The organism is Catenulispora yoronensis (assembly GCF_039531695.1).
GTDB classification, from domain to species: Bacteria; Actinomycetota; Actinomycetes; order Streptomycetales; family Catenulisporaceae; genus Catenulispora; species Catenulispora yoronensis.
In genome coordinates this window covers 1-57671 of the sequence record NZ_BAAAQN010000037.1, presented here as the reverse complement: position 1 = coordinate 57671, position 57671 = coordinate 1, and the positions used below count along the sequence as shown (strand labels likewise).

General features: G+C 73.2%; 34 protein-coding genes and 3 pseudogenes (1 of these 37 running past the window's edge). 21 read left to right on the top strand and 16 right to left on the bottom strand.

The window, feature by feature from the left end:
- The 3 genes and pseudogenes from ABD481_RS26980 to ABD481_RS26975 form a co-directional block, all read left to right on the top strand.
- Positions 1 to 3201: pseudogene (locus ABD481_RS26980) on the top strand (ABC transporter ATP-binding protein) (its annotated part extends 261 nt beyond the left edge of the window); the annotation flags it as partial.
- A gap of 219 nt (positions 3202 to 3420) precedes the next feature.
- Positions 3421 to 3618 (top strand): annotated as a pseudogene (locus ABD481_RS47435) (hypothetical protein); the annotation flags it as partial.
- A gap of 86 nt (positions 3619 to 3704) precedes the next feature.
- Positions 3705 to 3983, top strand: coding sequence for a hypothetical protein (locus ABD481_RS26975; RefSeq protein WP_344668562.1), 279 nt, complete (start codon positions 3705 to 3707; stop codon positions 3981 to 3983).
- 173 nt (positions 3984 to 4156) lie between these two features.
- On the opposite strand, the gene ABD481_RS26970 is transcribed toward ABD481_RS26975, so the two are convergent.
- Positions 4157 to 4834: a uracil-DNA glycosylase gene (locus tag ABD481_RS26970; RefSeq protein ID WP_344668561.1), complete on the bottom strand. Its 678-nt coding sequence runs from the start codon at positions 4832 to 4834 to the stop codon at positions 4157 to 4159.
- A gap of 480 nt (positions 4835 to 5314) precedes the next feature.
- Here ABD481_RS26970 and ABD481_RS26965 point away from each other — a divergent pair, with 480 nt between their 5' ends.
- From ABD481_RS26965 to ABD481_RS26950, 4 genes are all read left to right on the top strand, one after another.
- The gene (locus tag ABD481_RS26965; RefSeq protein ID WP_344668560.1) at positions 5315 to 6502 is read left to right on the top strand and encodes a S8 family peptidase; all 1188 of its coding nucleotides are present in this window, start codon (positions 5315 to 5317) and stop codon (positions 6500 to 6502) included.
- Between the two features lie 48 nt (positions 6503 to 6550).
- Positions 6551 to 7135 carry an RNA polymerase sigma factor gene (locus ABD481_RS26960; protein ID WP_344668559.1) on the top strand — a complete coding sequence of 195 codons (585 nt, stop codon included), beginning with the start codon at positions 6551 to 6553 and terminating at the stop codon, positions 7133 to 7135.
- 60 nt (positions 7136 to 7195) lie between these two features.
- Entirely contained in the window at positions 7196 to 7663 is a 468-nt protein-coding gene (locus tag ABD481_RS26955) for a hypothetical protein (protein WP_344668558.1), read from the top strand.
- A gap of 293 nt (positions 7664 to 7956) precedes the next feature.
- A complete protein-coding gene (locus ABD481_RS26950) occupies positions 7957 to 10620 on the top strand; it encodes a CHAT domain-containing protein (protein WP_344668557.1) in 2664 nt (887 codons plus the stop codon).
- A 76-nt stretch (positions 10621 to 10696) separates the two neighbouring features.
- Here ABD481_RS26950 and ABD481_RS26945 read toward each other — a convergent pair whose 3' ends face one another.
- From ABD481_RS26945 to ABD481_RS26935, 3 genes are all read right to left on the bottom strand, one after another.
- Positions 10697 to 12811, bottom strand: a complete 2115-nt coding sequence (locus tag ABD481_RS26945) for a serine/threonine-protein kinase (protein ID WP_344668556.1) — start codon at positions 12809 to 12811, stop codon at positions 10697 to 10699.
- 295 nt (positions 12812 to 13106) lie between these two features.
- The gene (locus tag ABD481_RS26940; protein WP_344668555.1) at positions 13107 to 13748 is read right to left on the bottom strand and encodes a VOC family protein; all 642 of its coding nucleotides are present in this window, start codon (positions 13746 to 13748) and stop codon (positions 13107 to 13109) included.
- Positions 13749 to 13929: 181 nt separating this feature from the next.
- On the bottom strand, positions 13930 to 14724 hold the full coding sequence (locus ABD481_RS26935; protein WP_344668554.1) for a crotonase/enoyl-CoA hydratase family protein: 795 nt from the start codon (positions 14722 to 14724) through the stop codon (positions 13930 to 13932).
- Between the two features lie 152 nt (positions 14725 to 14876).
- Here ABD481_RS26935 and ABD481_RS26930 point away from each other — a divergent pair, with 152 nt between their 5' ends.
- Positions 14877 to 16064: a transcriptional regulator gene (locus tag ABD481_RS26930; RefSeq protein ID WP_344668553.1), complete on the top strand. Its 1188-nt coding sequence runs from the start codon at positions 14877 to 14879 to the stop codon at positions 16062 to 16064.
- Between the two features lie 188 nt (positions 16065 to 16252).
- Here the strand turns inward: ABD481_RS26930 and ABD481_RS26925 are convergent, their stop codons facing one another.
- The 5 genes from ABD481_RS26925 to ABD481_RS26905 are packed head-to-tail and all read right to left on the bottom strand — an operon-like array spanning position 16253 to position 30684.
- Positions 16253 to 18049 (bottom strand): hypothetical protein, encoded by a 1797-nt coding sequence (locus ABD481_RS26925; protein ID WP_344668552.1) that lies wholly within the window; start codon positions 18047 to 18049, stop codon positions 16253 to 16255.
- Positions 18050 to 18064: 15 nt separating this feature from the next.
- Entirely contained in the window at positions 18065 to 22090 is a 4026-nt protein-coding gene (locus ABD481_RS26920; RefSeq protein ID WP_344668551.1) for a hypothetical protein, read from the bottom strand.
- Positions 22083 to 24491, bottom strand: coding sequence for a hypothetical protein (locus tag ABD481_RS26915; protein WP_344668550.1), 2409 nt, complete (start codon positions 24489 to 24491; stop codon positions 22083 to 22085). Before ABD481_RS26915 ends, ABD481_RS26920 begins: the two co-directional genes overlap by 8 nt.
- 8 nt (positions 24492 to 24499) lie before the next feature.
- A complete protein-coding gene (locus tag ABD481_RS26910; RefSeq protein ID WP_344668549.1) occupies positions 24500 to 29041 on the bottom strand; it encodes a DUF6603 domain-containing protein in 4542 nt (1513 codons plus the stop codon).
- 59 nt (positions 29042 to 29100) lie between these two features.
- Positions 29101 to 30684, bottom strand: a complete 1584-nt coding sequence (locus ABD481_RS26905; protein WP_344668548.1) for an MBL fold metallo-hydrolase — start codon at positions 30682 to 30684, stop codon at positions 29101 to 29103.
- A gap of 368 nt (positions 30685 to 31052) precedes the next feature.
- On the opposite strand from ABD481_RS26905, the gene ABD481_RS26900 reads away from it, so the two are divergent.
- From ABD481_RS26900 to ABD481_RS26885, 4 genes are all read left to right on the top strand, one after another.
- Positions 31053 to 32141: a cation diffusion facilitator family transporter gene (locus ABD481_RS26900; protein ID WP_344668547.1), complete on the top strand. Its 1089-nt coding sequence runs from the start codon at positions 31053 to 31055 to the stop codon at positions 32139 to 32141.
- A gap of 49 nt (positions 32142 to 32190) precedes the next feature.
- On the top strand, positions 32191 to 32742 hold the full coding sequence (locus ABD481_RS26895) for a hypothetical protein (protein WP_344668546.1): 552 nt from the start codon (positions 32191 to 32193) through the stop codon (positions 32740 to 32742).
- Between the two features lie 74 nt (positions 32743 to 32816).
- Complete coding sequence (locus tag ABD481_RS26890) at positions 32817 to 33647, top strand: SAM-dependent methyltransferase (RefSeq protein ID WP_344668545.1); 831 nt, start codon at positions 32817 to 32819, stop codon at positions 33645 to 33647.
- 38 nt (positions 33648 to 33685) lie between these two features.
- The gene (locus ABD481_RS26885; protein WP_344668614.1) at positions 33686 to 34198 is read left to right on the top strand and encodes a mycothiol transferase; all 513 of its coding nucleotides are present in this window, start codon (positions 33686 to 33688) and stop codon (positions 34196 to 34198) included.
- Between the two features lie 36 nt (positions 34199 to 34234).
- On the opposite strand, the gene ABD481_RS26880 is transcribed toward ABD481_RS26885, so the two are convergent.
- Positions 34235 to 35173 carry an aldo/keto reductase gene (locus ABD481_RS26880; RefSeq protein ID WP_344668544.1) on the bottom strand — a complete coding sequence of 313 codons (939 nt, stop codon included), beginning with the start codon at positions 35171 to 35173 and terminating at the stop codon, positions 34235 to 34237.
- A 208-nt stretch (positions 35174 to 35381) separates the two neighbouring features.
- On the opposite strand from ABD481_RS26880, the gene ABD481_RS26875 reads away from it, so the two are divergent.
- A complete protein-coding gene (locus ABD481_RS26875) occupies positions 35382 to 36863 on the top strand; it encodes a M20/M25/M40 family metallo-hydrolase (RefSeq protein ID WP_425559295.1) in 1482 nt (493 codons plus the stop codon).
- Positions 36864 to 37032: 169 nt separating this feature from the next.
- Here the strand turns inward: ABD481_RS26875 and ABD481_RS26870 are convergent, their stop codons facing one another.
- Positions 37033 to 38403 carry a ricin-type beta-trefoil lectin domain protein gene (locus ABD481_RS26870; RefSeq protein WP_344668543.1) on the bottom strand — a complete coding sequence of 457 codons (1371 nt, stop codon included), beginning with the start codon at positions 38401 to 38403 and terminating at the stop codon, positions 37033 to 37035.
- Between the two features lie 235 nt (positions 38404 to 38638).
- On the opposite strand from ABD481_RS26870, the gene ABD481_RS26865 reads away from it, so the two are divergent.
- Complete coding sequence (locus ABD481_RS26865; protein WP_344668542.1) at positions 38639 to 39433, top strand: helix-turn-helix transcriptional regulator; 795 nt, start codon at positions 38639 to 38641, stop codon at positions 39431 to 39433.
- Here ABD481_RS26865 and ABD481_RS26860 read toward each other — a convergent pair.
- Together ABD481_RS26860 and glpK are read right to left on the bottom strand one after the other, a co-directional pair.
- Entirely contained in the window at positions 39430 to 40386 is a 957-nt protein-coding gene (locus ABD481_RS26860) for a prenyltransferase/squalene oxidase repeat-containing protein (protein WP_344668541.1), read from the bottom strand. The two genes, ABD481_RS26865 and ABD481_RS26860, sit on opposite strands and share 4 nt — an antisense overlap.
- Before the next feature lie 106 nt (positions 40387 to 40492).
- Positions 40493 to 42025 carry a glycerol kinase GlpK gene (gene glpK, locus ABD481_RS26855; RefSeq protein WP_425559293.1) on the bottom strand — a complete coding sequence of 511 codons (1533 nt, stop codon included), beginning with the start codon at positions 42023 to 42025 and terminating at the stop codon, positions 40493 to 40495.
- Between the two features lie 129 nt (positions 42026 to 42154).
- On the opposite strand from glpK, the gene ABD481_RS26850 reads away from it, so the two are divergent.
- Positions 42155 to 43144 (top strand): TIGR03557 family F420-dependent LLM class oxidoreductase, encoded by a 990-nt coding sequence (locus ABD481_RS26850; RefSeq protein ID WP_344668539.1) that lies wholly within the window; start codon positions 42155 to 42157, stop codon positions 43142 to 43144.
- A gap of 247 nt (positions 43145 to 43391) precedes the next feature.
- Positions 43392 to 44210 (top strand): hypothetical protein, encoded by an 819-nt coding sequence (locus ABD481_RS26845; protein WP_344668538.1) that lies wholly within the window; start codon positions 43392 to 43394, stop codon positions 44208 to 44210.
- Between the two features lie 420 nt (positions 44211 to 44630).
- Here the strand turns inward: ABD481_RS26845 and ABD481_RS26840 are convergent, their stop codons facing one another.
- On the bottom strand, positions 44631 to 45350 hold the full coding sequence (locus ABD481_RS26840; protein ID WP_344668537.1) for a cellulose binding domain-containing protein: 720 nt from the start codon (positions 45348 to 45350) through the stop codon (positions 44631 to 44633).
- Between the two features lie 2 nt (positions 45351 to 45352).
- Positions 45353 to 45685 carry a hypothetical protein gene (locus ABD481_RS26835; protein ID WP_344668536.1) on the bottom strand — a complete coding sequence of 111 codons (333 nt, stop codon included), beginning with the start codon at positions 45683 to 45685 and terminating at the stop codon, positions 45353 to 45355.
- 671 nt (positions 45686 to 46356) lie between these two features.
- On the opposite strand from ABD481_RS26835, the gene ABD481_RS26830 reads away from it, so the two are divergent.
- Positions 46357 to 49341, top strand: coding sequence for an ATP-binding SpoIIE family protein phosphatase (locus tag ABD481_RS26830; protein ID WP_344668535.1), 2985 nt, complete (start codon positions 46357 to 46359; stop codon positions 49339 to 49341).
- Positions 49342 to 49572: 231 nt separating this feature from the next.
- Here ABD481_RS26830 and ABD481_RS26825 read toward each other — a convergent pair whose 3' ends face one another.
- On the bottom strand, positions 49573 to 51606 hold the full coding sequence (locus tag ABD481_RS26825; RefSeq protein WP_344668534.1) for a hypothetical protein: 2034 nt from the start codon (positions 51604 to 51606) through the stop codon (positions 49573 to 49575).
- Between the two features lie 151 nt (positions 51607 to 51757).
- Between ABD481_RS26825 and ABD481_RS26820 the strand changes: the two genes are divergently transcribed.
- The 4 genes and pseudogenes from ABD481_RS26820 (at position 51758) to ABD481_RS26805 (ending at position 56993) form a co-directional block, all read left to right on the top strand.
- A complete protein-coding gene (locus ABD481_RS26820) occupies positions 51758 to 52552 on the top strand; it encodes a glycerophosphodiester phosphodiesterase family protein (RefSeq protein ID WP_344668533.1) in 795 nt (264 codons plus the stop codon).
- A complete protein-coding gene (locus tag ABD481_RS26815; protein ID WP_344668532.1) occupies positions 52552 to 53937 on the top strand; it encodes an MFS transporter in 1386 nt (461 codons plus the stop codon). Before ABD481_RS26820 ends, ABD481_RS26815 begins: the two co-directional genes overlap by 1 nt.
- Before the next feature lie 212 nt (positions 53938 to 54149).
- Positions 54150 to 54482 (top strand): annotated as a pseudogene (locus tag ABD481_RS26810) (RNA polymerase-binding protein RbpA); the annotation flags it as partial.
- Between the two features lie 1299 nt (positions 54483 to 55781).
- A complete protein-coding gene (locus tag ABD481_RS26805) occupies positions 55782 to 56993 on the top strand; it encodes a cytochrome P450 (protein WP_344668531.1) in 1212 nt (403 codons plus the stop codon).
- The last annotated feature ends 678 nt before the right edge of the window (positions 56994 to 57671 follow it).

Here is a 57671-nt window from a genome sequence, read left to right as displayed (position 1 = left end):
TCGCGCGCCACCTCCGACGTCACCATGGTGCAGGGCCTGCTCGGCATGATGCCGATGATGGTCGGCAACATGCTGCTGTTCGTGGTGGCGCTGACCGTGATGGCCTTCCTGTCCCCGCTGCTGACGGTCGTGGCCCTGGCCACCGGCCCCGGCCTGTGGTTCGTGTCGCTGGCCGCGCGCAAGCGCCTGTATCCGGCGACGTGGGAGGCGCAGCAGCAGGCCGCCGGGCTGGCCGGCGTGGTGGACGCCGCGGTCGGCGGCGTGCGGGTGGTCAAGGGCTTCGGGCAGGAGGAGCAGGAGCTCGCGAAGCTGGAGGCCGCCGGGGAGCGCCTGTACGCCTCACGGCTGCGCGCGGTGCGGTTCACGGCGCGCTACAACCCGGCGATCATGGCGATCCCGGCCATGGGCCAGGTCGGGGTGCTGCTGCTCGGCGGCTGGCTGGCGCTGCGCGGCACCATCACGCTCGGCACGTTCCTGGCGTTCTCCACCTACCTGGCGCAGATGCTCGGCCCGGTGCGGATGCTCTCCTCGCTGATGACCCTCGGACAGCAGGCACGCGCCAGTGTGGAGCGGATCTTCGAGATCATCGACTCCCAGCCCGTGGTCACCGAGCGGGCCGACGCCCGGGTGCTGCCGCGCGAGGCCGCCGGGGTGGAGTTCGAAGCCGCCGTGTTCGGGTACGTCGCCTCGCGCCCGGTGCTGCGGGGCCTGGACCTGACGGTCCGCCCCGGGGAGACGGTCGCGCTGGTCGGCACCTCCGGCTCGGGCAAGTCCACGGTCTCGATGCTGCTCCCCCGCTTCTACGACGTGCAGGGCGGCGCGGTCCGGGTCGGCGGGCAGGACGTCCGCGACGTCACCATGGACTCCCTGCGCGAGGCCATCGGCCTGGTGATGGAGGACAGCTTCCTGTTCTCCGACTCCGTCCGGGCCAACATCGCCTACGGCCGCCCGGACGCCACCGACGAGCAGGTCCGCGCCGCGGCCCGGATGGCCGAGGCCGACGAGTTCGTCGAGCAGCTGCCGCTGGGCTACGACACCGTCGTCGGCGAGCAGGGCCTGACCCTGTCCGGCGGCCAGCGCCAGCGCATAGCCCTGGCCCGGGCGCTGATCACCGACCCGCGGGTGCTGATCCTGGACGACGCCACCTCCGCGGTCGACGCCCGCGTCGAGGCCGAGATCCACGACACCCTGCGCCGCGTGATGGCCGGGCGCACCACGGTGCTGATCGCGCACCGCCGCTCCACGCTGGCGCTGGCCGACCGGATCGCGGTGCTGGACGCCGGCCGGGTGGTGGACACCGGCACGCACGAGGAGCTGACCGCGCGCTGCCCGCTGTACCGGCTGCTGCTGTCCGGGCCCGGGGACGACGCCGAGGGCATCGACGCCGGGGACGTGGCGAGGGCCGCAGCGGTCGCCGACTCCGCGAGCGCCGCCCTCGTCCCGGCCCAGAGCCAAGGCGCGGCCGACCAGCTCGGCGCGCACCTCCGCCCCGGGCCGGAGCCCCAGGTCGACGGCATCACCCCGAGCCTGTGGCCGCCCGCGGAGGACACGGCGTCCCCGCTGGCCGGCGCCCGCGGCGACGCCCAGGCGCTGCCCGGCATGGGCGGGGTCGGCCGGCCCGGCGGCGGAGGAGGGCCGGGCAACGGCTTCGGCGGTTTCCTGGCCTCGATGCCGCCGACCCCGGAGCTGCTGGCGAAGGTCGCCGCGCTGCCGCCGACCACCGAGGCGCCGCGCGTCGACTCCGCCGGGGCGCGCGCCGCCGATCCCGGGTTCTCGCTGCGGACCCTGCTGCGGCCGTTCCGGCTGGCGCTGCTGCTCGGCCTGCTGCTGGTCGCCGCCGACGCCGCGGCCGGGCTGGCGCTGCCGGCGCTGATCCGCAACGGTGTCGACTCCGGCATCCTGGCGCACTCGCTGTCGACGATCGTCGGCGTGTCGGTCGCCGCGCTGGTGGTGGTGCTCGCCGACACCGGGATCAACGCCTTCCAGTCGGTCGTGACCGGCCGCACCGGCGAGCGCCTGCTGTACTCGTTGCGGGTGAAGGTGTTCGCGCAGCTGCAACGCCTGGGTCTGGACTACTACGAGCGCGAGCTGTCCGGGCGCATCATGACCCGGATGACCACCGACGTGGACGCGCTGTCGACGTTCCTGCAGACGGGTCTGCAACAGGCGGTCGTCAGCGTCCTGTCCTTCTTCGGGATCGTGGTGGCGCTGTTCGTCATCGACTGGAAGCTGGCGCTGATCGCGCTCAGTGTGCTGCCGCCGCTGCTGATCGCCACGGCGGTGTTCCGCTCCAAGTCGAGCAAGGCCTACACCGAGGCCCGGGAGAAGGTCTCGGCGGTGAACGCGGACCTCCAGGAGAACGTCGCGGGCATGCGCGTCACCCAGGCGTTCCGCCGGGAGGGTGCCAACGCCAAGCGGTTCGCCGGGCTGTCCGACGAGTTCCGGGTCTCGCGGCTGCGCGCGCAGAAGTACATCGCCACGTACTTCCCGTTCGTGCAGGCGCTGGCCGACGTCGCCGGGCTGCTGGTGCTGGCCGGCGGCGCGGCCCGGGTGCACTCCGGGGAGCTGACCGCGGGCGCGCTGATCGCCTACCTGCTGTACATCGACATGGTGTTCTCGCCGGTGCAGCAGCTCTCGCAGGTGTTCGACGGCTACCAGCAGGCCGCGGTGGGCCTGCGCCGGATCGGGGACCTGCTGCGCACCGCGCCGTCGACCCCGGAGCCGGAGCGGCCCGAGCCGGTGCCGGCGCGGCTGGGCGACATCGTGTTCGACGACGTCAGCTTCGCCTACGGCCCGGACTCGCGGCCGGCGCTGGACGCGGTCAGCGTCCGGATCCCGGCCGGGCAGACGGTGGCGCTGGTCGGGCAGACCGGCGCCGGCAAGTCGACGTTCGTGAAGCTGGTCGCCCGGTTCTACGACCCGACCGAGGGCGCGGTCAGCGCCGGCGGCCGCGACCTGCGCGCCTACCGGCTCGCCGACTGGCGGCACCGGCTCGGCGTGGTGCCGCAGGAGGCGTACCTGTTCGACGGCACCGTGGCCGAGGCCATCGCCTACGCCCGGCCGGACGCGGCGCCGCGCGAGGTCGAGGCGGCGGCGCGGGCGGTCGGCGCCGAGCAGATGATCGCCGGGCTGCCCGGCGGCTTCCGCTACCGGGTGTCCGAGCGCGGCCGGAACCTGTCGGCCGGGCAGCGGCAGCTGTTGGCGCTGGCCCGCGCCGAACTGGCCGACCCGGACGTGCTGATCCTGGACGAGGCCACCTCGGCGCTGGACCTGGCCACCGAGTCCGCGGTGACCCGGGCCGAGCGGGCCCGGACGGCGGGCCGGGACGGGCTTGGACGGGGCGGTGCCGGGCGGGGCGGTGCCGAGCGGGACGGTGCCGAGCGGGACGGCACCGGAGGCGACGGCGCCGGCCGGGTCCGGACCACGCTGGTGGTCGCGCACCGGCTGACCACTGCGGCACGCGCCGACCGGATCCTGGTGCTGGACGGCGGCCGGGTCGTGGAGGACGGCACGCATGCCGAGCTGGTCGCGGCCGGCGGGACGTACGCGGCGCTGTGGGAGGCGTTCGCGACCGGGCACGAGGAGCCGGAGGAGCAGGCGGCGGCGGTGGTGGGGTAGCCCGGGCCGACCCGTCCGGCCCAGCGGCCCGGTTCCGGGCCGCCGTCCGACGAGCCGGGCGGCGGCGCGGAGCCCACACTGGGGCCATGGACGACGACGAGCTGAACCGCAGGATCATCGACCTGGCGCGGCTGACCTACACCGCGGTCAAGGACCCGGCGGCGGCCGACGGCTCGGCGCTGGACCGGAGCATGCGGGCCCTGGCCGGCGACCTCGGCAACGACCTGACCAAGGCGCTGGGGATGGCGCTCGGGCTGTTCGGCCACTTCGCCGCCTCGGTCGAGCAGCGGTTCCCGAGCGTCGACGTGCCGGCGTATCTGCGGCACGTCGGCGGGCACGCCGAGCCGGACGGCGAGAGCGGGTGACGGAGTCGCCGGGCCGGGTGATCAGACCGGTGGTCAGACCGAGTGACCGCCCGGGCGACGAGACGGAGCCGGGGCCCGCCGTAAAAGGGCCCCGGCTCCGTCGTCGGTTCTGACAGTACAGACGTCTCAAAACTCTCAGACCGTCCGAACGACTCAGATGTTCTCTTATGTTCTCAGACGTTCTCAGGCAACTGCCAGTCGACCGGTTCCTGCCCGAACCCGGCCAGCGCCTCGTTGACCGCCGAGAACGGCTTGGAGCCGAAGAACTTCTTCGCCGACAGCGGCGAGGGATGCGCGCCCTCGACGATGGCGTGCCGCGAGGTGTCGATCAGCTTCGCCTTCTTCTTCGCGTGCGCACCCCAGAGCACGAACACCACCGGCTTCTCACGGGCCGAGACGTCCTTGATGACGGCGTCGGTGAACTTCTCCCAGCCGCGGTCCTTGTGCGAGGCCGGCTCGTGCGCGCGCACGGTGAGCACGGTGTTGAGCAGCAGCACGCCCTGGTCGGCCCAGGCCTGGAGGTAGCCGTGCTTGACCGGGGCGATGCCCAGATCGGTCTCCAGCTCCTTGTACATGTTCCGCAGCGACGGGGGGATCCGCACGCCCGGACGGACCGAGAAGCACATGCCGTGCGCCTGGCCGTCGTCGTGGTACGGGTCCTGACCGATCAGCACCACCTTCACGTCCTGATAAGGCGTCGCGGCCAGGGCGGCGAAGACCTCGTCCTCGGGCGGGAACACCTGGTGCTCGGCGCGCTCGGTTTTAAGGAAGGCCTCCAGGTCGGCGAAGTACGGCTGCTCGGTCTCGGCGGCCAGCACCGGCGCCCAGGAGGCGGGGATGTTTTCACGCATGGGTAGAACCTATCCGGCGGCCCCGACAGCCCTGCCCGGCGTCGGAAAACTCCTCCCGAAAAAAGTTTTGGACTCGATGTATCAGGGGCGCGTCCTGCGGCTCTTGTAAGTGTGCGGGTCGGGGGGCCCGCGGGTGTGGTCCACGTCGGTGTGATCTCTAAGGGGGGACGCGCCGCCGGCCAGACCGGGTGGATGTGGTGTGCCGTGACGCCGGGGGGTGGGTGCGGCACACCACTGCCAGGTCGAGGAAGCGATCGCACCGGCACGGAGGTAAGAGGGGGTCCTGCAGGGGGGTACGGGGATGCACCACCTGAGGGGGAGAGCTTGGGGGAGCTCGTAAGGCACGGCCCGGGGGGGTCCACGGGGGACGTACCAACGGGAGGGGGCCGCAGGCGGGACTGGGACGGGGGTCCAGTTCCGCCTGCGGGCATTGACGGTGCAGCATTACTGCTGACAACAGAGTTTTCCTAGGGAGGGCAGATGAGGAACCACGCTGTGCGTCTGGCTCGGCTGCTGGAGACACACCCTGACGTCGTCCACATCGACGGCGCCACCGAGGCGTTGATCAAGAAGGACGAGCTGCTGGTGCTCGGCACCCACGCCGACGCGGTGCACGAGTCCGCACGGCGCTGGATCGACACCCGGGAGGACTTCGCCGAGCTCGGCGTGGCGCGGCTGCGGCTGCGCCCGGGCGCCGGAGTGGACACGGCGGGGCTGGTGCACGACCTGCGGGGCGGCGCGGGGGCGCACCGGCGGACGAGTGTCACGCCCAACCATGTGCTGCGCGGCGCGCCGGACATGACCGGCGGCCCGTTCGGCCCGCCGGCCCCGGCCGCGGAGCTCGCCGCGCCGGCCGCCGGGCCCGACACCGGGCGCCGCGCCGTCGTCGGCATCCTGGACACCGGCATCGACCCGCACCCGTGGTTCGCCGGCTCGGAGTGGTACGGGGCCTGCGGCTCGGACGAGTACGAGGTGCTCGACCCGGCCGCCGACTGGGACCTGGACTCCGAGACCGGGCACGGCACGTTCATCGCCGGCGTGGTGCTCCAGCAGGCCCCGAACGCCTACCTGCGGGTGGAGCGGGTCCTGGGCACCGACGGCGTCGCCGACGAGCTGGAGCTGCTGCGCGGCCTGGCCCGGATCCAGGCCCGGAGCGCCGCGGCCGCGGACCGGCTGGACGTGGTCAACCTGTCGCTGGGCTGCTTCACCTTCGACGACCGGCCCTCGCCGGTGCTCAGCCACGCGGTCGCGCACCTGGCCCGGCACTCCGTGGTGGTGGCCGCGGCCGGCAACGACGACTCCGACCGCCCGTACTGGCCGGCCGCGCTCAAGGACGTCACCGCGGTGGCGGCGCTGGCCCGGGAGGACGGGGAGGACGGCCCGGAGCGGGCGTCGTTCTCGAACTACGGCTGGTGGGTGGACGCCGCCGCCCCCGGCGAGCAGGTGACCAGCAGCTTCCTGACCCACGGCCGGGAGAACGGCCAGGACTTCCACGGCTACGCCGCCTGGAGCGGGACCAGCTTCGCCGCTCCGTACGTGGCCGGCCGGATCGCGGCCCTGATGTCCTCCAAGGACATGACGGCCCACGACGCCGCGCGCGAGGTCCTGGACCCGGCCGCCGGACTCCGGCTGCCGGACCTGGGCGTCGTGGTGTCGGCGGGCAGCTGAACCGGACCCGCACCGCCCCCCGCCCCGAAGACAGTGAGAAGGCACGACATGGACCGCTCCCCCGCGCTGCTGCTGAAAGCGGCGGCGGACGGCGATTCCGAGGCCTGGAACCAGATCGTCGACGACTACCACCGTCTGGTGTGGTCGGTGGCGCGCGGGTTCCGGCTCTCGGTGGCCGACGCCGCCGACGTCAGCCAGACCACCTGGCTGCGCCTGGTCGAGAACCTGGACCGGATCCAGAACCCGGACCAGCTGGCGGGGTGGCTGGCCACCACGGCCCGGAGGGAGGCGTTGCGCCTGCTCCGCAAGGCGCAACGCGAGATCCCGGACTCGGAGGAGGCCGATCAGAACGTCTCGTTCTTCGGCGCCGTGGAGGACGACGGGGATCCGGCGGCGGCGCTGGTCGCCGAACAGGAGCGCAGTGAGCTGTGGCAGGCGTTCGCGACCTTGTCCGAACGCTGCCGCAGCCTGCTGCGGGTGGTCGCGGTGACCCCGCTGGAGAGCTACGCGGCGGTCGCCGAGGCGCTGGGCATGCGAGTGGGCTCGATCGGGCCGACCCGCTCGCGCTGCCTGGAACATCTGAAACGGGCCCTCAAAGCCCTGACCAGCGTGCCGGGGACGACCGGCCCGTGAACACAGCAGACCGACACACCAGCACACACGATCAGGGACACGGATCCAGGGGGAACAACGATGTCTAAGGTGACGAACGGGGCCTCGGCGGAGGACATCGGGCTGCTGTCCGCCCTGGGCGAGATGTTCGACGAGGTGGACCCGGTGCCGCCGGAGGTGGTCTCGGCCGGGTACGCGGCGTTCACCTGGCGCACCATCGACGCCGAGCTGGCCGAACTGGCCGAGGACTCGCGGCTGGCCGGCGCCGGCTCGGTGCGCGGCGCCGACACCCGGCTGCTGACGTTCGAGGCGCCGAGTGTGAACGTGGTGGTGGAGGTCACCGAGATCGGCGACCGGCGCAAGCTGGTCGGCCAGCTGATCCCGGCGTGTTCGGACACGCTGCGCATCGAGCATCCGGCCGGCGCGACCACGGTCGCCGTCGACGAGCAGGGCCTGTTCAGCGCCGACGCGCTGCCGGCCGGGCCGGCGCGGGTGGCGTTGACGACGCCGGGCGGCGGCGCCGTGATCACCAGCTGGGTGACGGTCTGAGGGCTGTCGACGGCGGTCCGACGGCCGCCTGGCAGCTGCCTGACAGGTGCCCGGCAGCCCGCCTGACGGCCGTCCGACAACCGCCTGAAAACCGCCCGGCAACCAGTCGGCGACCGTCCGCGGGCCGGAGGACCGACCGCGACCGGACGGACAGACGGACACAGCCTCGGCCGCGACCGCGACTTCCCCCGCGGCCGCCGCCGAACCTCGATCGCCGCCGCGTGCGGGGCGCGGCGGCGAATCCTCACGCCCGCGGGTGTGAGGATTCGCGCGGGATTTGAGACAGTGTCCGCATGCCACTTTCGGCCGACCGGCTCCCCCGCGCGCTGGAATCCGTGGACCTGGTGCTCGCCGATCCCGCCGCGGGCCGCGCCGCCGCCGAGGCGGTGCTGGCCGAGGCCGGTGACGACGAGGCCGCCGCGGTCGCCCTGCGCGCGCTCGGCCTGTCCTGGAAAGAGAACGGCGACCTGAAGCGCGCGGTGCGGACGCTGCGCCGCGCCGTCGCCGTGGCCGAAGGATGCGGCGAGCACTACCGCGCCGCCGAGGCCCGGATGTCGCTGGTGGTGATCCTGTCCGACCTGGGCCAGACCGAGGCGGCGCTGGCCGAGGCCACGCTGGCCGCGTCGGTGCTGACCGGCGCCGACTCGGCGCGGCTGGACGTCAACCTGGGGCTGGTGCTGATCCGCATCGGCCGCACCCCCGAGGCGCTGGCCGCCTTCGACCGCGGACAGCCGGTGCTGCGGGCCGTCGGGGACGCCCGCTGGGAAGCGCTGCTGCTGAACTGCCGAGCCGTGCTGCACCTGTACGCCGGGCGCTACCGCGAGGCGTCGGTGAGCCTGCTGCGCGGCGAGCGGCTGACCCGGGACGGCGGCTACAACCTGCTCAACGCCATGATCCTGCTGAACCTGGGGTACCTGGCCCGGGTCACCGGCAACCTGCCGGAGGCCCTGGACCGCCTGGACTCGGCCGCCCGGCTGTACGCGGCGCACGGCAAGCGCGGCACGAACCTGGTCGCCGACCGCGCCGACATCCTGCTGGCCGCCGGGCTGGCCGCCGAGGCCCGGATCACGATCGCCCAGTCCATCGCCGAACAGGAGAACAGCGGGTTCCGCTACAACCTGGCCGAGGCGCACCTGCTGCACGCCCGCACCGCGCTGGCCGACGGCGACGCGGGCGAGGCCGCGGCGGCGGCCCGCACCGCGCGCGGCATGTTCGGCCGGCAGCGGCGCGGCGCCTGGGCCGACCTGGCCCGGCACGCCGAGATCGCGGCCCGCTTCGCGACCGGGGAGCGCAGCCCGGCGCTGCTGCGCGAGGCCGAGGGGCTCGGCGACCGGCTGGCGGCGGCGAAGTGGCCGGTGGCGCCGCACGAGGCGCGGCTGCTGGCCGGGCGGGTGGCCGTGGACCTGGAGCGGCCGGAGCAGGCGCGGGTGCTGTTCGAGCAGGTGGCGCGGCACCGGCACCGGGGCGTGGCCGAGGTCAGGGCCCTGGCCTGGCACGCGCAGGCGCTGCACGCGCTGAGCGCCGGGCGGCCCACGGCCGCGGAGCAGGCGCTGCGGGCCGGGCTGCGGGTGCACGCGGAGAACAACGCGGTCCTGGGCGCGACCGACCTGCGGGCGCACGCCGCGGCGCGGGGCGAGGAGCTGGCGACGCTGGGATTACGGCTGGCGCTGGAGCGCGGGGACGCGCGGGCGGTGCTGCGGTGGGCCGAGACGTGGCGGGCGGCGTCGCTGCGGCGGCGTCCGGTGCGCCCGCCGGACGACACGCAGCTGGCCGAGGACCTGGCGCAGCTGCGGCGGGTGGTGGCCGAGCTGGCGGAGAAGGAGAACTCGACGACGCGGGCGGCGTCCCGGGCCGAGGTGTCACGGCTCAACGCCGAGCGCCTGCGCCTGGAGGCGGCGGTACGGGACCGCTCGCGGTACGCGCGCGGGGCCTATGCGCCGGAGCCGCCGTTCTCCCCGGCGGGGCTGGCCGAGGCCCTCGGCGGGCGGGTGCTGGTGGAGTTCGTGCGGCTGGACGACGACCTGCACGCGGTGACGGTGCGGGACGGAGTGGTGCGGCGGCACCGGCTGGGGTCGTACGCGCAGGTGCTGCGGCAGCTGGACGTGGTGCGGTTCACGATGAACCGGATGTCGCGGCGCTTCGGGTCGCCGGTGATGCAGAAGGCGGCGGTGGAGGCCTACGACCACAGCCGGTCGGTGCTGGACGGGCTGCTGTTCGGGCCGCTGCGGCGCGCCATGGACGCCGGTCCGGAGACCGACGAGGCGGTGCGGCCGCTGGTGATCGTGCCGACCGGATCGCTGCACGCGCTGCCGTGGACGGCGCTGCCGACGTGTGCCGGGCGACCGGTGAGCGTGACGCCGTCGGCGCGGCTGTGGCTGACGGCTTGCGCGGCGGCCTCGGCGACCGCGGCGGCCACCGCGACCGGCCGCGGCACGGTGCTGATGGCCGGTCCCGGCCTGGCGCACGCCGAGCCCGAGATCGCGGCGCTGGCCGCCCGCTACCCGGAGGCCGTCGTGCTCGCGGGCGTGGACGCCACCGCCGCCAACGCCGCCTGGGCGCTGGACGGCGCGATCCTGGCCCACGTGGCGACCCACGGCCGCTTCCGCGCGGACCACCCGCTGTTCTCCAGTCTGGACGCCCACGACGGGCCGCTGTACGTCTACGACCTGGAGCGCCTGGCCTCGACGCCGCAGCTGCTGGTGCTGTCGGCGTGCGAGTCGGCGCTGTCCGGCGTGCGGCCCGGCGACGAGCTGATGGGCCTGGCCTCGGCCGTCTTCGCCCTGGGAACCAGGACCCTGATAGCCAGCGTCACCCCGGTCGACGACGAGGACACCCGCACCCTGATGCTCGCCCTGCACGCCGCGCTGGCCGACGGACGCCCGCCGGCGGCGGCGCTGTCGGAGGCGTCGGCCATGACGGGGATCGGCGGGTTCGTGTGCTTCGGCTTCGGGGGCTGAGGTCGGCGAACGTTCAGTGATGACCGTGGCGGCGCCGACAGCGGACCATGAACGTTTGCGGCTCGAAAACTGAGCCTCAGCGGCTGGTCAGGACGATCGCCCCGATCCCGACCGCGGCCACGACAAGCACGATCACCAGCACGATCAACGCCCCCCGCCGGGACGAGGACGCGGACTGCGCCTGCTCCGGCAGCGTGCCGGCGACGGGGATCGAGGGGACGTAGCGCTCCCCCGACGGGTTGGCGAGCAGCGAGCGTGCCGGCGGGGGCAGGAGCGAGCGTCCGCGCAGCTCCACCGCGGCGACGGCGGACAGGACTGTCGCGCCGGTCTCGGCCAGGGGCTCCCAGGCGGAGGTCTCCGGCGGAGCGACGTGTTCCTTCGAGGCGCCCCAGGCTGGAGGCTTCGGGGCGGACTTCTTGGCGGGCGCGGCCTTCTTCGCGGGAGGGGACTTCTTGGCCGGCGGCGCGCCTGAGGCGGGCGGCTTGGATCCGGGCGATGGCTTGGCTCCCGAAGCAGGCCGCGACTCGGCGCTGCCCTGCTGCCGGCCGCCGTCCGAGGGAGGTGCGGACCGGCCCTCGGCGGACCGGCCCTCGGCGGCACGCCGCGGCTCCGCGCTCCCCGATTGCTGCTCGCCAGCTGCCTGAGGCCCGGACTTGCCTTCGGCGTTCGAGGGCTGCGACCCGTGCTCGCCGGACCCCGCCGATTGTTGCTGCTGGACAGGAATCGGAGGCGACTGCCGCTCGCCAGAGCCTCCGGATCGCGGTCCGGTATTGGTCTGCGGCGCGGATTCGCGCTTAGCGCTCGGAGCTTGCGATTGGCGCTCGCCAGCGGACTGCGGCGCGGACTTGCTCTCAGCACTCGGAGCTTGTGACCGACTCTCGCCAGCAGTCTGCGGCGCGGACTTGCTCTCCACGCTCGGAGCTTGCGATTGGCGCTCGCTCTCAGCCGCGGGCACGATGATGCTGAAGGGCCCCGAGGCGTCGTCCTCGTCAGCAGGCTGGCCGGTCGGCGCGACCTGGGCCTTCAACTTCGCCGGCGCCTTCGGCTTCTCGGTGCTCTCCGCCTGCTTCGGTTGCTCGGCCTTCGGTGGCTCCGCTTCCTTGACCTGCACTGGTTCCAGCGGCGGCACGATCCATGGCTCGTCCAGCGCCGGCCCGGTCTCCAACGCGGCGATCCGCTCCCCCGGTGCCCCCTCGCCGTCGCCGTCGCCCGCGCCCTCGTTCGCGCTCTCCTCCTCAGCCCTCGACTTCCGGTCGTGGGTGGCGAGCCGCTCCAGAGCTGCCCGGAGCCGGGTCGCGACGTCGCGCGCCGACGCCGGGCGGTCCTCGGGCTCGCGGGCCAGGAGTTCGGCGACCAGGTCGACCACCGTGCGGGGGGCTCCGGCGCCTGGAGGGAGGGCGGGGGCGTCCTCGGTGGCCTTCCTGTGCATCACGGCCAGGAAGTCGTCGGCGCGGAAGGGGATCTGGCCGGCGATCATCGCGTAGAGGAGGGTGCCGAGGGAGTAGAGGTCGCTGCGGGCGTCGGCGTTGTGGCCGAGGACTTGTTCGGGGGCGGCGTATTCGGGGGTGCCGGAGCCCTTGACCAGGTCGTCGAAGCGGGCGATGGTCCAGGAGCGGGTGTCGGCGAGGAAGCCGGCTATGCCGAAGTCCACCACTTTGGCGGTGCCGTCGGCGGTGATCAGGACGTTCTGCGGCTTGATGTCGCGGTGCACCACGCGGGCGGCGTGGGCGGCCGCGAGGGCTTCGGCGACCTGGGCGGCGTAGCTCAGGGCGTCGCGGACCGGGAGGCGGCCCTGCTGCATGAGGTCGGCCAGGGTGCTGCCCTGCACCAGCTCCAGGACCAGGTAGATGCGGTCGCGGTGGGCGCCCTGGTCGTAGAGGACCGCGACGTTGGGGTGCACGATCTGGGCCGCGGCGATGCCTTCGCGGCGCAGCCAGCCGGGCAGGTCGGAGGCGGACATGCCGTTGCCGCCGTAGAACAGCTTGACGGCGACGTCGCGGTGCAGCCGCAGGTCGCGGCCGGACCAGACCTCGCCCATACCGCCGCGACCGAGGCGGGTCTGGAGCTGGTAGCGGTCGGCGATCAGCTCGCCGCCCGCGTGTTCGCGCGAGCCGGGCCGGGAACCCGGCCGTTCCGGCACGCCGAACTTCTCAGCGCTCCCGCGGCGTGCTTCGTTCTCGGCACCGGGCATGACGGCCCCCCTTTGACGTCCCCCTGGCCTGCGCCTTCCATTTTGGCGCGGACGACGGTGCGCTGTCCGCGAATCCCGGCAACGCGCACCACGAATTGGGGGTGCTTGTGGACGAGAAGGGGCGTGGAGCCGGTTCGGCTCCACGCCCCTTCCGGAACAACCCTGAACAACCCGACCGATCAGCCGATCCGATCAGCCGACCCGCCGGCCAACCGATCCGCTCGGCCAACCAATCCGCTCAACCGCCCAGCCGCCCAGCCGCCCAGCCGCTCAGCCGACCGAGCCGCCCACCCGCTCAGTCGATCCGCACCGTGCCGCCGGCACACGTGAAGTGCACCGCGACCACGCCCGGCTCGTCGGCGTCGACCCAGTCGACGGCCACTTCCTCCAGGGGGTCGTGCTGGTCCGAGCCGCCGATCCAGGTCAGGACCTGGTCGCGGTCGCCGCTGATCTCCAGGCGTTCGAAGGCCGGGGTCGTGCCGCCGCCGGCGCCGGGGCGCTGGTCGGCCGCGACCTCCCAGGCCAGGAAGTAGGGCAGCTGCGGGTCGGCCATCAGGTCCAGCACGCCGATCTGCTTCCACCGCAGGTCGAAGCCGTCGGGCCGGACCCGGTGGCCCTGGGCGGCGGGGCGGCCCAGGCGCTGCTCCCAGCCGGTGATGTCGTCGACGCCGACCACCCAGCCCAGCCAGCCGCCGCCCTCCTCGGCGCGGGCCTTGACGGCCTTGCCGAACGGCGCGGAGTCGGTCGCGGGGTGGTCCAGCGGGGCCACGACCTCCACATAGGAGCCGCCGGCCAGCGGCAGCACGAAGTTGCGGGTACCGAAGCGCGGGTGGACGCCGCCGTCGCGGAACGTCGAACCGAGCAACGTTCCGAGCCGGTTCACCGTGGAGCCGAGCTCGGAGTTGGACACAGCGTAGGAAACGTGATCGAGACGCACGGTTCATACTCTGCCCTGCGGATGCCTCCATAACCCAATCGAGGCCGATCGGGTGCCCCTTACACCGCATTCGGGCACGATCCGCGACAGCGCTGTGACCTGGAGCGATGTCCGATCGTCGGACGGTCCTACCGCCGGTGGCGCCAGGCCGCCGCCCCTACCCTCACCGCCGCCCCCGCCCTCACCGCCGCTTCCACACCGCCTCGCGCTTCTCGGCGAACGCCCGCGGCCCCTCCTTGGCGTCCTCGGTCGCGAACACCGGCCACCCGATCTCCAACTCCCGCGCCAGGCCGTCCGCCTCGCTCATCCCGGCCGCCTCCCGTACCGAGCGCTTGACCGCCTCCACCGACAGCGGCGCGGCGGCGTTGATCAGCCCGGCGATCTCCAGCGCCTTGTCCAGCGCCTTGCCGTCGTCGACGACGTGCCCGACCAGCCCGATGTCGCGCGCCTCGGCGGCGGTGTACGGCCGGCCGGTGAGCAGCATCTCCATGGCGTGCGTGTACGGCACCTGCCGCGGCAGCCGCACCGTCGACCCGGCGACCGGGAACAGCCCGCGCCGCACCTCGAACAGCCCGAAGGTGGCCGAGGCCGCGGCCACCCGGATGTCGCAGGCCTGGATCAGCTCGGTCCCGCCGGCCACCGCGTGGCCCTCGACCGCCCCGATCAGCGGCTTGCGCGGGCTGTAGTGCCGCAGCAGGGCCTTCCAGTGCAGGTCGGGGTCGGCCTTGAGACGGTCGGCGTGGACCGAGCCCTGCGCCATGTTCATCGCCTTGAGGTCCATCCCGGCGCAGAACGCGCCGCCGGCCCCGGTCAGCACGATCGACCGCACCTCGTCGTCGGCGTCCGCCTCCACCCACGCGTCGGCCATCCCGACCAGCATCGGCAGCGACAACGCGTTCTTGGCCTCGGGCCGGTTCATCGTGACGATCATCGTGTGGCCGTCGCGCTCGACGGTGCAGTGCTCGGTGCCGCCCATGGCGTCGCCCGTCCCCTCGTCGTGTCCGCGCTTCGTGTCCGCGCCTCGTGTCCGCGAAACGAGAACACGTTCTATCAAGGGGCGCGAGAATGCAAGACCGTTGGTCGCCGAATGGTCGGCGGGGCGTCACGCGAGCAGGCCAGGATGGGTCGATGACCAGCGATACCAGCACTCCGCGGACGCGGCTGTCCGCCGCCGACTGGCTCCTCGTCCGCCGCCACGTGCGCACTCACCGCGCCGAGCTGACGGCGGCCGCCGCCCGCCGCTACCCCGACCACGTCCACCTGGCCGGCACCGGTCTGCTGGCGCATCCGTCGTTCCTGCCCGAGCGGCCAGTGCCCCTGGACGCGATCGCGCTGACGCTGCACGACGACTGGCCCGCGCCGGACATCAGCGCCCGGAGTCCCGAGGCCGACGGAGTGCTGCCGATCGTGGAACAGGACACGGGAGACTTCCGCGACTACTACCAGGCGGTGGCCGCGCTGGATCCGCCGCGGCTGTTCGAGAACCGGCCGCTCTATCGGCTCACGTCAGTGAACCTGGCAGACACATCGCCGACCCTGGAGTTCGCCGACGGAACCTACTTCGACGCCGCCGGCCTCGGCGATGCCGTCGGGCACGAGTTCGCGGCCGCCGCCATGGCGGGCGACGGCGCGACCCCGCTGCGGGACGCGATCGGCGACCCGTGCGATCCGCGCCGACGGTGCATGCCGCTGGCCGTCAGCGCCCTGACGCTGCGGCAGGACCGGGCGACCGGGACGGCGTCGTTCCCCCTGCATTGGCGCGACCCGGCGCTGGTGGCGCATGCCGGAGGGATGTACCACGCGATCCCGTCCGGGATGTTCCAGGCGGCCGGGCCAGGGGCGCTGAACCGGGCCGCCGATTTCGATCTGTGGCTGGGGATGGTGCGCGAGTACGCGGAGGAGATGGCGGGGGCGGCGGAGGTCGAGGCTGATCCGGAGCGCGGGATGGACTACGCCGGGTGGCCGTTCGCGGCGGCAATGCAGCAGGCGCGCGCGGAGGGGAAGATCCGCGCGCACACGGTGGGGCTCGGGGTGGATCCGCTGACGCTGGCGGTGGATCTGCTCGCGGTGTTCGTCTTCGACGACGACGTGTACGACCACTTGTTCGGCGGCGGGCCGGTCGACAACGAGGAAGGGCGGCTGGTCACCGGAGCGCAAGCAGGGCCCGCGGCCGGGTCCGGCGCGAACGACCAGAGCGCGGGATACGCCTTCGACAGCGCGACGATCGCCGCGCTGCTGGCCTCGGCACCGCTTCAGCCCGGCGGTGCCGCGTTGTTGGCGCTGGCCGATCGGCATCGGGACGTGCTGCTGGGGTAGTGCGGCGCCAGCTGGCGCACGACGGGAAGCTGACCAAGGCGCGGCGCTCGGCATGCCGATAAGGCCTGAAGGCCCGGTGGGTCGGTGGGCTGCCGGGCTGGCGGGCTGGCGGGCTGGCCATCCAGTCGCGAAAAAGTTCAGGTCCGGCCCCGGGGGGAGGGCCGGACCGGTCTCAGGGGTCGGAGTCGCTACTCCGCCGTGGCGTCGACCGCGCCGCTCGAACCGTGGTCATCAGCACCGTGGCCATCAGCACCATGATCAGCCGCGCCACCCGACTCCCCACCACCCGCCGGCGGCCGCTGCGCCTCCGGCAGCTGCGCGGGCAGCCGCATCGCGACCGAAGGCTCGCCGTCGGCGCGCACCCGCGACACCACCATCCAGTCGAACGACGCGTCGCTGTACCCGTCGGCCGCCTCCTCGACGATGAAGTGGTCCGCGGCCTTCGCCACCACGATCAGCCCCGCGCAGCGGCCGGTCGGCGTCAGCAGGACCCGGTAGGGCGCGTGCTGCGAGAAGCACACCAGGTCGGCCACGTCCTCGTCGAAGACCACGCGGGCCCGGCCGTTGGCCAGGTGCGCCGAGCCGGTGAGCTGGACCTCGGCCTCGGGGGCCAGCGGCGAGGTCACCACGCGGTGGCCGGTGCGGGTGGGCAGGTGGGTCAGGGCGGCCAGGCCGCCGGCGGCGATCATCCGGCCGTTGGTGTACAGGCCGCAGTCGCTGGCGTTGACCACCCAGCCGACGACGCCGGTCACCTTGTTGTCCAGGCGGCCGGAGCGGTTCTGGAACCAGCCGGTCGGATACAGGCCGGCGGTGTTGAAGACCTGGGCCGCGTTGCGGTTGCCGGTGTCGACCCAGAGCTCGCCGCCCTGGACGTGGAGGGAGTCGTTGGGGCCGGTGATCGTGATGCGGCCGGTGGTGACGGCTCCGGCGGCGAGAGTGGCGGCGGAGGTGTCGGCCAGGGTCGCCTTGCCGGTGACCTCCAGGGTGGAGGCGACCTTCGCCGGGGCGTTGGCGGTCAGGCCGCCAGTGGTCACCGAACCGGTGGTCAAAGCCCCGGTCACCGTCGCGGAGCCGGTGTTCAAGGCCCCGGTCACCGTCGCGGAGCCGGCGCCCAGGGCGCCGGTCACCGTGGCGGAAGCGGCGGTCAGGGCGCCGCCGGCGGTGATCGTGTTCTGGGCCGCGACGGTCCGGGGCGTCAGGTCGGGGTCGGTGACCACCAGGGTGAGCGCGTCGTACAGATAAATGGACTGATAGCCCGGCGAGGGCGAGTCGTGGGACGGGTCGCCGGTCACCGAGGCGACGAGGACGAACTGGGTGTCGGCGGACAGGCCGCCCGGCAGTTCGTAGGAGGTCTCGGGCCCGGCGTGCAGCGGCGCCGGGTTGCCCTTGGCGTAGAGCTCGAACCAGGTGCCGGTGCTCTCCCAGGCCAGCCGCAGCGGCTGCCCGTTGGCGAAGGCCGTGCCGGGCACGGTGGGCTTGTCCACCGCGACCGCCGTGAAGTTGGTCAGGGTGAAGACAGCCTCCTGCTTGCTGAGCGGGAAGGTGCCGACCTTGGGATTCAAGTCGTCCGGCGAGGTGCCGGACCATTCCTGGATCATGTACGTGAACTCCCCCACCGTAGAGTTGACGGTGCCGACCACACTCAGCACCAACGAGTAGCCGACCCCGTAGTCGGCCTGGTCCCGGCATTGGAAGACGATCGTCGCGAAGGTGCCCTCGCCGAGCCCCAGCTCCTCGCCCTTGACGACGTCCTGGCTGGAGATCGCCCACTTCGCGGTGTTGACCGACGTCAACGGCGGCTCCAGGAAGAGGTCGGCGGCCCCGGTGCCGACCGGGACCGCGACCAGGATCTGGGAGCAGAGCACCCCGGGCGTGGGGTTGAACACCGCGAGGTTGACGCGCGAGGTCGCCGTCGCGCCGGGAGCGTTCACCTGCAACGGGATGGGCGCTGTGGAGAACGCGTAGTCGAGCAGGCATGTCGCCATGGATATGGTCCCTTCTCAGCCGTCGGACGAAGTCGGTCTGGCATCGACGACCAGGTGCAGCACGCCGTCGAGCAGCAGGTTGGCGGACGGCCGCAGCGCGGCGTCGGTGCCCGGGTCGGCCACGCCGTAGCCGGTCCACACGACCGGGTCCGCGGACGGGCCCGCGGCCGGATCAGCAGCCGGATCAGCAGCCGGGTCCGCAGCGGCGTTCACAGCCGGATCCGCGCCGCCGCCGACCCCCGGCTGCCACCACGACCACGCGCCCCGGTCCTCCGCCGGCCGCGGGAAGTCCACCGACTCCGGGAACGGCGGGGTCTGCCCGGCCGGGACGGCCGTCGGCCGGATCGCCGCGAGCGCCGCGCCGACCTGGAACGACACCTCCAGCCGCGACAAGGCCGCGCTGACCCGCTCGGGTCGCAGTCCGACGGCGCGGGTGGGCAGGATCCCGGTGGTCGCGTGCACGCTGCCGCGCGGATCGAGCAGCATCACGATCTCGTCGGCCGGATCGGCCGCCTCGCTGGACCCCTGGAGCCCGGCCACCGGCACGACGCACCGGCGCCACAGGTAGTTGGCGGTCCCGTCGGGCAGCGCGGCGCCGATCGGCCGCAGCCCGGCCGCCGCCGCGCCCGCCGGATCGGCCACCGGCGCGGCGACGGTGTTGAACACCGCCCCGTCGCCGGCCGCGAAGTAGCCGATCAGCCCGTCGTCCCGGGTCGCCTGGTCCCCCAGCCGCACCGCGAACTGCTGGTGCAGGAACTCCGGGAGCGGCGGCGTGAGCGTGGCGGCCCAGCCGGCGTCGGTGATCGCGGGCCCGTCCAGTTCCAGCCGCACCCGGGCCCGGACCAGCGCCAGCGGACGGCCGATGAGCACCGAGAGGTTCTGGTCGGCCCGGCCGCCGAGCGGATCGGTGGTCCACAGCGTGGAGTCGATGGCTTCCAGGAACGCGGCGAACCCGGAGGCGGAGGCCAGGATCGGCGAGGCGAGCAGCGTTCCCACCATGGGGGCCAGCCGGGTCACGTCGGCCACCGACGCGACCGTGCTGTGCGCCGGCGGCGTCCAGGTCCCGGTGCGGGTGCCGTTCGGCCCGACCAGGACCCTGACCTCGCCCAGCGCCGTACCGTCGGCGGCGTAGAGCAGGAGCGCGCGGTCCACGTGGTTGGGCAGGACCCAGCCGCCGACCGGATCGGCCGACGCCATCAGGGCGCTGTTCGCCCCGGTCCGGGCGTCCAGCAGCGCGAAGTCCAGGCGGGCCGGCTGCGACAGCCGGGGCGGCAGCTGGGCCGGGGCGGCGGCGCGGGGGTCGAGCACGGCGGTCGGGGCCAGGGCCGGGTCGACGACCAGCGGGAAGTTCTCGGCCGTGTACAGGCCGCTGCCGGAGCCCGGCAGGATCACCGGGAGCACCCGGCCGAACCGGTCGTAGAGCACCAGTTCCTGGAACACGATCTGGCCCTGGCGCACGCCGAAGAACGGCACGTCGGTCCCGGCCGGCAGGTACGGGACGCTGGTGACCGCGCCCCGGTAGCGGTCGGGCAGGGACTGCGCCGGGGCCGGAGATCCGGCCGAACCGCCGGACCCGGAAGAACCGCCGGACGCACCGGACCCGCCGGACCCGGCCGCCGTGCCAGCGCCCGGATACCCGAGCAGGTCAGCGGCCGGACGCCCGCCGATCCGCTCCTGCGCCCCGGGCCGCCGGAAGCCGCGCCGGTCGCGCCCGGCCAGCAGCTGCGAGAAGCCGGTGAGCTCCTGGCTCAGGAACCGCCAGCCGCCGATTTCGCCGATCCAGGCGTCGAGCCGCGCCAGGTCGTCGCCGGACCCGTACTGCTTCACGAACTCGGCCAGCCGCGCCCGGAAGACCTGCGGGGCGTGCGGTCCGATCAGGCTGATGCCGCCGACGGTGCGGGTCCGGCCGGCCGGCGTGCCCGGCGCGCAGGTGTAGTCCGCGCCGTCGAACCGCCAGGCCGGAGCGCCGGGCGGCTGCGGGACGTCGAGGTAGCGGACCTGCCATTCGGCGAACAGCGGCCGCCAGGGCTGCGCCCAGCGGGCCAGTCCGGTGGCCGGCAGCACGCCGGCGTAGTCGGCGGGCCGGTGCGCGGCGATCGCGTCGGTCAGCACCTGGACCGGGAGGTGGGTGAAGGCCGCCAGCGCCGTCGCGGACGCCGGGTCGGTGAGGACGAACTCGGTCAGCAGAGTGGTGATGATCTCCGGCGGCCCGCCGAATCCCGACACGCCCGGCACGACCGAGCGGGCGGCCGGCGCGGCGATCGTCATACCGCCGACGGTGAGCGAGGTCACGGCCGTGGCCAGCGGGCGCACCGCGAGCGTCGAGCCGGCGTCGGCCTCGTGCGAGGCATCGACCCCGGACACCATGACCACCGGGTCGGCGGCCTGCCAGAACGGTTCCGCGGGCAGGGCCTTGAGCGTCTGGTCGGCCGGCAGGCCCTGCCGCGCGGCGAAGTCGGCGATGCCGCGCTGGAGCGCCTGCTGCGGGGTCGTGGCGCCGACGGTGTTCGGCTGCGGCACCTTCGGCATCGCGGCCAGCACGCGTTGCAGCACGTCCAGCAGCTGCGCCAGGGCACTGCTGGGACGGCTCGGGTCGAGCTGCGCGTCCAGCAGGCTGACGGAGGGGACCCCGGGCGGCGCGGTGGGGAAGGAGTCGGTCGGGTACCGGCCGCGCTTCCACCACAGAGCGTTGACGTCCCACTGAGCCTTCTTCAGATTCGCGACGGCGACGTCGAGCCGCCGTTGGTCGGCGTTGAGACTGTCCAGCCAGGCCGGCGGCTCCGGATCGGGAGCGCCGGGAGCACCGGGAGCGCCCGCAGAACCGGAAGAACCAGAAGACCCGGAAGATCCACTGCCACCGGCCTCGGCCGCCGCGACCGTCCAGTGCTGCCCGCCGGAATGCGCGCCGAACCAGCGCTGAGCGATCGCCCGCCGCACCAGCGCGTCGCCGTTGGGCTCGTTCGCCAGCGGCAACAGCCCGTACAGGAACGCCCGCAGCTGCGCCACCGTCCCGGCCGGATGTCCGGCGGCCGCCAGCCGCCGCCCGACCAGCGCCAGGAACGCGTCCTCGGCGGTGTTGCCGAGCGCCACCTGCAACTGCCCGCTCCCCCGGATCGTCTGCAGCGGATCGTCGGCCGGGGGCTTGGCCGGATCCCATCCGACGTCCAGCGCGCTGCCCCGGTACAGGCTGCGGGTGGCCCGGAGCGCGCCGGGCGGCCCGGCGACGGTCCAGCCGAACCGGTCCAGCAGCGCCTGGTAGGGATCGGGGCTCGGCGGGTTCTGCGAACCCGGGCTCTGCGGGCCCGGCGCCGGATGCGCCCACTGGGCCAGCACGTCGGCCGTCGGGTCGGAGTACCAGCCGGTGATCAGATAGCTGAGTTGCAGCGGGCCGGCCGGCGACAGGTCCTTCAGGTCGTCGATGAACGTGAACACGCCGAGGTTGTGCGGCGCGTAGGCCCCGAACGCCGGGTTCCCCGGCGCCACGGCGGTGAGGAACATCGGCGCGGACGCGCGCTCGTTCCAGCCCTGCGCCAGCGGGAACGGGATGCCGAGGTTGGCGACCTGCGGCTCGGTGGCCGCCGGGTCCAGGGTCACGGCGTGGCGGTAGGGATCAGAGCTGGCCCGCCAGGCCCGGATCGTGTCCGGCGTCGGCAGATACATGCTGGTCCGCTCGACCCCGACCTGCTTGACCTGGGACGTGTAAGGACAGTCGCTCTCGATCACCCAGCCGGTGGCCCGCCGGGGCTGCAGGCCCGACAGCCGCAGCACCAGCCAGCGGTTGGGCACCAGCGGGTAGCCGATCTCGCCGGTCCTCGGGTCCTGGGTGCCGTGGCGCAGCGCCCGCGGCAGCGACCAGCTGACGTGGACGCCGAGCGGCTGCCCGCCGACGCCCCGGTCCCCGGCCTCCGCCTCCGGGCTGCGGAACTGCTTCAGCGCCTGGTAGTTGTACTGCCACCAGCGGAAGGAGTCGCGGCGCAGCACCGCGTCGTTGACCACCAGGGCCTCGACGTCGACCGGGACCACCAATACGGGCTCAGACATGGGTCGGCTCCACCCTCGGTCGCGCGCCGACGAGCAACGCCTCGGGCGACTGGATCATCTGAAGGGCCACGTCGGCCGGGCCGAGCACCCGCGACGGGTCGGGGACGGCGGCGTCCAGCGCGGCGGCCAGCCGGCCGATCAGCCCGCCGGGGTCGTGCGGGTCCAGGTTCAGCACCCCGGTCTCCCGGTCGCGCAGCGCCAGCGCCTGCTGCCCGGTCGGGTCCAGCACCGGGACCGGCGGTCGGCCGGCCAGGACCGTGCCGAGCACCGGCGCGCCCGCGGCGCCCGCGCGGGGCTGGCGCAGGGCGACGTGGCCGCTGTCGTCGACGCCGAACCGCAGCCCGTGCGGCGGCTCGCTGAGCGTCACCCCGGCCGGGATCCCGGCGAACAGGCACAGCAGCACGCTGGGCGACAGCCGCGCCATCCGCAGCGCCGGGATCGGCACGGACCGGTCGTCGCGGGCCCGGACGGCGAGGTCCGGCCACCCGGTGACCAGCGCCGAGCGCACCAGCAGGGCCGTGACCGGGCTCTGGTCGGACCGGGCCGGGTAGACGACCGGCGGCGGCGCCGTCCCCAGCAGCCCCGAGCGGCGGACCTGCACCGCCTCGAAGGCCGCGGCGCGGACCAGGTCGCCGGTGAGCGAGGCATAGAGGGCGCGCAGGCTGGAGTCGATCCCGAGCGACAGCGCGCCGTCGAGCAGCGCGTCCTGCCACGCCGGGTCCAGATAGCCCAGGCGCAGCGACTCGCTCGGCAGCATCCGCTCGTCCGCGACGAGGTGGGCGAACGGGAGGTGTTCGAGCAGCAGCAGCCCCGCCAGCCAGTTCGCGATCGGGTCCAGGTCGTCGCGGACGGCGGCCAGGACCAGTGCCTGGACCTCGGCGTCGGCCAAGAAAGCGGTCAGCGCGGTCTGCGGATCGGGGTCCGGCGCCGGCGCGGCCGCCCCCGGTGACGGCGGGGGCGGCGCGCCGGGCTCCGGCCCGCGTCCGGCGTCGGCGAGCAACTGCGCCGTCAGCACGCTGAGGAAGTCCAACTGGGCGGTCGTCGACGTGTCGAGCGCGGCGACCTGCGAGGCGGTGAAGTGGTCGCTGGCCAGCCGCTGGTAGAGGCTGTCGACCAGGGCGTGGGTCCGGCGCCGGAAGTCCAGCAGCAGCCGCCCGAACGCCGGGTCGGCCAGCGCGGCGGCCCGACCGGCCTGCCAGGCGGCGGCCAGGGAGAGGTCGAAGACGCCGAACGGGCCGACGAAGCCGCGCGCGGCGTCGGCGCTGCGGAACCGCTGGGCGGCCGGGACGCCCGGGACCGGGCTGATCGGGCCCCGGTACCAGGCGAAGCTGGTCTCGCCGGTCGCGATCCGGTACTCCAGCGGCACGAAGCCCTCGGTCAGCCGGTCGGCCACCTCCCGCCCGGGCGGGTCGGAGGCGGGCGGCGCGGGCACCGCGGGCAATGGCAGGCGCAGCAGCAGGTCGGCCGGGCCGGCCGCCCGGCCCGGCTCGGCGGGCCGGGTGACCACGCCGCGGGCCAGGCTCTCGAAGTCGCCGGCGCCGTCGTCGTACGACCAGAAGCTCCACGAGTACAGCGAGATCATGTCGACCGTGTCGGTGTCGGCCAGGGCTTTGCCGCCGTCGAGCAGCGGGCCCAGGCCCTCCAGGGAGACCAGGTGCGCGATGGTGCGGACCGGGGCGGCGCCGGGTGCGGGCATCGTGGCGAAGCGGTTGCCGACGACCACGCCGGCCAGAGCCTCGGCCCCGGTCCCGGCTCCAGCTCCGGTCCCGGCTCCGGCGCCGGCTCCAGTCCCGGCCCCAGTCCCGGTCCCCGACTGGTCGACGACGGAGGCCTGGCGGCAGTGCGCCAGGAAGCGCAGTTCGACCAGGCGCGGCGCCACCGTCCGGAACACGGGCGCGGGTACGGAAATGTACGTACACGAATCCGTGAGCGCCGTCTCCAGGCCCGGACTCACCTGGGGGATCCGCCGCCCGGACGCCGGGGTCAGGAACTGCCCGACCGTGGTCGTCCGGACCGCGGTGGGCGAGTCCTGGCCGCCGTCGAGCTCGCCGGGCCGGAACACCAGCAGCGCCAGCCACGGCTGCCGGTTCGCCGGATCCGGCATCGGCCGCTCGAACGGCAGCATCGGGTCGTCGAGCACCACGTACGGCAGCACCGTGCCGTAGCGGCCGGAGCTCTCGGCCGGCGGATAGGCCGAGCGCACAGCCGCCGGATCGATGCGGAACTGCGGCGCCGTCACCACGAACGCCTGGTGCGCGACCAGCTCGTCGGTGGTCACCGGCACCCCCGCGTGGTCCAGGGTGTGGGCGACCTCGATGTAGTAGGTGCCGGCGGCCAGCGCGGGAACGTCGCTGTCGTACAGGCGCAGGTCGCCGAGCGCCAGTTCGGTGGGAACGGTCATCGGTCGGTTCACCCTTCCCGCATCGGCGAGTCGCTGTAGAGGTGTCCGGCCGACGCCGCGAGCCGGTCCAGGGCGCCGTTCGGGCCGGCGAAGCCGGTCACGGCCACCAGCCGGTCGTGCAGCAGGCCGCGCGGCGCGGCGCTGCCCGCGATCCGGGCGATGTCGTCGACCGAGTGCGGGTCGGCCAGCGGGCGGTAGCGGGTCGGCGACGTGCCGGGCCGCAGCGGCAGGACGGTCTCGGCGACGTAGTCGGCGGCCAGGGCGGCGGCCGGGATGGTGCCGTGGTTGGCGCCCAGCGCCGGGGCCGGGGTCCGCACGTCGTAGCCGACGAGGCGGCCGGTGAGGACCTCGGCGGCGGGCCGGGCCGGGATCTGGCTGAAGGCGGCGGGCGGCTGGCCCCACAGCGCGTCGGCGACGGCGGCCGTGCGCGGGGTCAGCGTCCAGCCGCCGACGTCGAGCGCCGGGCCGCTCGGGGTGCCGAGGCGCACGGTCAGGCGGTGCACTGAGGACACACCGGTGAGGTTCATGGGTTTGATGTCGATCGCGGAGGCGGTGTGGTTGTCCGGGGACGTCGGCGCGGCGCCGTACCGCAGTTCGCTGGCCGGCACCGCCGACTGTGTGCGGAAGGCGAAGCCGGCGGCCCGCACCACCCAGGTCTTGCCGCCCGGGGCCGCGCCGCCGGGTCCGGTGGCGCCGGCGGGCAGCGTGTCGAGCACCTCCCCGGCGGCCTGGACGACCACGCGGCTGTCCGGCGGCGGCAGCAGGTCGCGGAACTGCGTCCAGCCGAGCGGCGCGTCGGCCGCCGGGCTGCGCGGCGCGCCGAAGGCGACGGTGAAGGACACCGGCCACAGCTCGACCGAGACCGTCCCCCCGGTCGGCGGGCCCCACAGGTCCAGCCCGGCGCCGACGCTGGCCGAGATCGTGCTCTGGATGCCCAGGGCGCTGAACGAGTACGACACGCCGACCGACAGCGCGAAGTGCCCGGTGAAGAAGAACGGCCGCCAGGAGACCAGCAGGTCCGCCTCGACGGTGAACCAGGCGCGCAGCCCGCCGTCCTGGAACAGGGCCTCCAGCCGGCCGCCGGCCATGAAGCACGAGGTGGTCAGCGCGGCGTAGGCGCTGCCGGAGATGGCGACGGTGTCGCTCACGGCCCAGCTGAACCCCAGCCGCGGGACGGTCGGGAAGTGGCCGGGGACGGCGAACGCCGGATGGTAGCCGCCGAGAGTGAGCACGAACTCTCCGGCGTGCGGGTTGTCCCCGAACCAGGCCGAGACCGCGAAGCCGCCGGTCAGATGGCATTCGGGCGCGATCACATAGGAGTTGCGGCTGAGCACGGCCGTCAGCCCGAAGGTGCCGTCCTCCGGGGCCAGCACCGCTTCGAGGCCGAGTTCCAGGTAGGCGTAGGTCTGCGGCGAGTCGGCGGCTTGCGGCAGCCGGAGCACCGAGCTGCCGAGCACCGCGAGCTTGAACCGCTCGGAGATGTCGGCGACCAGCAGGGCTCTGGTGTGGACGAGCTGGTAGGACGTGAACGCGACGCCGAAAGCCAGCCACATCGCGCCGGGCTGCGGGGCGATCCACGGCCGCGTGGTGCCGCCGGGGGTGATCGGCGCGCGCCCTTCGAGCACGTCGAGCAGGTGCCCGGGGTCCTGCGCGGCCGCCGGGTGCCCAGGGGCGCTCGGCGTGCCCAGGGCGACCAGTGGGAAGGCGGTGACCTCGTCGGGGGCGGGTAGCGCCAGCGTCCGGTTGAAGCCGAAGCCGGCCATGAGCCCGTCGACGGAGAACGCGGGCGGTCCGCCGAGCGCGGCTTCGAGCTGGGCGAAGACGAACAGCGAGGGCCGGCCGTCGGTGAACTGCGCGTAGGAGCCGAGTCCGGCGACGGCCAGTTCCTCCGCGGTGATCTGCACCGTGCCGTCGAACTGGAAGGCGATGCCCGGGGCCAGCCGGTCCTCCGGGATCCGCAGCAGGGCGCCGGAGATGGTCAGGGGTCCGCTGGCGTAGGACAGGCCGAGGCCGCTGAGGCGGAATTCGGGCACGAACTCGGTGAGCGGCGAGCCGAAGCAGAGCCCTTCCAGGGACAGGGACAGCGGACCCAGGGTGATGGCCGCGTCGAGGCCGACGAACAGGGCGCCGTCCTGATAGAGCAGGCCGACGCGGTTGATCTGGACGGCGCCGAGGCGGCGTTGGACGTCGAGCCAGTAGCCGGCGGGGGCGGGCTTTGCGGGCGTAGTTGGCGTAGTGGGTGCTGTGGGCGCAGTGGGTGCGGCGGACCCTGCGGCGGGTGCGGGCGCCAGGCTCAGCGCGGCGTTCTTCTGATCCGGACCCGCCTGCAACCGCGCGGCGACGCTCACTCCGGACGCCAACGGCCCGGCGGGCAGCGGGGTGGCGGTCGGGGGCAGCAGCCCGCCGAGCTGAGTGAGCTGCTCGGCGGTCAGCGCCGCGGAGCAGTAGCAGATCTGGAGTCCGTCGACGGCCAGGGTCTCCTCGGGCGGCAGCTTGTCGCCGATGAAAGGCAGCTGCGACAGATCCACGGCGGCGGACAGCACGAGTCCGAGGGCGAACACCGGCGGCCCGGACGCGGGCTTGAGATACAGCAGCCGGGCATCGCTCAGCCCGATGTCCAGGCCGGACGGCACCAGCTGCGCGGCGGTCCCGGAGACGTCGGCGACCAGGTCGTGCAGGCTGATGGTCTGCGCGGCCCCGGTGTGGCTGTAGGAGGCCACGAAGATCTCCGAGCCGGCGCCCCCGGTTCCGGCGGTGCCGAAGGCGAGGTCGAAGCGCAGATCGTGGAGCGTGAGATGGCCGCCAAAGACGGTCTCGTGGGTCCCGTCCGGCAGAGCTTTGACGGCGATGTCGATGGTGGCCGTGACCGGTGTGTCGGCGATCGTCAGCGTGCCGGTGCAGCTGAACGAGAAGGCTCCGGTCCCGGTCTGGTAGGACACCGCGATCTCGGTCAGCACCAGCTGCTTGACCGGCTCGGGCACGCCGGCGGCGCCGAACGCGGCGGCCAGATCGGCCAGCAGATCGCCGATGCGCAGCTCGGCGTCCGGGCCGATGCCGCCGCTGAACACCCAGCCGGTGGTGCTGTCGACGTATTCGGCGAGCAGGTCGACCGCGACGCCCGAGGCGAAGGCGATGGTGCCGCCGAGCTGGCCGGTGACACCGCCGGCGGCAGTGCGGGACACGCCGACGAAGACCTGCTTGATCGTCAGCGGTCCGGCGGGCAGATCGGTGTCGACAGTCAGGTCGGCGCTGTAGGAGCCGAAGGCCGGCACCGCCGAGAACGTCGCCTCGGTGATCTGCGTCGTGGCGGACAGCCCGGCGTCCGGCAGGTCGAGCGAGGCCAGGACGGCGGCCAGGACCAGCGGTTCGCCGTTGTGCAAGCCGCCGACGACGGCGCCCTCGGGATAGCGGAAGGCCACGTCGAGATGGAGCGCGCCGAGCGTCAGCTCGGTGACGACCTCGGCGCGCCGCAGCGTCGCGGTCGCGGCGTCGAACTGGACGGTGAGGGAGCGGATCGCGGCGTCGACGGCGGCGGCGTCGCCGCCGATCGGGCTCACGTCCGGGGAGCTGCCGGGACCGGAGCCGACACCGGGGTCGAGGCCCTGATCGGGGTCGGTGCCGGTGCCCGTGCCGGAATCGGTGCCGGTGCCTGTGCCGGTGCCGGTGTCCGTGGCCGCACCGCCGAGCCACGTGGCGAGCGCCGCAAGGCCGGGGAAGGCGGAGGCGCCCGTGGGCTTGAGGACGGCGGTTAGCAGCGTCGCGTCCGACAGCCCGACGCTGAGTTCCATGGGCACGCCGCCGACGTCGAAGCGCCCGAACACCACCAGTGCCCAGCCGGTCGCCGAGACCGTGCCGCGCAGGCCGGTCCCGGTCAGCGTGAACAGGCCCGGAACGGGCGTCCAGCCGAGGCCGGGGACGCCGACTTCGAAGGTCAGGGTCGCCGGGTAGCCAGTGTTGGGGAAGAAGGTGATGCCGAACCCGGAGGCGGAGAGAGTGAGCTGTCGGCCCAGGGCGTCGAGCCCGGCGGGCTCGGCGACCACGATGCCGCCGGGATGAGCCAGCGCGACGACGTCGAGCGGGGCGACGCCCGCGACGTCGGAGGCCAGGGTGACCAGCCAGGGCCGGACCGGACTGCCGTCGAGGGCGGTGACCGGCGGCTGGGAGGCGAGGGTGACCGGTGCCTGGACGGCCGTGGCGGCGCCGGCGGAGCCGCCGGCCGCGTCGGCGGCGGTGTTCAGCACGAGCTCACCGCTCGCGGTGACCGACACCTGGTCGTCGGCGGTGCACCGGATCTCCACCGACCCCACCGACACCGCCGCGGCGCCCAGACCGTCGACCGGCCACGGGTCCGGCCCCAGGCAGGCCCCTGACACGGCGAGCACACCGCCGGCCACCTGGGGACCGGTGGATCCGTAGGCGATCGTCAGCGTCCCGGTGGGAACCCCGCCGAGGAAGTCCCGGAGCGCGGCGGGCAGGCCCTGGTCGTCGGCGGCCAGGGTCAGCGGGTTGCCGAGCGTGCTCAGATGGCTGTTCAGGACTGCCAGGTCCACCGTGTCGTCCCCCCTCAGTCGGTACGGTGCGGTGCTGTCTTCAGAAGGGCGGTGCTGTTTCAGAAGGGCATGGTCACGGTGCGGTCCGCCGGAACCCCCAGGTCGTCCTCCCAGTACGTCAGCGTGTACTGACGCCCCGGTCCGGACGCGGTGGCGGTGTTGATCCGCAGCCTGATGTCCCCGCGGTGCCGTCCCGGCGCGGTGTTGTCGTCCGCGTTGTCACCGGCCACCAGGCCTTTGTTGCCGACCGTCGCGAGCTGGTTGAGACCCAGGGAGGCGGCGACGTAGTTGGTCTGGAACTTGCAGTTGGTCATGAAGTAGTACGGCATGTTCGCCTGGTTGTTCAGGCGGCCGATCAGGGCGTTGTCGGGGTGCTCGTACTGGTCGTGGGAGCCGCTGCTGATGAGCGCCGTGGTCGCGTTCGCCAAGGTGAGGAAGTTCTGCGAGGTCGAGTTCATGGAGCCGTGGTGGCTGACCTTGAAGGCGGCGACGCGGGGCGGGATCGGCACCGGGACGCCGACGGCGACCGGCACCGGGTTGGCCATGATCGCCGCCATCAGCGGGTCCTCGCCGACCGTCGCCATGTCCCCGAGGGTGCAGTAGGCGAAGTCCCCGAACCGGATGAGCAGGCCGATGGAGCAGTCGTTGCCGTAGGCGGCGTTCGTCGTCTGCAGCCAGTTGGCGCCGCCGGCCCAGTCCCGGCCGGAGCGGGCGACGACGTAGACGCGCGGCGCGCCGGCCGGCGCCAGGATCGCGTTGGGTCCGGAGTTCCACAGCACTTCGCTGCACAGCACCGGGATCGAGGTGCGGGTGCGGGCGACGCTGGCGGTCCGGGCGCCGTTGGTGAGCGTGATGTTGCCGGTGATCGCGCCGGTCCAGCTGTTCGGCGAGGTCTGCACGCCCGGGGCGCCGACGTCGCCCAGGTCGATGATGTGCACGTTGTTGTAGCGGTTGGCGGTGAAGAACCGGCCGTGCGTCATGTACACCCGGTTCCGCAGGCCGTCGAAGACCGCGCGCCGGATCCGGCTCTGGATCAGCACCACCGCCTCGCCCAGGCTGACGCCGAGGCCGGCGGCGAGCCCGGCCGCCTCGGCGACCTTGCGCCGGATGGCCTGGCTGGCGACCAGCGCCGGGTAGGGCGTCGCCGGGAGTTCGGCCCAGTACACGCCTTCGTCCACCGCCGCGGCGATGCCGTCGGTCGCGGCGGTGTTGTTCCGCGCGTTGGCCGCCGCGGTGTTCGCCACCCCGGCGGTCAGCCCGGTGTTGCCGCGCGCGGCGCTGTCCACGGCGGCGGTGACGGCCGCCACCACCTCGGGGCGGCTCAGCCCGGCCGGGCCGAGGTTGGCGACGCCGGCGCTGCCCAGGGCCCAGGCGACGTTGCTCATGTCGTCGGCGAGCAGCAGCGCCTGCAGGCCGCCGACGTGGTCCGCGTCGTAGTGCGTGCACACGATGTGGTTCAGCGGCAGGTTCACGTTGATCAGGGCATCGTGGATCAGACTGGCGTAGAAGCTCCGGCCGCCGTCGACGAGCATCGTCCGGCTCCGCGTCGGCATCCCCGGCGGCAGCCCCATCTCCCGCGCGACGATCACCGTGCTGTCGCCCTGGCCGACGTCGAGTACCTTGATCTCCAGCTCCCACGGCATGACCGGCTCCCGTCCTCGGCCACCCCCTGGCCCTGCCATGCATTCGAGCCTTGTGGCAGAACTCTGTCAAACACCTCGGTGATCGGGTGGATGCCGAGCGTGACATCCCTCCTTGACGACCCGTCAGGGAATAAAGGTCCAGGTCAGGACGCTTTCGATAGCCGACGTCCGAGGCGTCGGCGGCGGCCGGGGCTAAGGGGAAATCCCGTCGGACGCGGATCGGGGCATATGATCCGCTATCCGAGCATCCGGGTCCGGAAGCTGCGAAGACAATGGAAACCGAAGTCATTACCAGCTTTGCCGGATGAACCGATCCTGCGATGTAATTCCCGGATCGGAGGCTTCACGAAGGATCGAAGGGAGGCGGCGTGCGCGACCACGACGGCCACGACGAGGGTGGACAGGGTCACGCCGACCACGCCCACTCCGACCGCTCCGACCACGACCACGACCACGGCGCCGGCCACAGCAGCCACAGCGGCCACAGCGGCCACTCCCACGGCGTGGGCCCCGACGCCGACCGCCGCTGGCTGCTCATCGGCCTGGCCCTGATCGTCGGCTTCATGAGCGTCGAAGTGGTCGTCGGCCTGCTCTCCCACTCCCTGGCCCTGATCTCCGACGCCGCGCACATGCTCACCGACGCCGCCTCGATCGGCCTGGCCCTGTTCGCGATGCGGCTGGCCGCGCGCCCGGCCCGCGGCGGCTACACGTTCGGCCTCAAGCGCGCCGAGATCCTGTCCGCGCAGGCCAACGGCGTCACGCTGCTGGTGCTCTCCTGCGTGCTGGCCTACGAGGCGGTCCGCCGCCTGATCAGCCCGCCGGAGGTGACCGGCGGCCTGGTGCTGGTCACCGCGCTGGTCGGGATCGCGGTCAACATCGCCGCCGCCTGGTCGATCTCCAAGGCCAACCGCACCTCGCTGAACGTCGAGGGCGCCTTCCAGCACATCCTCACCGACCTCTACGGCTTCATCGCCACCGCGATCGCCGGCGCCGTGGTCCTGACCACCGGCTTCGCCCGCGCCGACGCCATCGCCTCGCTGGTCGTGGTGGCGCTGATGCTCAAGGCCGGCGCCGGCCTGGTCACCGCCGCCAGCCGGATCTTCCTGGAGGCCGCGCCGGCCGGCGTCGACCCGGACGCGGTCGGGGACCAGATGGCCTCCGTGGAGAACGTCATCGAGGTCCACGACCTGCACATCTGGGAGATCACCTCCGGCCAGGCCGCGCTGTCCGCGCACGTCCTGGTGGTCCCCGGCGGCGACTGCCACAAGGTCCGCCGCGACCTGCAGGCCCAGCTCCGCGACGCCCACGCCATCACGCACGCCACGCTCCAGGTCGACCACCTCGGCGAGGACGAGCGCGACGTGCTGCAGATCAGCACGCACCCGCCGCGCCAGGCGTCCGGGCACTGCGAAGACGCCCACGGACCGGTGCACACCACGCGGCAGCGCGTACCCTGAGATCCCCCGGCGATCCCCGGCCGAGATGTTCTCCTGAGAGGGCTGCGACATGCGGAGTCGGATCTCGCTGGTCACCCTCGCCGGAAGCGTCGCCCTGACCGCCGTGTCCGCCCTCGCCGCCGGCTGCGCCGCGCACCCGGCCGTCGAGCACACGGCGGCATCGGTCCCGGCGCAGTGCGCGCCGACGCCCGACGTCGACCGGGAGCAGTCCTCCGGCAGCCGCGGCACGATCGAGCCCCTGACCGCCACCTCGCTCACGCTGTGCGGCTACGGCCCCGCCCCCGACCGGAAGCTGGAAGCGCACCTGGTCGTGACCGACGCGGCGACCATCGACACGCTCCGCACCGCGCTGAACAAGGCCAAGGGCACCGGCGGCCGGACCTTCAAGTGCGCGAACGACTCCGGCGTCGTGGTCATCGAGAAGTTCCAGGGCGACGGCCGCGAGGTCGACCTGAGCCAGGACGCGGCCGGCTGCGGGCTGGTCAGCGACGGCGACCGGTCGGTGTTCGACGCCGACACCGCGGCGCCCGGCCTGGTCCTGGACCTGCTCCCGGCCGACTACTGCCGCCGGGCCTTTCCCGGCCAGGACTGTCCCCGATGACCGTCTGCCGCGCCGCCGCCGGGTCCCGTAGCATGGCCTCCCCGGATGAAGAAGGCTGATAAGAAGGCTGATATATGACGGACGCGATACCGCCGGTACAGCTCCAGACCGACCGGCCGAACATGGCTCGCATGTACGACTACGCGCTCGGCGGCAAGAACAACTTCGCCGCCGACCGGGCGGCGGTGGAGCGGCTGTTCTCGCTGTCGCCGGAGAACAAGTACGTGCCGCTGGCCAACCGGCGGTTCCTGGGGCGCGCGGTGGACTTCGCGGCCCGGCAGGGCATCACGCAGTACCTGGACCTCGGGGCCGGGCTGCCGAGCATGGGCAACGTGCACGAGGTGGCCAAGCTGGTGCGGCCGGAGGCGCGGGTCGCCTACGTCGACAACGACCCGGTGGTGGCCGCGCACGCCCGCGCCCTGCTGACCAGCGCCGACGCCACCGTGCGGGTGGTCCAGGAGGACGTCCGCGACCCGGCGAAGGTGCTCGGGCACCCCGACGTGGTCCAGCTGATCGACTTCGGCCGGCCGGTCGCGGTCCTGCTGGTCTCGCTGCTGCACGGCATCACCGACGAGGAGGACCCGGCGGGCCTGGTCCGCGCGTTCACCGAGGTGACGGCCCCCGGCAGCTACCTGATCCTGTCCCACCTCACCCGCGACGGGCATCCGGCCGACATCGTGCACTCGAAGGAGGAGGTGTTCGCGCGTTCGAACACCGTCTTCCGCTACCGCGCCCGCGCCGAGATCGAGGCCTACTTCGCCGGCTTCGACCTGGTCGAGCCGGGCCTGACCCCGGTGACCGACTGGCGCTCGGAGGGCACCGAGGAGTCGGCGGCGGACGCCGATCCGGACCTGGCCGCGGCCGGGTCGTGGTGGCTCGGCGGCGTGGCGCTGAAGGCCGGCTGAGCCGCCCCGGACGCGGTCGAGGCGGTAGCGTGAGAGGTATGCAAGGCTACGAACTCCTCATCGACGCCTTCGGCCGCGTCCACGAAGAAGTCCACGCCTGCCTCGACGGCCTGACCGTCGAGCAGCTGCACCGGCGCCTGGACCCCGACGCCAATCCGATCGCCTGGCTGGTCTGGCACCTGACCCGGGTGCAGGACGACCACGTCGCCGACGTCGCGGGCACCGAGCAGCTGTGGACCGCCCAGGGCTGGGCCGACCGGTTCGCCACCCCCTACCGCGAGGCCGCCGTCGGCTACGGCCAGTCCTCGCACGAGGTCGCGCAGCTGACCGTCCCCGGCGCCGACCTGCTGACCGGCTACCACGACGCCGTCCACGAGCAGACGGTCGCCTACGTCGGCGGCCTGAAGGACGACGACTTCGACCGGATCGTCGACACCCGGTGGGATCCGCCGGTGACGCTCGGCGTGCGGCTCGTCAGCGTCGTGTCGGACACGCTCCAGCACGTCGGGCAGGCCGCCTACGTGCGCGGGATCCTGCTGCGCGAGGCGTGATGCCGCGTTGATACCGCGTTGATGCCGCGCTGACGGCTACCACCCCAGCGGATCCCCCGCGATCTTCTCCGCGAACAGCTTCCGCAGCGCGGCCACCGTCTCGGCCGGCAGGTCCGCGTCGGCGGCCGCGACGTTGTCCGCCAGCTGCGCGAGGCTCTTGGTCCCCGGGATCACCGTCGACACGCCGCTGTTCGCCAGCACGAACCGCAGCGCGGCCTGGGCCGGGGTCAGGCCCTGCGGGATCAGCGCCCGGAAGTCGGCGGTCAGCTCCGCGCGGCGCCGCACCTCCTCCGGGCTCCAGCGGGAGCGGATGTCGGTGAACACCGACTCGCCGGTGTAGCGGCCGGCCAGCCAGCCCGACTCCAGCGCCACCTTCACCACGGTGCCCGCGCCCGCCGAGCCGGCCTGCTCGGTCGCCTCCCAGGGCTCCTGGTGCAGCGCCGACAGCCAGGTCTCGAAGGCCTTGGCGCCGGTGGTGGCGAGCATGGTCTCGATGTCCGAGGGCCAGTCGACCGAGCCGCCGTAGGCGCGGATCAGGCCCTCCTGCTTCAGGCTCTCGAAGATCTCGTAGTGCGCGGTCACCCTGCCGTCGAACAGCTCGTGCGGCGGGCTGTGGATCACCACGATGTCCAGGTGGTCGGTCTGGAGCTGCTTCAGGCTCCGCTCGACCGAGCCCCGGAGCGCGCGGGCCGAGAAGTCCCGGCCGCCGGGGTAATGCCCGAACTTGGTGCAGATCACCACGCCGTCGCGGTGGCCGCGCAACGCCTGGCCCAGCAGGCGCTCGCTGTGGCCGCCGGAGTAGTTGGGGGCGGTGTCGAAGAAGGTGATGCCGGCGTCCAGGGCGGCGCCGACGATCGCGAGGGACTCGGCCTCGTCGGGGCCGTCGGCCCAGTCCGTGACGTTGCCCAGCTGCCAGGCCCCCAGGCCGATCTCGCTGACGGTCAGGCCGGTGTCGCCGAATACGCGATATCTCATGACGGAGATGGTTCAACCTGGAGCGGGCTCCAGGTCAAGCCCGACGGTCCGGCGAGCTCAGTAGCTTGCGCGGCGGTTGCGTCGGACGGGGCTCCGAGTAGGTTCCGCAACGGAGGCCCACCCCCTACCTCGGAGGCGCATCGTGACAGAGCACGGATCCAGTGGCCCGGGCCCGAGCAGGCGGCAGGCGCTCGGCGGCGCCGCGGTCCTGAGCACCGCCGCCGTCCTCAGCGGCGCGAACGCCGCGACGGCTGCGGCTGCCTCGGCCGGTCCGGCCGGTCCGGCAGGTTCAGCAGGTTCGGCGGTCTCGGCGGCTTCGGCGACTTCGGCGGCTCCCGACAACGGCCAGATAGCCGGGGCACCGCGGATCGGCCAGAGCCCCATCGGCGTCGGCCGGCAGAAACCCGGCAAGGACCTGCGGGAGCTGCTGGCCCGGATCGACCCGGCGCGGCTGGAGGCGACCGTCCACAAACTGGTCTCCTTCGGGACCCGCCACACTTTGTCCAGCCAGACCGACCCGGCGCGCGGCATCGGCGCCGCCACCGATTGGGTCGCCGCCCAGCTCCAGGAGATCGCCGCCACCTCCGGCGGCCGGATGACCGTCGAGCGGCAGTCCTTCGTCCAGCCCGCCGGACCGCGGATCCCGGTGCCGACGACGATCACGAACGTCATCGCGACCCTCAAGGGCACGGCGGCGACCGAGCGGGTCTACGTCGTCACCGGCCACCTGGACTCGCGGGTCACCGACGTCCTGAACGCCACCGCCGACGCCCCCGGTGCCGACGACGACGCCTCGGGCGTGGCCGCGGTGCTGGAGATGGCCCGGCTGTTCGCCACCCGCGCCTTCCCCGGGACGCTGGTCTTCGCCACCGTCGCCGGAGAGGAGCAGGGACTGTTCGGCTCGGCGTTCATGGCGGCGCAGATGAAGGCGGCCGGCGTGGACGTGCAGGGCATGTTCAGCAACGACATCGTCGGGGCCAGCAGCGCGTGGGACGGGACGGTGCCGGATCCGCACACCGTCCGCCTGTTCGTCGAGGGCGTCCCCACCTCCGAGACCCCCGCGCAGACCGCGGTGCGGCAGTCGGTCGGCGGGGAGAACGACGGCCCGTCGCGGCAGCTGGCCCGGTTCGCCCAGGACGTGGCCGTCAACGACGCCACCGACCTGGACATCCGCGTGGTCTGGCGCCGCGACCGCTACCTGCGCGGCAGCGACCACGTCTCGTTCCTTCAGCAGGGCTACCCGGCCGCGCGGTTCACCGAGCCGCGCGAGAACTTCGACCACGAACACCAGGACGTGCGGGTCGAGAACGGCGTGCAGTTCGGCGACCTGGCCGAGTTCTGCGACTTCCGGTACCTGGCGCGCGTCACCCGGGTCAACGCCGCGACCCTGTGGTCGCTGGCCGCCGGGCCCGGCACGCCGAAGGGCTTCGTCATCCTCACCACGCCGCCGCCGGGCTTCTCGGGCGTCAACACCACGACGCTGAACTGGACCCGCGGCGACGACGCGGGGCTGGCCGGGTACGAGGTGGTGCTGCGGGAGACGACGTCGCCGGTGTGGACCGAGGCGCTGGCCGTCGGGGACGTGGCCGCGGTGACGCTCCCGATCGCGAAGGACAACGTGCAGTTCGGGCTGCGGGCCGTGGACGTCAATGGGCTGCGGAGCCCGGTGGCGTTCCCGAACGTGGCGTAGCGAACGCGGCACAGCGAACGTGGAATAGCGATCGCGGTACAGCAGCCGGATCCCGGCCGGCGAGGCGCACAGTCCGCCGACCGGGACCCGGTGGTACCCGCCGCTACGGTCGTCCCTGCCAGTCGACCGCTCGCGACGGAGCTACTGCGGAGCTACCGCGGATCCACTACTACGGCAGCGTCCACTTCTGGTTGGCGGTGCCCGCGCAGGACCAGATCTGCACCTGGGTGCCCGGGGTGGTCGACCAGCCGGTGTCGTCCAGGCACTTGCCCGAGTTCGGGTTCAGCAGCGTGCCGTTGGACTGGGGCTGCCAGACCTGGGCCGCGGTGCCGTTGCAGTCGTACAGGTCGACCAGGGTGCCGTTGGCGGTGCCGGCGCCGCTCACGTCCAGGCACTTGCCGAGCACCTTGAGCGTGTGGCCCGTGCTGTCCACGGTCCAGGTCTGCGCACCGGTGCCGTTGCAGGTGTAGATCGTGATCGGGTTGAAGTTCGCCGTCGAGGCGGACTTGTCGTCCAGGCACAGGCCCTGGTAGCCGACGATCTGGCCGGTGTGGCCGCCGCCACCACCGCCACCGCCGCCGCCGGTGGTCCCGGTGATGGCGTTGAAGATCCGGCTGTAGGCGTAGCCGACGTTCTTGTCGTAGCCGTCGACCTCCCAGAAGGCGAGCTCGGCCACGCCGTTGCTGGCGGCGAAGCTCTCCAGCGTCTGGGCGTCGCCCTGCGAGAACGGCGCGCCGTCGTCGTTGTTGCCGGCGATGGGGGTCAGGCCCATCTTGGCGTAGGCGGCCGACGTCGAGATCCCGTACAGGCTCGCCAGCTGCGCGGCGGTGCCGCGGGCCGAGGACAGCGCGTCGTTGATGACCGGCTGGCCGTCGTAGTAGTCCATGGTCATGATGTTGACCACGCTGACGTTGACGCCCTGGTTCTTGGCGTCCCGCAGCAGGTTCAGCTGGCCGCCGGGCAGGCCGCTGGGGTCGACGCCGAGGGTGAAGTCGACCTGGAGGCCGGGCACCTGCGACTGGAGGGCGGCGAGCGCCTGGTCCCGCCGCGTGGTGGCCCCGGTGTCGTTCAGCACCCCGCCCTCGATGTCGAAGTCGAGCCGGGTGACGCCATAGGTGGTGACGATGTTCTTGTAGGCGGCGGTCAGCGACGAGACCGAGGTGCAGGTCTGCGCCAGCTCACCGCCCTCGGCACCGCCGAAGGAGATGATGACGTCTCCGCCCGACGCCTTCAGGGAGTTGATCTGCGAGGTGAAGGACCCGACGGAGTACCCGCCGTCCTCCCACTGCGCGGTGCAGCCCGACTGCGGGATCAGGAAGGCCAGCGTGTAGTACTTCAGACCGGTGGCGCCCTGGTCGGCGGCCATGTCTCCGACGGTGCTGCTGCTGAGCTGGAGGTACGGCGCCGCGTAGTGCGCGGGGAAGGTGCTCGCGGCGTGGGCCGGCGCGGTGGCGAGCGCGGCGGTGCCGAGCGCGGCGCCGACCGCCGTCAGCGCCGCGGTCACTGCCGCGCGTAGTCGGTGCGTGCGGGGGGTGCCCATGGAGTTCTCCTGTCTCGGGTGGGGGCACGAGCAAGGAACGAGGGGCCGTTGTTACAGAAACATTCTCTGTAACACTGGGTTCCGAAGGAGGAGTGAAGCACCCCACAAAGGAACCGTCAACACTCGAAGAAAGCTGATCTACGAAGGATCGAGACAACACTGTGAGATCCTGGAACACTCCGTTGTTTCAGTTGACCAGTGGTCTTGTCGGCACCGTCGAGTAGCGTCGAGGGTGATGGGTTCCAGCTACGAGGAGCACCGGCCCCGCCACGCGCCGGGCCGCCACGTCGCGTGCCTGTGGACGCAGGTCAACACCGGCCCGCGGGAGCACAGGCAGCTGGTCGTGCCGGACGGCTGCGTCGACCTGCTGTGGCGCGACGGCGAGGTGCAGCTGGTCGGGCCAGACCGCGCAGCCTGGCTGGCACCGCTGCCGGCCGGCGCGGCGATCGCCGGGCTGCGGCTGCGCCCCGGGTCCGCGCCGCTGCTGCTGGGCCGGATGCCGGCGGACGAGGTACGAGACCTGCGAGTACCGCTAGCGGAGGTGGCGGCCGAGGCAGCCTCAGGCGGCGGCAACCTCACGGCCCTGGCCGAACAGTTGGCGGCCAGCGGATCGGCGCGGCAGGCGGCCGGGATCCTGGACGAATACGTGGCCGCACTCGCCCACCGCTACCAGGCGGACGAAGCCGTCGCCCGCGCCATCAGCGAACTGAGCCGCACCAAGATCCCGGCCGTGCCCGACCTGGCCGAGCACGCGGGGCTGTCCGAGCGCCAGCTGCGGCGCCGCTTCACGAGTGCAGTCGGCTACGCGCCGAAGACGCTGCACGCCGTCCTGCGTTTCCAGTACGCGCTACGCCTGGGGCGGACCTCCGACGGACGCCTGGCGGAGGTCGCCCACGAAGCCGGGTACGCCGACCAGGCGCACTTCACGCGGGAGGTCCGGCGGCTGGCCGGCACGACGCCCGGGGTGTTGCTCGGGACGGACCGCCGCCCCGGAACACCGGCCGGCCCTGGTGGACGTGGCTCCGGCTAGATCCGCCCGTACGCCCGCAGCGTCCGCAGTGCCCTGACGGTCACCGCCGGTCGGGCCTCGAACTCCACCGTCGGTGACCACTTCACCCAGTTCATCGGCCATCCGCCGTCGTCGTCCTGGGTGGCCAGCAGGTAGTCCAGGCTCCGCTCCATCTCCTCGTCGCTGAACCAGGCCCGTGCCAGGCTGTCGGGCGTCTTGGCGTAGTCGTGCGGCAGGTGGTGCTCCCCCGGTGCGTATCCGGGGGCGATCACCGCGTCCTGCGGGCGGGCGGGGTCCAGCAGCACGATCCGCTGCTCGCGGACCAGCGCGCCGATCCGTTCGGCCTGCTGCCGGGCCCAGCCCTGGTCCGGAGCCGCGTCCAGGAACATGACCGCGGCGTCGACGTCATAAGGGTGCGTCTGTCCCAGGGCCTCGACCTCCCGGCGGGTGAACTCCATCGCGCCCTTCACCCAGGGGTGCTCGGCGATCCCGGCCCGCAGCAGCGGCCCCAGCAGCTGGCCCGTCGCCAGCAGGGACCCGGTCGGTTCCGCGTCGATCGGCATGAACGGCGCGTGCGGGTACTTCGCCAGCGATGGCAGCACGGCGGGCACGCCGCCGTCGGCGGCGGTGATCGACTCGATCCAGTCGAGCGTCGGCGTCACCGTCGCCGGGTCGAGCGGACCGGCGTCGGCCATGATCTTCAGCGCGGTGGCCACGGCCAGCGGTTCCGACTCGGGCCCGCGGATGTCCGGCTCCACGCCGTAGGCGAACCCGCCGTCGTCGTTCCGGTACGCCGCCAGAGCCGCGATCAGGCCCGCGCCGTAGGAGGCCGCGGTCCCGCCGGTCCCGCCGCTCCCGCCGGGGCCGCCGAACAGCGCCGCGAACCACCGCTGCTCCAGGACCCGGCCGGAGCCCCACAAGAACGTCGCCGCCCGGTCCAGCACCGACCCGGCTTGGAAAGTGTTCTGGTTCATGCCGCCGAAGCTACCCGCGGGGAGCGCGCAGATCTTGAACGTTCCGGCCATCCGCCTTCCGCGGGCTGCGGCCACGGCGCCGGCCACGGCGGACGGCGCCAGCGCCTCACTCCGCCCACCCCAGCGTCCGCTCCACCGCCTTCAGCCACATCCCGTGCTCGCGCTCCCGGGTCCCGTCGTCCAGTGCCGGCTCGAACTCGGCGTCCGCGGCCCACTGCGCGGCCAACGCCTCCAGTCCCGGCCAGAACCCCACCGCCAGCCCGGCCGCGTACGCCGCGCCCAACGCAGTGGTCTCCGACACCGCGGGCCGCACCACCGGCGCCGGCAGCCGATCGGCGAGCAGTTGCAGCAGCAGCGCGTTCGCCGTCATGCCGCCGTCGACCTTGAGCGCGGTCAGTTCCAGCCCGGCGTCCGCGCGCATGGCGTCGACCACCTCCCGGGTCTGCCAGGCGGTGGCCTCCAGCGCGGCGCGCACCAAATGCGCCTTGGTCACATATGCCGTCAGCCCAGTGATGACACCGCGCGCATCGGGCCGCCAATGCGGTGCGAACAATCCCGAGAACGCCGGCACGATATACGCGCCGCCATTGTCCGGAACCGAAGCCGCCAACGCCTCGACCTCGGACACATCGCGAATCAGCCCCAGGCTGTCGCGCAGCCACTGGATCAAGGCACCGGTGACGGCGACCGACCCTTCCAGCGCGTAGACGGCGGGCGTGTCGCCGACCTGATATCCGACGGTCGTCAGCAGTCCGTGCCGCGACGGCACGGGCGTCTCGCCGGTGTTCATCAGCAGGAACGTCCCGGTCCCGTAGGTGGACTTGGCCTGGCCCGGGACGTAGCACGCCTGACCGAACAACGCCGCCTGCTGGTCCCCCAGCGATCCGGCGACCCGGACACCGGCCAGCACTCCGCGCGCCGTCCCGTAGATCTCGGAGTTGGAGACAATCCGCGGCAGCGCTCGTTCCGGTACTCCGAAGGCTTCCAGAAGTTCGGAATCCCAAGCCAGGGTCGCCAGGTCGACCAATTGCGTCCGCGACGCATTGGTCACGTCCGTCACGTGCACCCCGCCGTCCGGACCTCCGGTCAGGTTCCAGACGAGCCAGGAGTCCATGGTCCCGAAGATCACGTCCCCGGCCTCGGCCCCGGCGCGCAGGCCGTCCACGTTCGCCAGCAGCCACGCCATCTTCGAGCCCGAGAAATAGGTCGCCAGCGGCAGCCCGGTCTTGGCCCGGAACCGGTCGGCCCCCAGCGGACTGTCGGCGGCCAGCGCCCGGCAGGCCGCGTCCGTCCGGGTGTCCTGCCAGACGATCGCGTTGTGCAGCGGCTGCCCGGTGCGGCGGTCCCACGCCACCACCGTCTCCCGCTGGTTGGTGATGCCGACGGCGGCCAGGTGCTCCGGGGCCAGCCCGGCCAGCCCCAGCGCCTCCCCGACCACGTGCTGCACCCCGCGCCAGATCTCCGCCGCGTCGTGCTCCACCCAGCCCGGCGCCGGGAAGATCTGCCGGTGCTCCCGCTGCGCCATCGCCACCGGCCGCCCGGACGCGTCGAAGACGATGCACCGGGAGCTGGTCGTGCCCTGGTCGATAGCGGCGATGTGTCCGGCCACGCCGGCAGCGGAGGTAGTCACGGCCCACATCGTGCCGCATGCCGCACCCCCACAGTGCCGCATGCCACACGGCTCCTGCACGACAGGCGCAGAGCACTGCTCTAAGGTCGGCTATGACGCAGATATGAACACGTTCCAGTTTCGTTGGGAGCCTTAGACGTGAGCGCACCGCACATCGGTTACGCCGCCATGTTGGAGCAGTTCGGCCCGGTGGAGGTCACCGAGTACTCGGCGCTGGCCGAGCAGCACGGGTTCACCGGCACGATGGCCGCGGACCACTTCCAGCCCTGGGTCCCGCAGCAGGGCCAGGCCCCGTTCGTGTGGAACGTGCTGACCGCCATCGGCGCGAAGACCGGCACCGACCTCGGCCCCGGCGTGACCTGCCCCTCGTTCCGCATGCACCCCGCCATGATCGCCCAGGCCTCGGCGACGCTGGAGGCGATGTACCCGGGCCGGCACTGGCTGGGCCTGGGCTCCGGCGAGGCGCTGAACGAGCACATCGTCGGCGGGTACTGGCCCGAGGCCCCGACCCGGGTGGCGATGATGTTCGAGGCCATCGAGGTCATCAACAAGCTGTTCACCGGCAAGGACGTGAAGCACTCCGGCAAGTACTTCACCCTGGAGACCACCCGGCTGTGGACCATGCCGGAGGCCGCGCCGCCGATCTACATCGCCGCCGCCGGCCCCTACACCTCCCGCAAGACCGGCGAGCTGGCCGACGGCATCATCACTCCGGGCGCCGCGCACTCCAAGGTCTCCGGCGTGTTCGAGAACTTCGCCGCCGGCGCCCGCAAGGCCGGCAAGGACCCGGACACCATGCCGAAGATCCTCCAGCTGCACCTGTCCTGGGCCCCGACCGACGAGGAGGCCCTGGCCAACGCGGTCACCGAGTGGCCCAACGGCGGCATGAAGTTCCCCAAGCAGGACATCCGCTCGCCCTTCGACTTCGAGCAGATGGCCAAGCTCGTCCGTCCGGAGGACTTCGAGGGCCGCATGGTCATCTCCTCCGACCCCGACGTGCACCGCGCCAGCATCCAGGCGTTCCTGGACCTCGGTGTGGACCGCGTCTACCTGCACAACGTCGGACGCAACCAGACCGAGTGGATCGAGGTCTTCGGACGCGAGGTGCTGCCCAAGCTGCACCGCTGAGCCGGTCCCCGCTCCCGAGCCCGAACCCGGACCCGGTCCCCGCTGCGTGCGGGGGCCGGGTCCGATCGCTTCCGCCGGGCAGCGGCGGGACAGCCGCTGGACAAGCGGCGGACTTTGCCCGGCCTTCCGTATCGCCCGTTCGAGGGAACCAGGGGGCTCGGGCCCGGCGTGGCGCACCGGGGCGGCAGCACACTGATCGTCGGATCCGCACCCCGACGGGTGCGTGGCAGATGGGAGGTGGGGGCGCGTGGCGACCCGGCACAGGAAAACCGGCCCCATACGCAAGGCCGCCGAGACGCTTCTGGGCGGGGCCGCCGGAATCGGGGCGGTCACGGCGGTGGCCACCGCGCTGCACGCCGGGGCCGGGCCGACGGTGGTGGCCGGATCGCCGGTCCGGACGGCGCCGGTGACGTCCGGCTCGGTGGCGTCGGGCTCGGTGGCGTCCGATTCGCCGGCGTCCGGCGAGGACGGCTCGGCGGCGACGGCCGTGGTCACGCCGGACCCGGTCGGGGCGGCTACCGCGGCGCCGTCGACCCCGGCGCAGGGCGCTGTCACCGACACCGCGCCGCGGATACAGGACGCGCCGACGCATCACAGCACCGCGCAGCAATCGGCGCCGACCTCGGCCGGGGCGCCGGCGGCCGGGTCCCCGCCGCACGGCAACGGACCGCTCTCCTCCGCACCGCCGAGCCAGGCGACCTCGGCACCGCAGCCGGATCCGCGCAGCCGGCCGAGCACGCCGCCGGGCCCGGAGCCGACGACGCCGACGGCCGCGCCGAGCGTGCCGGGTGCGCCGGGTGCGCCGGGCACGCCGACGGCTTCGGCTCCTGCTTCGGCGCCGCCGGAAGTGCCACCACCGGTGTCGACGCCAGTGTCGACGCCGGCGCCGTCCGCGCCTTCGCAGCCGGTCAAGCCGGGGCCGCGGGGCCAGGACGGCCCGGGAGGCACGAGCGGAAGTGGGGGTGGAGGAGGCGGGGAAGGCGGACTCGGCGGACTGCTCGGCGGGGTCCTGGGAACGCTCGGCAGCGCGGTGGGGACGGTGCTGGGCGGGCTCGGGCGGCATTGAGTCGGGTGACGCGTCGAGCGGGTGACACCGAGGGGGATGGCATCGGCTCGGGGCGGCGGCTCTGGGCGGCATTGGCTCAGGGCGGCATCGGCTCGGGCGACATTGGCTCAGGGCGGCGGCGACAACCACATCAAGTCCGCCTTGAGCTCGTCGTCACCGACGGTGCCCGGACCACCCGGCGCACCGTCGGCGGTCGGCCGCCGGGCCGCCGGAACCCGTCGCGCACCGCCGCCGCGACGTCATCCGGCACTGATTCGACCGATTGCGGCCCCATAGGGCAGGATGTGCTCTGATGCGCGACGGCCTCGGCCGATTCCCGGCGGTGCGCACCGCCGCCGAGGGCGGCCGGACTCCCGTCGGCGCACCCGGGGATATCAGGTGTTTGTCAGACTTCTCGGGAGGGAACCACCGCCCCGGGCCCTACGGTACGTACGTCAGTTCGCACGGCGTCCCGTCGAAGAGGCATCCGGCCGGCGCGACCAGGGTGCCGTCGAAGCCGAATCCGAACGTGACAGCGGCGCCGGCGGCCAGGGCCGGGCGCCACGCCGCCGGCGTGACGGTCACCACGTCGCCGCTCATCGCGGTCTCGCCGGTGTCCGTGGGCTGATGCAGGGTGGCGCCGGTGACCTGGAACGTCAGGTGCCAGTCGGTCAGCGGTACCGCGCCGGTATTGGTGACCGTCACGGCGGCGCGATAGCCCTCGCCCCAATGACTGGTTACCTTGAACTGCACAAGTGCGGAGGCTGAGATAGGAGCGGAGGATGCGGCGGCGGGCGGAACGGCCGGCGGGGCCGGCGACGAGCGGCTCGAACGCTGCCCCGGCGCGCCCTGGGCCGACCCCGGCCCCGGCTGTCCCTGCGATCCCGGCCGGCCCTGCTGCCCCGGCCGCGACTGCTGTCCGGAGCGCGCGGACGGCGACGTCGGCCCCGGCGTCGGCGACGCCGCCGACGACCCCTGCGGCACCGATCCGGCCGACCCGGCGCCACCCGGCACCCCCGCGGCCGCCGTCCGGCCCCCGTCCGCCGGAGCGCACACCGCTCCGCAGTCCGCGGACGCCGACCCCGGCGTCCCCACCGCACCCAGCCGCCCGGCGGCCAGCAACCCCGCACACCCGGCCGCCACGACCAACGCCGCGGCCACGGTCAGCCGGACCGTTCCTCGGTACCAGCCACCGCGGACCTCGGCCGGATCCTCGTCTTCGGGGTCGGGTTCAGCTCCGGATCCGGAGCTGGAGCCAGGTCCAGACCCGTTCCCAGAGCCGGTCCCAGAGCCAGATCCGACTCCAGATCCGGCTCCAGCTCCGATCCCGGTTCCGGCTCCAGATCCGACTCGAGATCCGGCTCCAGCTCCGGATCCGATCCCAGATCCGGCTCCGGATCCGGCTCCGGTCCCAGCTCCAGGCCCGGAGTCAGATCCGAACCCGGTCCCAGGGCCGGGTCCAGAACCAGGTCCGGATCCAGAACCGGTCCCGGCACCGTTTCCGCTTCCGGCTCCCGCTCCGGCTCCGCTTCTTGCTCCGGCTCCGCTTCCCGCTCCGGCTTCCGCTCCGATCCGGGTCTCGACCGTGGCCTGCGCCCCGACCCCGAGCCGAAGCTCGGTGGTCGTCTCGACCGCGCGGTCGTCACCGTCATGGTCACCGCCACCGCTGCCGCCCGCCGCTCCCGCCTCGCCCATGGCCGTGCCCGGGGTGGTGGTCGTGTGCTCGCCCACTGCGCTCCGCTCCCGCTCCGTCCACCCTCGTGCCGCCCGCCGGCCGGCCGTGCCGTTCAAGGCCGCGAATCCCGGTGCCCCAAATCCCGCCGCATATCCCAGTGCTGCCCGTCCCCGCGCCTTCTATCTCAGCCCGGCGCCTCCCGGCGCCGGCCCGGCCCGGCCGGCATGACCCGCGACCCGCGCCGGTCCCGGCCCGGCTTGGCGGCATTGCCGCGATTGCCGGCCGATCGTGCCCCGATCGTGGGCAAAAGCTATCGCCCCGGCCCGGTCCGGGCACAACACCCGTGGCAGCGTCCCAGGTGAGGCGGCCTCCGGCCGGAAGCCCGGCGCCGCGCCGGATGGGGCAAACGACCGCGCCGGGTGAGGAAGTGTCGGCATGATTGTGTCTGGGCCCCCGCCGGGGGCCGCACGGACCACCCACAGGACGGCGGGAATGGCGTCGGCGTTCGACCTCTCCGGTTTCTCGGTCACCGACATGGTCGTCGCCTCCGGGGAGCTGCGTGCGGCCACGGCCGGCGCGGCCACCATGGAGGAGGGCTCGGCCGCCATCGTCGACTGGCTGCGCCGAGCCTTCACCGACCCGGCCACCGGCCGGCCGGCCTTCGCGCTGGCCCGCATGTTCCACACCGTCACCTGGGACCGCCTCACTCCGGACCTGCACAGCTACATCGCCACCCGGGACCCGGCGGCGGCCGCCAACGACGACGGCCTGCCCTACCTGACGCTGCTGGCCACCTCCGGCGACCATCCGCACTGGGCGGACCGCCGCAACTCCCGCGACCACCAGGCCATCCCGCTGTCCGCCTCGGACGTGGTGCGGCGCGCGCCGCTGGCGCTCGCCCTGCTGGACCGGCTGCTGGGCCTGCAGCCGCCCCCGGAGCCGGCGGCCCCGCCGGCACCACGGTCGCCCGGCCCGCACGGTTCGAACGGCGCCGGAGGCGGGGGCGCGGGCGGCGGCGCCAGCGGAGGCGCCGGCGGCGAGCAAAGCCCGGGCCTGTCGGCACGGCTGCGCGACCGGTTCGACGTCTTCCACGTACCCGAGGCCCTGGGCAGCCCCTACGTCCCGACGCCGGAGTTCGTCCGCGACTACCAGATCCGGTCGGCGATAGCGCTGGGCGCGGTGCTGGACTCCGGCGGCCCGGAGCATCCCGACCTGCCGGGCGTGCGCAACACGTCCCTCTACACGGCCCTGCTGTACTCGCGGGTCCGGATCCCGGCCGAGACCGCGGCCCACTTCCGGACGCTGGCGGCGGCGATCCGGCTGGCGCTGACGCCGCTGCTGGGCTCGCCGCTGTTCGCACCGACACCGCCGGGCGTGGGCACGGCGTCGGGGCATCAGCTGTTCGGCGCGCGCAATGGCAACGGCACCAGCAACGGCAACGGCGCCGGGCCGGGCGCCTCCGGTCCCGGCGCGTCCGCGCCCGGCGGGCCCGGGAGCGGGGTGGCCACCGCGCCCGGCGGCAACGGCGTCCCGCCCGGGGCGACGGCCGGGAACGGGAACGGAACGGGCAACGGAAGCGGCAACGGCGCCGGGCCCCGGCCCTCGGTGACCCTGCTCCCGCAGCAGGCGGCCCCGCCGCCGTCCTCCATGGCCGCCAGCCCGGGCGACGGCAACGCCGCGGCCCAGGCCGCCGAGGCCGAGCTGCGCGCCTCGCAGCGGCGGCTGACGCAGGAGACGCGGATCGTCGAGACCCTCTACATGATCGGCCAGTCGCTGGCCCGGGAGCTCGACACCCGCAAGATCGCCAAGCTCGCCACCGACGCCGCGACCACCGCGATCGACGCCGAGTTCGGGACCTGCTTCTACTCGCTGGTGTCCACCGACGGGCAGGCGCAAACCCGGTTCGTGCTGGCCGGCAAGATCCCGGCCGAGCGGTTCGAGTCGCTCCCGATGCCCCGGCCGACGCCGCTGGTCGGCGCGGTCTTCCCGGGCACGGCGCCGATCCGCTGCGCGGACGTCACCACCGACTCCCGGTACGGGCAGCGCGCGCCGTTCCACGGCCTGCCACCGGGGCACCCGCCGGTGAAGTCGTTCCTGGCGCTGCCGATCACCACGATCAGCGGCACGGTGCTGGGCTCGATGTACTTCGGGCACTCCGAGTCCGGCCGGTTCACCGAGCGCGACGAGCAGATCGTCAAGGGCATCGCGGCGCAGGCCGCCTCGGCGATGGACAACGCGCGGCTCTACCGGCAGGAGCGGGAGACCGCGGTCGAGCTCCAGAACTCGCTGCTGCCGGCTTCGCCGCCGCAGGTCGCCGAGCTGGAGATCGCCTTCACCTACCTGCCCGGAGCGCAGGGCACGCAGGTCGGCGGCGACTGGTTCGACGTGATCCCGCTGGCCGGCGGCCGGGTGGCGCTGGTGATCGGCGACGTGATGGGCCGCGGCATCCGGGCCGCGGCGATCATGGGCCAGCTGCGGACCGCGGTGCGCGCCTACGCGGTGATGGACCTGCCGCCGGGCCAGATCATGCACCTGCTGAACCGGCTGGTGTGCACGATGTCCTCGTCCTCGGCCCCGCCGAGCGGCGCCCTGGGCGCGACCGGCACGCACAACGCCTCCGGCGCCCTGGCCGCCTTCGACGACGGTATCGGCGAGCAGATCGCAACTTGCGTCTACGCCGTCTACGACCCCGCCGAGGAGGCCCTGACCTGGGCCAGCGCCGGGCACATGCCGCCGGCGGTGATCACCGCGGCGGGCACCGCGCACCTGATGGAGGACGACCTCGGCATGCCGCTGGGCATCGACGAGGCGGTGTTCGAGGAGAAGGTGCAGACCCTCCCGGCCGGGACCCGGCTGCTGCTCTACACCGACGGCCTGGTCGAGTGCCACAACGCGCCGCTGTCCGAGCGCCTGGCCCGACTGGCCACGGAGCTGGTCCGCGAGGACGACACGCCGGTCGGCTCCGGCCTGCCGGGGGCCCGGCGCGCCCCGGGCGAGCCGGAGACGGTGCAGCGCACCTGCGACCGGCTGCTCCACGCGATGCTGTCCGGCGACGAGCACGACGACGTGGCCCTGCTCATGGTCCGCACCCGCCCGACCCGCATCCGCAAGGCGTCGCTGGACCTGGACCCGGACCCGATGGCCGCCCGGGCAGCCCGCCGCTTCGTGACCGCCACACTCGCCGAGTGGCACCTGGAGCACCTCTCCGACGACGTGCTGTCGGTGGTGACCGAACTGGTCACGAACGCCACCCAGCACGCGGCCACCACCAGCCAGCTGGCCCTCCGCTCGCACCCGGGCCGCCTGATGGTCGAGGTCGCCGACCGCGACGGCCGGATCCCCCGCCCGGCGGTGACGCAGGTGATGGACGAGCGACACCGCGGCCTGCTGATAGTCGGACAACTGTCGCAGCGCTGGGGCGTGCGGCCGACGGACCGCGGAAAGATCGTGTGGGCGGAGATGTCGGCGGACGGGTAGGGCGGGCTGAAGCAGGCGGGCTTCAGCAGGCGGGCCGGCCGGTCCTGCTGGCCGGACTCGCCAGCCCGGGTGTCAGGTTGGCCGGAACAGCCGGACTGGCCCGACTGGCCGAAGTGGCACGCTGGCCACGGCCGGGCTGGCTGGCTGGCTGGTCAGACTGGTCAGGTCAGGTGGTTAGATCGGTCAGGTTGGCCGGAGTCGCCAGCCTGGCCAAGGGCCCTGCTGACCGACCTACAGCAGCGGCCTCAGCGCTTCTCGCACCCGCCGCTCCACCACCGCCAGCGCCAAGTTCGCGTCCTCGCGGGCGAACGGCGCGCCTTCCCGGTCCACCAGCGGCGCGGGAGTCCAGGGGCCGGCCCCAGCGGCCGTCGCCGGATTCCCGGCTCCCCCAGCCACCGCGAGTTCGCGCAGCGAGGTGCGCGCGCCCTCCGCGACGGGCAGGCCGCGCGCGGCGGCGCGATCCAGCACCGCGCGCCGATGCCGCCGTCGCAGCGGGTCGGCGGCGACCGCGACGGCCGCCGCAGGAGCGCCGAACAGCAGCCGAGGCAGCGTCGCGGCGGCGTACCAGGCCTCCAGGAGCGCCGCGGCCAGTCCCAGCCGCGGCAGGCGGTCCACGCCCCGGTACGCGGCCGCGACCGGCTCCAGCACCAGGCCGTGCACCTCGACCAGGGCCAGTCCGGGCGCCGAGGAGGCGGACAGGTAGGCGGTCACGACCGTCTCGGCCGGGTCGGACAGGATGCGGAAGCGGCGGAAGACCCGGGGTGCGGCGGCGCCGCGCGGCGAGGGCAGCAGCCGCAGCGAGGCGTCGGTGGTCTGGCCGACGGCCAGCACCGGGCCGGTGGCGACGACGAAGTCGTCCCACACCACCGCGTCCAGCAGCCCCTCGGGGCCCAGCCCCGGGACGCCGGCCGCCAGCGCGTCGGTGACCCGCTCGATCATGTCCTGGACGTCGTAGCGGATCGGGCCGGTCTCCAGCAGCCAGCGGCGGCGCAGCACCTGGCGCCCGGAGCCGGCGAACGGCCGCGCCGGGTCGGCGAGCACCTGCCGGTCGGAGGCGTCGCGGGCGGCGAGCTCGGCCAGCGCGCGGCGGGCCCACACGGTCTCGGTGGTCACCCACCGGTGCGTGGCGAAGCGGTCCCGGCGCAGGCGGTCGACCAGCACGTGCCGGGCCGCGACGCGCTCGACGAACACGATGGACCACGCGGTGCCGGCGGCGGCCAGCGGCACGAACAGCCACGCCACCCACGGGGAGCCCGGGCCGACGTTCCGCAGGTGGTCGGCGACGTGGATCCCGAACGGGTGCGCCAGCCCGGCGGCGGTCAACAGGAAGGCGCCGCCGCACGCGCCCCACAGCAGCGCGGCGAAGCGCGCCATCGGCATCACCGAGGCGGAGCGCGGGCCCCGCGGCTCGGAGGACGGCGCGCCGTAGGGCTGCGGACCGGGCCCGACACCGGCGCCGGACAGCAGCAGCCGCAGACCGGCGCCCCACAGCAGCCAGGCCGCGACCGTCCACACCGACACCAGCAGCGCCACGAAGACGAGCGCGACCAGCGCCGTGTCCCGATGCAGCCGGCGGGCGCGGGCGGCCAGGCAGTGCCGCAGCACCAGGATCTCGTCGACGCCGGCCGACGGCGCCGGGGCCCGGCCGTCGTCGAAGACGAACTCCCGCAGGGCCCGGCGGGCGAATGCGGCGTCGACGTGCGCGGCGGCGCACAGGTAGCGGGTCGCCTCGTCGCCGGGGGCGGGGGCGTCCCAGGTCAGCGGGGTGGTGCGGGGGGCCGAGGCGGCAGCCGCCGCGCCGACCGGCACCCGCGGGCTCGGCGGTATGAAGCCGTAGGAGGCCGAGCCGCCGGACGCCGAGCCGAGTCCGCCGGCGGCACGGATCTCGGACGCGAGCTCCGCATCGCTCTTGACGCCGTCCTCCACCCCGGTCTCGCCGTAGCTGGAATCGCCGTAGCTGGAATCGCCGTAGTCGGAATCATCGCCGAACTCGCCGCCGGAATCGCCGCCGGAGCCGGAACCGGGCTCGCCGGAATCGCCGGCATCGCCGCCGGAGCGCCGCCCGCCCGAGCCGCCGAACAACACCTCGTTGAGGATGTCCGAGGCCCGTCGTAACCGGCTCTCGCGCGGCGGGCCAACGCCACCAGCGCCACCGCCGCCGTCCTCAGCGCCGGTCCCTGAGCCGTGCTCGGCGGCGCCGTCGCCCCCGGCCGCCCCGGAACCGTCAGCCGCCCGGTCCGCCGCCTTCAAACGCGCTCTCCCCACGACTCGCCGCACCTGTGCGCCACCAGCAAACCATCTGATCGCGCTCCCCGGGCGGCGATCGCATCAGAGTATGGACTCCACGCCGGGCTCCGCACGCCGCCACGCGCTCTTTGACTAAGTTGTGACCCGGAGGCTTGCGATACTGGCCGCCATGTCCCCACGCACCGCCCGGCACCCGTACCTGGACCACCGCGGTCCGATCCCGTTCGCCCACCGCGGCGGCGCGGCCGGACCGGCCGGCGAGAACACCCTGGCCGCCTTCCGGCTCGCCGTGCAGGCCGGCTACCGCTACCTGGAGACGGACGTCCACGCCACCTCCGACGGCGTGCTGCTGGCCTTCCACGACCGCCGCCTGCAACGGGTGACCGACAGCCGGGGCCGGATCAGCGCGATGAGCGCCGCCGAGATCGCCAAGGCCCGGATCGGGGACGAGCCGATCCCGACCATGGCCGAGCTGCTGGCCGAGTTCCCGCGGGCCCGGTTCAACATCGACGTCAAGGAGCCCAACACCGTCGAGCCGCTGGCCGCGCTGCTGAAGCAGGCCGACGCGCTGGAGCGGGTCTGCGTCAGCTCCTTCTCCGACGCCCGCCTGGCCACCGTCCGCGAGCTGCTCGGACCGGAGGTGTGCACCAGCGCCGGGCCGCGCGAGGCCTGGCGGATGTGGCGGGCCTCGCGGCGGCTCAAGCCCGGCGAGGCCCCCGACGCCGCCGCGCTGCCGCAGCTCGCGGCCGACTGCTTGCAGCTGCCCCCGGCGCTGGGCAGGATCGTCGTGGTCGACGAGCGGCTGCTGGCGGCGGCGCACGCCGCCGGGGTGCCGGTGCACGTGTGGACCATCAACGACGACACCGAGATGGACCGCTTGCTCGACCTCGGCGCGGACGGCATCATGACCGACCGGCTCGACACCTTGAAGACCGTGCTCACGAAACGAGGAAACTGGTCCTGATGCCGATCGACGACACCGCCAGGACCAGCCTCGCCACCGCCGACCCGTCCCCCGAATCCCCGGACCCGGCACAGCTCTCCCGCCGCAAAGGCTGGTACCGCTACGCCTGGGGCGCCCACGCGTTCCCCACCACCGTGACCGCGGTCTTCCTCGGCCCCTACCTCACCGACATCGCCCAGAACGCCGCCGGGGGCGAGAAGCACTTCCTGCACCTGGCGGGCCTGAGCATCCGCGCCGAGTCCTTCTACCCCTTCGCGGTCACCGCCGCCGCCCTGCTCCAGGCCTCGATCCTGCCGCTGATCGGCGCCGCCGCCGACCGCAGCGGCCGCACCCGGACCTACCTCACCGCCGCGATGACCCTGGGCGTGACCGCGACGCTGCTGTTCTACACCGTCTCCGGCGGCGCCTACCTGTGGGGCGGAGCCCTGTTCCTGGCCGCCTCGCTGGGCTACTCCACCGCCAACGTGCTCGCCAACGGCTACCTGCCGACCCTGGCCGACCCCGACGACCGCGACGCGATCAGCTCCAAGGGCTGGGCCATCGGCTACCTGGGCGGAGCGGTCCTGCTGGCCGTCAACCTCGCGATCTACACCGCCCACAAGCCCCTGGGCCTGTCCGAAGGGCATGCGGCCCGGGTGGCCCTGGCCTCGGCGGGCCTGTGGTGGCTGGTGTTCGGCACCGCCGGCATCCGCCGCCTGACCGCCGGCACCTCCCGCCTCCCAGCAACCCAACGCCCCGAGTCCGGCACCGGCTACCGGCAGCTCGGGCGCACCCTGGCCGCCCTGGCCCGCAACCGCAACGCCCTCCTGTTCCTGCTCGCGTACATGTCCTACAACGAGGGCGTCCAGACGGTCATCTCCTTCGCCTCCACCTACGGGAACAAGCAGCTCGGACTGGGCAAGTCCGTCATGGCCTCAGCGATCCTCCTGGTCCAGTTCGTCGCCTTCGGCGGCGCCCTCTGGATGGGCCGCCTGGCCGCCCGCCACGGCACCCGCCGCACCATCGCCGGCTCCCTGCTGGTCTGGATCGCCCTCCTGGTGGCCGCCTACTCCATGACCAAGGGCGCGGCCTGGCAGTTCTACGTCCTGGGCTGCGGCATCGGCCTGGTCCTGGGCGGCACCCAAGCGCTGTCCCGCTCCCTGTTCGCCCAGATCATCCCCGCCGGCCAGGAGAGCGAGTACTTCGGCCTCTACGAGGTCAGCCAGAACGGCGTGGCCTGGATCGGCTCCCTGACCGTGGCCCTGGCCATCCAGTTCACCGACTCCTACCGCACCGCCATCATCTCCCTGGTCGCCTTCTTCGCCCTGGGCCTGCTCCTCCTGGCCCGCACCGACCTCAGAACGGCCATCCGCACCGCCGGCAACCAGGTCCCCGACCGGCTCTAGCCCCCATAACACTGTGTGACGAATCCCACGTCCCACTACTCCTATCAGCCGACAGGCAACGTTTGCCCGTTTTTGCCCGGTGGAACCCATCCGTGGGAGGCTCGTGGAGCACACCCACCCACGCCAGCGGCCCGGTCCGCCCGACCCGGTCCGGAACAAAACGTGCGCCGCGACGCGTTGTGACCGGGTGAGACCGTCTGGAGGGAACACCAATGAGCGAGCGGGCACTGCGCGGGACGCGCCTGGGCGCGACCAGCTATGAAAGCGACGCGGGGATCGACTTCGCCCCCCGCCAGGACATCGAGTACGTGTGCCCGAACGAGCACCGCTTCATCATGCCGTTCTCCGTCGAGGCCGACGTACCCCCCACCTGGGAGTGCAAAGTCTGCGGCGCCGTCGCCCTCCTGGTCGACGGAGCCCCCCCGGAGGAAAAAGCCGGCAAGCCGGCCCGCACCCACTGGGACATGCTGATGGAACGCCGCACCGTGGCCGACCTCGAAGAAGTCCTGGCCGAACGCCTCGCCGTCCTCCGCGACGGCGGCATCGGCGGCAGCACCGAACTCAGCCGCCCGGCCCCCGCCCGCACCATCGCGGGCCGAGCCAAGAAATCAGCAGCCGCAGCCAAGGCCTCCGCAGTCAAAGCCCCGGCCTCCCCCGCCGGCAAGCCCAAGACAGCGACAGCCCGCCCGGCCACCCGCAAAACAGCAGCCCACGCCGACTGACGAACGCACAACCGCAGGCTGATCCACCTCCACCCAAGCAGCAACGCGACTCGACTGCTGAGCAGCGGATCGCCAACACCTGCGCACACCACCGATGTCCTATTGAGGCACGACTCAGCCGCGCACAGAACCAGGAACTACGACTACAGTAGGACGAGCGCCACCCACCACCAGGGGGCGCCCACAGACCCCGAGCCGCACCGCATCCCCCCGACGGTGCGGCTCGGGCTTTTTCATGTCAACGCTCGACGACACACACGAGGCGGCGATGCCACCAACGATCGCCCACTGGTAACAACCATGCTCAACGCCGCCAGCACCAGACCAGTCGCCCTGCCATCACAACCGGCAACGGCAAGCAAAACAAGACCGGCCAGCATTACAAGCGGCAGCGGCCAGCAAAACCGGTCAGCATTGCGACCAAGCGCCCCGCCACAATCTCAACCGGCAGCAGCCAGCAAAACCGGTCACTATCGCAAAGGGTCGCCGCACCACCTTCACAACCGGCGGCGGCTGGCAAAACTGGTCGACATCACAACCGGTCGCCCCGGTTTTTGCTTTGCCCAAAAGTTAGGTCTTCGGTTCCGGTCTTTCCGTCGCGTCGGCGGGCGTAGCCAATCGCGCCGCTCAGGCGGTGTCAAGGCTCGCATGAGCTGGGGCACAAGCCTGAAGGGTCGCCTTGATACCGCCTGGGCGGTGTGATTCCTTCAGGCGACGATGCGACGGAAAGACCGGAACCGAAACCGGAACCACAGCGCTAAGGCAAGGTAACCGCCTGGCCCACTCTTTCCAGAGCGAGGCCCTCCCCGGAGGGGCCGCCGGAGGCGCAGTTGACTTTGATCTGGCTTTTGATCTGGGGTTTCCCCACCCCCGCAACAGCTCTCGGAGATCGACAGCACCACCCACCCAAGGACCGCAACAGACCAGTCAGCACTGTGGCCGAAGGTCGTAATAAAAGCCTTTACCCCCACCAGCAGCCGCACCCTTCAACCCCATCACAGCCCCCTGATTTCCCCTACTCCCCCTCCTTGCGCATCGCCGCCACACGATTACCGTGAGCATTGACGAGCCTGTGACATGGGACGCACGGCGTTGACACCCCACTCGAAAGGTCGCGCACTCATGACTGAAATCGAACAGCTGCCCGACCTCCCCACCTTGCCCTTCCCCAGCCCCTCCCTCAGCCCCCCCACCGAATACGCTACCCTCCGCGCCACCTGCCCCCTCGCCCCCGTCCGCCTCCCCAGCGGCGACCCCGCGATCCTCCTCCTCAAATACCGCGACGTCGCCGCCGCCATGGCCGACCCCCGCATGTCCCACAACCTCACCGGCCCCGACGCGCCGCGCATGACCGCCGAGCCGAGCTTCCTCCAGGACCCGGACATCCTCCTCAACAAGGACGGCGAGGACCACCTCCGCATCCGCCGCATCGTCGCCAGCGCCTTCACCCCGCGCCGCATCGAGCGTTGGAAGCCCGCGATCGAGCGCGTCGCCAACGAGCTCGTCGACGCGATGGAGAAGACCGGTCCCCCCGCCGACCTCGTCTCGGACTACTGCTTCGCGCTCCCCGTCCGCATCATCTGCCGCCTCCTCGGCGTCCCCGACGACGACGTCCTCCGCTTCCGCGTCTGGTCCAACGCCTTCGCCGCCGCCGCGCGCATGGAGCCCGAGGAACGCGTAACGCACATCGGCGCCTTCCTCGGCTACATGACCGAGCTGATCGCGGCCAAGCGCGCCGAGCCCGGCGAGGACCTCATCGACGACCTGATCACCGCCCGCGACGGCGCGGACCGCCTCACCGAGCCCGAACTCCTCAGCATGGCCACCGGCCTCATCGCCGCCGGCAACGAGACCACCTCCACCGCGCTCAGCCGCTTCCTCGTCGAACTCCACGAGAACGACCGCCGACTGTGGACCCAGCTCCTCGACCACCCCGACCTCCTCCCCGGCGCGGTCGACGAACTCCTCCGCTTCACCGGCCTGAGCAACAGCACCCTGCTACGCCTCACCGTCGAGGACGTCGAGCTGCCCTCCGGCACCGTCAAAGCCGGCCAAGCGGTCGCGATCGCCGGCAACTGCGCCATGCGCGACCCCGAGGCCTACCCGGACCCGGACACCGTCCGCTTCGACCGGGACGCGCCTCCCACCCTGATCTTCGGCGGCGGCCCGCACTACTGCCTGGGCGCCCACCTCGCCAAAGCGGAGCTGAACATCGGCCTCGGCACGCTCCTCAAGCGGCTGCCCACGCTGCGGCTCACCGCCGGCCGCGACGAACTGGAGTTCAGCGGCGGCGAGATCGTCGACTCGATCCTGTCTCTGCCCGCCACCTGGTAACGCCCGAGCTCGCCGACCTCCAGACAGGCATCCAGGTAAACAGCCATATAAACGTCCACGTGGGCAGGCGCATGTTCGCCCACGTGGACGTTTCTTGCTGCCGCCACGCCCTTTGACAGCGCACACCAGCCCTGATCGGTACGATCGACGTCGCCAGAAGAGGTGGGCCATCACGAGGAGGCGGCCATCGACACGCCAGTGCAGCGCCGATCCGGAGCAGAGCCCGCGCCCGAACCGCCCCAGTCGGCGCCCAAGCCACGACGGCCACGCCAACCGGTCTCTCAGGCGGCTCCGGCTCCGGCTCCAGCTCCGGCCGCCAACCCGGCGCAGAATCCTCCGACCCAATCGCCGCCCAAGCCACGACGGCCACGCCAACCCGACGCCCAGTCAGCCTCAACCGCGAAGTCGGACCCAACCTCGAAGTCGGCCCCGGCCCTCAGCCCAACCCCAACCTCGAAATCAAAGTCGACTGCGGCTCCCAGCCCAACCCAGAACCCTCCGCCCCAGTCACCGCCCAAAGCGCGCGCATCGGCCCGAACCTCGAAGTCAACTCCAGCTCCCGACCCAGCCCCAACCCCAAAGCCAACCCGCAAGTCATCAACCCCGCCTCTCAACCCAGCCCCCGAACCGCAACCGCAACCGCAACCGCAACCCGATCCCACCCCCCACCCCCACCCC

What these genes read in the sequence shown, in the direction of transcription:
- ABD481_RS26975 (WP_344668562.1), top strand. Translation starts at nt 3,705, where the DNA reads ATGGACGACGACGAGCTGAACCGCAGGATCATCGACCTGGCGCGGCTG.
- ABD481_RS26970 (WP_344668561.1), bottom strand. Translation starts at nt 4,834, where the DNA reads ATGCGTGAAAACATCCCCGCCTCCTGGGCGCCGGTGCTGGCCGCCGAG.
- ABD481_RS26965 (WP_344668560.1), top strand. Translation starts at nt 5,315, where the DNA reads ATGAGGAACCACGCTGTGCGTCTGGCTCGGCTGCTGGAGACACACCCT.
- ABD481_RS26960 (WP_344668559.1), top strand. Translation starts at nt 6,551, where the DNA reads ATGGACCGCTCCCCCGCGCTGCTGCTGAAAGCGGCGGCGGACGGCGAT.
- ABD481_RS26955 (WP_344668558.1), top strand. Translation starts at nt 7,196, where the DNA reads ATGTCTAAGGTGACGAACGGGGCCTCGGCGGAGGACATCGGGCTGCTG.
- ABD481_RS26950 (WP_344668557.1), top strand. Translation starts at nt 7,957, where the DNA reads ATGCCACTTTCGGCCGACCGGCTCCCCCGCGCGCTGGAATCCGTGGAC.
- ABD481_RS26945 (WP_344668556.1), bottom strand. Translation starts at nt 12,811, where the DNA reads ATGCCCGGTGCCGAGAACGAAGCACGCCGCGGGAGCGCTGAGAAGTTC.
- ABD481_RS26935 (WP_344668554.1), bottom strand. Translation starts at nt 14,724, where the DNA reads ATGGGCGGCACCGAGCACTGCACCGTCGAGCGCGACGGCCACACGATG.
- ABD481_RS26930 (WP_344668553.1), top strand. Translation starts at nt 14,877, where the DNA reads ATGACCAGCGATACCAGCACTCCGCGGACGCGGCTGTCCGCCGCCGAC.
- ABD481_RS26925 (WP_344668552.1), bottom strand. Translation starts at nt 18,049, where the DNA reads ATGGCGACATGCCTGCTCGACTACGCGTTCTCCACAGCGCCCATCCCG.
- ABD481_RS26920 (WP_344668551.1), bottom strand. Translation starts at nt 22,090, where the DNA reads ATGTCTGAGCCCGTATTGGTGGTCCCGGTCGACGTCGAGGCCCTGGTG.
- ABD481_RS26915 (WP_344668550.1), bottom strand. Translation starts at nt 24,491, where the DNA reads ATGACCGTTCCCACCGAACTGGCGCTCGGCGACCTGCGCCTGTACGAC.
- ABD481_RS26905 (WP_344668548.1), bottom strand. Translation starts at nt 30,684, where the DNA reads ATGCCGTGGGAGCTGGAGATCAAGGTACTCGACGTCGGCCAGGGCGAC.
- ABD481_RS26895 (WP_344668546.1), top strand. Translation starts at nt 32,191, where the DNA reads ATGCGGAGTCGGATCTCGCTGGTCACCCTCGCCGGAAGCGTCGCCCTG.
- ABD481_RS26890 (WP_344668545.1), top strand. Translation starts at nt 32,817, where the DNA reads ATGACGGACGCGATACCGCCGGTACAGCTCCAGACCGACCGGCCGAAC.
- ABD481_RS26885 (WP_344668614.1), top strand. Translation starts at nt 33,686, where the DNA reads ATGCAAGGCTACGAACTCCTCATCGACGCCTTCGGCCGCGTCCACGAA.
- ABD481_RS26880 (WP_344668544.1), bottom strand. Translation starts at nt 35,173, where the DNA reads ATGAGATATCGCGTATTCGGCGACACCGGCCTGACCGTCAGCGAGATC.
- ABD481_RS26870 (WP_344668543.1), bottom strand. Translation starts at nt 38,403, where the DNA reads ATGGGCACCCCCCGCACGCACCGACTACGCGCGGCAGTGACCGCGGCG.
- ABD481_RS26865 (WP_344668542.1), top strand. Translation starts at nt 38,639, where the DNA reads ATGGGTTCCAGCTACGAGGAGCACCGGCCCCGCCACGCGCCGGGCCGC.
- ABD481_RS26860 (WP_344668541.1), bottom strand. Translation starts at nt 40,386, where the DNA reads ATGAACCAGAACACTTTCCAAGCCGGGTCGGTGCTGGACCGGGCGGCG.
- glpK (WP_425559293.1), bottom strand. Translation starts at nt 42,025, where the DNA reads ATGTGGGCCGTGACTACCTCCGCTGCCGGCGTGGCCGGACACATCGCC.
- ABD481_RS26830 (WP_344668535.1), top strand. Translation starts at nt 46,357, where the DNA reads ATGGCGTCGGCGTTCGACCTCTCCGGTTTCTCGGTCACCGACATGGTC.
- ABD481_RS26820 (WP_344668533.1), top strand. Translation starts at nt 51,758, where the DNA reads ATGTCCCCACGCACCGCCCGGCACCCGTACCTGGACCACCGCGGTCCG.
- ABD481_RS26815 (WP_344668532.1), top strand. Translation starts at nt 52,552, where the DNA reads ATGCCGATCGACGACACCGCCAGGACCAGCCTCGCCACCGCCGACCCG.
- ABD481_RS26805 (WP_344668531.1), top strand. Translation starts at nt 55,782, where the DNA reads ATGACTGAAATCGAACAGCTGCCCGACCTCCCCACCTTGCCCTTCCCC.